General features: G+C 66.8%; 55 protein-coding genes. 35 read left to right on the top strand and 20 right to left on the bottom strand.

Annotation, left to right across the window (positions count from 1 at the left end; translation table 11 throughout):
* A partial coding sequence (locus ACX9OT_RS20430) for an integrase core domain-containing protein (protein WP_459003457.1) occupies positions 1-298 on the top strand: 298 nt, incomplete at its 5' end.
* A gap of 153 nt (positions 299-451) precedes the next feature.
* Entirely contained in the window at positions 452-1,669 is a 1,218-nt protein-coding gene (locus tag ACX9OT_RS20425; protein ID WP_459003455.1) for an RNA polymerase sigma factor, read from the top strand.
* Positions 1,670-1,720: 51 nt separating this feature from the next.
* On the opposite strand, the gene ACX9OT_RS20420 is transcribed toward ACX9OT_RS20425, so the two are convergent.
* The gene (locus ACX9OT_RS20420) at positions 1,721-2,284 is read right to left on the bottom strand and encodes an EF-hand domain-containing protein (protein WP_071227749.1); all 564 of its coding nucleotides are present in this window, start codon (positions 2,282-2,284) and stop codon (positions 1,721-1,723) included.
* Positions 2,285-2,440: 156 nt separating this feature from the next.
* On the opposite strand from ACX9OT_RS20420, the gene ACX9OT_RS20415 reads away from it, so the two are divergent.
* Together ACX9OT_RS20415 and ACX9OT_RS20410 are read left to right on the top strand one after the other, a co-directional pair.
* A complete protein-coding gene (locus ACX9OT_RS20415; RefSeq protein WP_125893787.1) occupies positions 2,441-3,196 on the top strand; it encodes an arginyltransferase in 756 nt (251 codons plus the stop codon).
* A gap of 38 nt (positions 3,197-3,234) precedes the next feature.
* Positions 3,235-4,440, top strand: coding sequence for an endonuclease/exonuclease/phosphatase family protein (locus tag ACX9OT_RS20410; RefSeq protein ID WP_459003452.1), 1,206 nt, complete (start codon positions 3,235-3,237; stop codon positions 4,438-4,440).
* A gap of 71 nt (positions 4,441-4,511) precedes the next feature.
* Here the strand turns inward: ACX9OT_RS20410 and purT are convergent, their stop codons facing one another.
* A complete protein-coding gene (purT, locus tag ACX9OT_RS20405) occupies positions 4,512-5,699 on the bottom strand; it encodes a formate-dependent phosphoribosylglycinamide formyltransferase (RefSeq protein ID WP_132809558.1) in 1,188 nt (395 codons plus the stop codon).
* 137 nt (positions 5,700-5,836) lie between these two features.
* Between purT and ACX9OT_RS20400 the strand changes: the two genes are divergently transcribed.
* Genes ACX9OT_RS20400 through ACX9OT_RS20380 form a run of 5 tightly spaced genes read left to right on the top strand, consistent with a single transcriptional unit; the run spans position 5,837 to position 8,535 of the window.
* Positions 5,837-6,718 (top strand): SPFH domain-containing protein, encoded by an 882-nt coding sequence (locus tag ACX9OT_RS20400; protein WP_459003450.1) that lies wholly within the window; start codon positions 5,837-5,839, stop codon positions 6,716-6,718.
* 45 nt (positions 6,719-6,763) lie between these two features.
* Complete coding sequence (locus tag ACX9OT_RS20395) at positions 6,764-6,943, top strand: type II toxin-antitoxin system antitoxin (protein ID WP_065178114.1); 180 nt, start codon at positions 6,764-6,766, stop codon at positions 6,941-6,943.
* Positions 6,940-7,119: a DUF4177 domain-containing protein gene (locus tag ACX9OT_RS20390; protein WP_032127598.1), complete on the top strand. Its 180-nt coding sequence runs from the start codon at positions 6,940-6,942 to the stop codon at positions 7,117-7,119. The genes ACX9OT_RS20395 and ACX9OT_RS20390 overlap by 4 nt, the downstream gene beginning before the upstream one ends.
* 3 nt (positions 7,120-7,122) lie before the next feature.
* The gene (locus ACX9OT_RS20385; RefSeq protein WP_107433610.1) at positions 7,123-7,716 is read left to right on the top strand and encodes a PH domain-containing protein; all 594 of its coding nucleotides are present in this window, start codon (positions 7,123-7,125) and stop codon (positions 7,714-7,716) included.
* Between the two features lie 9 nt (positions 7,717-7,725).
* Positions 7,726-8,535, top strand: a complete 810-nt coding sequence (locus ACX9OT_RS20380) for a M15 family metallopeptidase (protein ID WP_459003447.1) — start codon at positions 7,726-7,728, stop codon at positions 8,533-8,535.
* A 496-nt stretch (positions 8,536-9,031) separates the two neighbouring features.
* Here ACX9OT_RS20380 and ACX9OT_RS20375 read toward each other — a convergent pair whose 3' ends face one another.
* The 4 genes from ACX9OT_RS20375 to ACX9OT_RS20360 form a co-directional block, all read right to left on the bottom strand.
* On the bottom strand, positions 9,032-9,403 hold the full coding sequence (locus ACX9OT_RS20375) for a DUF423 domain-containing protein (protein WP_019659313.1): 372 nt from the start codon (positions 9,401-9,403) through the stop codon (positions 9,032-9,034).
* Positions 9,404-9,506: 103 nt separating this feature from the next.
* Positions 9,507-10,580 (bottom strand): polyketide cyclase, encoded by a 1,074-nt coding sequence (locus tag ACX9OT_RS20370; RefSeq protein WP_032127602.1) that lies wholly within the window; start codon positions 10,578-10,580, stop codon positions 9,507-9,509.
* Between the two features lie 234 nt (positions 10,581-10,814).
* Entirely contained in the window at positions 10,815-11,456 is a 642-nt protein-coding gene (locus ACX9OT_RS20365) for a response regulator (protein WP_006424175.1), read from the bottom strand.
* Positions 11,456-12,658, bottom strand: coding sequence for a sensor histidine kinase (locus tag ACX9OT_RS20360; protein WP_049461775.1), 1,203 nt, complete (start codon positions 12,656-12,658; stop codon positions 11,456-11,458). The genes ACX9OT_RS20365 and ACX9OT_RS20360 overlap by 1 nt, the downstream gene beginning before the upstream one ends.
* Positions 12,659-12,811: 153 nt before the next feature.
* Here ACX9OT_RS20360 and ACX9OT_RS20355 point away from each other — a divergent pair, with 153 nt between their 5' ends.
* The 5 genes from ACX9OT_RS20355 to ACX9OT_RS20335 are packed head-to-tail and all read left to right on the top strand — an operon-like array spanning position 12,812 to position 15,800.
* Positions 12,812-13,408: a GNAT family N-acetyltransferase gene (locus ACX9OT_RS20355; RefSeq protein ID WP_032127604.1), complete on the top strand. Its 597-nt coding sequence runs from the start codon at positions 12,812-12,814 to the stop codon at positions 13,406-13,408.
* Positions 13,354-14,199 (top strand): septum site-determining protein MinC, encoded by an 846-nt coding sequence (minC, locus tag ACX9OT_RS20350; RefSeq protein WP_049398896.1) that lies wholly within the window; start codon positions 13,354-13,356, stop codon positions 14,197-14,199. The genes ACX9OT_RS20355 and minC overlap by 55 nt, the downstream gene beginning before the upstream one ends.
* A gap of 35 nt (positions 14,200-14,234) precedes the next feature.
* Positions 14,235-15,044: a septum site-determining protein MinD gene (minD, locus tag ACX9OT_RS20345; protein WP_010483375.1), complete on the top strand. Its 810-nt coding sequence runs from the start codon at positions 14,235-14,237 to the stop codon at positions 15,042-15,044.
* A gap of 2 nt (positions 15,045-15,046) precedes the next feature.
* Entirely contained in the window at positions 15,047-15,307 is a 261-nt protein-coding gene (gene minE, locus ACX9OT_RS20340; protein ID WP_004148073.1) for a cell division topological specificity factor MinE, read from the top strand.
* A 13-nt stretch (positions 15,308-15,320) separates the two neighbouring features.
* A complete protein-coding gene (locus ACX9OT_RS20335; protein ID WP_049422782.1) occupies positions 15,321-15,800 on the top strand; it encodes a hypothetical protein in 480 nt (159 codons plus the stop codon).
* 87 nt (positions 15,801-15,887) lie between these two features.
* On the opposite strand, the gene ACX9OT_RS20330 is transcribed toward ACX9OT_RS20335, so the two are convergent.
* The 3 genes from ACX9OT_RS20330 to ACX9OT_RS20320 all read right to left on the bottom strand — a co-directional run bounded on the left by ACX9OT_RS20330 (position 15,888) and on the right by ACX9OT_RS20320 (position 21,530).
* Entirely contained in the window at positions 15,888-17,132 is a 1,245-nt protein-coding gene (locus ACX9OT_RS20330; RefSeq protein ID WP_459003441.1) for a DUF819 family protein, read from the bottom strand.
* 141 nt (positions 17,133-17,273) lie between these two features.
* The gene (locus ACX9OT_RS20325; protein WP_107433615.1) at positions 17,274-19,352 is read right to left on the bottom strand and encodes a prolyl oligopeptidase family serine peptidase; all 2,079 of its coding nucleotides are present in this window, start codon (positions 19,350-19,352) and stop codon (positions 17,274-17,276) included.
* 213 nt (positions 19,353-19,565) lie between these two features.
* Positions 19,566-21,530 (bottom strand): OPT family oligopeptide transporter, encoded by a 1,965-nt coding sequence (locus ACX9OT_RS20320; protein ID WP_032127608.1) that lies wholly within the window; start codon positions 21,528-21,530, stop codon positions 19,566-19,568.
* A gap of 200 nt (positions 21,531-21,730) precedes the next feature.
* Here ACX9OT_RS20320 and ACX9OT_RS20315 point away from each other — a divergent pair, with 200 nt between their 5' ends.
* A complete protein-coding gene (locus ACX9OT_RS20315) occupies positions 21,731-22,879 on the top strand; it encodes an acetyltransferase domain-containing protein (protein WP_459003438.1) in 1,149 nt (382 codons plus the stop codon).
* A 79-nt stretch (positions 22,880-22,958) separates the two neighbouring features.
* Positions 22,959-24,713, top strand: coding sequence for a peptide MFS transporter (locus ACX9OT_RS20310; protein ID WP_071227761.1), 1,755 nt, complete (start codon positions 22,959-22,961; stop codon positions 24,711-24,713).
* A 58-nt stretch (positions 24,714-24,771) separates the two neighbouring features.
* On the opposite strand, the gene ACX9OT_RS20305 is transcribed toward ACX9OT_RS20310, so the two are convergent.
* Entirely contained in the window at positions 24,772-26,754 is a 1,983-nt protein-coding gene (locus tag ACX9OT_RS20305; protein WP_459003436.1) for an alpha/beta hydrolase family protein, read from the bottom strand.
* Between the two features lie 167 nt (positions 26,755-26,921).
* The gene (locus tag ACX9OT_RS20300) at positions 26,922-27,557 is read right to left on the bottom strand and encodes a LysE/ArgO family amino acid transporter (RefSeq protein ID WP_005408523.1); all 636 of its coding nucleotides are present in this window, start codon (positions 27,555-27,557) and stop codon (positions 26,922-26,924) included.
* 138 nt (positions 27,558-27,695) lie between these two features.
* On the opposite strand from ACX9OT_RS20300, the gene ACX9OT_RS20295 reads away from it, so the two are divergent.
* The 13 genes from ACX9OT_RS20295 (at position 27,696) to ACX9OT_RS20235 (ending at position 42,146) form a co-directional block, all read left to right on the top strand.
* The gene (locus ACX9OT_RS20295) at positions 27,696-28,601 is read left to right on the top strand and encodes a LysR family transcriptional regulator ArgP (RefSeq protein WP_071227763.1); all 906 of its coding nucleotides are present in this window, start codon (positions 27,696-27,698) and stop codon (positions 28,599-28,601) included.
* A 182-nt stretch (positions 28,602-28,783) separates the two neighbouring features.
* Positions 28,784-29,230 carry a GNAT family N-acetyltransferase gene (locus ACX9OT_RS20290; protein ID WP_414576693.1) on the top strand — a complete coding sequence of 149 codons (447 nt, stop codon included), beginning with the start codon at positions 28,784-28,786 and terminating at the stop codon, positions 29,228-29,230.
* Positions 29,231-29,458: 228 nt separating this feature from the next.
* Positions 29,459-31,159 carry a malate dehydrogenase (quinone) gene (gene mqo, locus ACX9OT_RS20285; RefSeq protein WP_459003433.1) on the top strand — a complete coding sequence of 567 codons (1,701 nt, stop codon included), beginning with the start codon at positions 29,459-29,461 and terminating at the stop codon, positions 31,157-31,159.
* A 268-nt stretch (positions 31,160-31,427) separates the two neighbouring features.
* Complete coding sequence (locus tag ACX9OT_RS20280) at positions 31,428-33,635, top strand: TonB-dependent siderophore receptor (RefSeq protein WP_459003431.1); 2,208 nt, start codon at positions 31,428-31,430, stop codon at positions 33,633-33,635.
* 222 nt (positions 33,636-33,857) lie between these two features.
* On the top strand, positions 33,858-35,501 hold the full coding sequence (gene mdcA, locus ACX9OT_RS20275; RefSeq protein WP_125893753.1) for a malonate decarboxylase subunit alpha: 1,644 nt from the start codon (positions 33,858-33,860) through the stop codon (positions 35,499-35,501).
* A 10-nt stretch (positions 35,502-35,511) separates the two neighbouring features.
* Positions 35,512-35,832, top strand: coding sequence for a malonate decarboxylase acyl carrier protein (gene mdcC, locus ACX9OT_RS20270; RefSeq protein WP_459003428.1), 321 nt, complete (start codon positions 35,512-35,514; stop codon positions 35,830-35,832).
* On the top strand, positions 35,829-36,737 hold the full coding sequence (locus ACX9OT_RS20265; RefSeq protein WP_459003426.1) for a biotin-independent malonate decarboxylase subunit beta: 909 nt from the start codon (positions 35,829-35,831) through the stop codon (positions 36,735-36,737). The genes mdcC and ACX9OT_RS20265 overlap by 4 nt, the downstream gene beginning before the upstream one ends.
* Positions 36,738-36,739: 2 nt before the next feature.
* Positions 36,740-37,444 carry a biotin-independent malonate decarboxylase subunit gamma gene (gene mdcE, locus ACX9OT_RS20260; RefSeq protein ID WP_459003459.1) on the top strand — a complete coding sequence of 235 codons (705 nt, stop codon included), beginning with the start codon at positions 36,740-36,742 and terminating at the stop codon, positions 37,442-37,444.
* Entirely contained in the window at positions 37,437-38,078 is a 642-nt protein-coding gene (gene mdcG, locus ACX9OT_RS20255; RefSeq protein ID WP_149909360.1) for a malonate decarboxylase holo-[acyl-carrier-protein] synthase, read from the top strand. The genes mdcE and mdcG overlap by 8 nt, the downstream gene beginning before the upstream one ends.
* On the top strand, positions 38,075-38,932 hold the full coding sequence (gene mdcB / locus ACX9OT_RS20250) for a triphosphoribosyl-dephospho-CoA synthase MdcB (RefSeq protein WP_459003424.1): 858 nt from the start codon (positions 38,075-38,077) through the stop codon (positions 38,930-38,932). The genes mdcG and mdcB overlap by 4 nt, the downstream gene beginning before the upstream one ends.
* Positions 38,929-39,849 carry a malonate decarboxylase subunit epsilon gene (gene mdcH, locus ACX9OT_RS20245; protein ID WP_459003422.1) on the top strand — a complete coding sequence of 307 codons (921 nt, stop codon included), beginning with the start codon at positions 38,929-38,931 and terminating at the stop codon, positions 39,847-39,849. Before mdcB ends, mdcH begins: the two co-directional genes overlap by 4 nt.
* 104 nt (positions 39,850-39,953) lie before the next feature.
* Positions 39,954-41,321: an SLC13 family permease gene (locus tag ACX9OT_RS20240; RefSeq protein ID WP_459003420.1), complete on the top strand. Its 1,368-nt coding sequence runs from the start codon at positions 39,954-39,956 to the stop codon at positions 41,319-41,321.
* A 105-nt stretch (positions 41,322-41,426) separates the two neighbouring features.
* Positions 41,427-42,146 carry a GntR family transcriptional regulator gene (locus ACX9OT_RS20235; protein ID WP_107433623.1) on the top strand — a complete coding sequence of 240 codons (720 nt, stop codon included), beginning with the start codon at positions 41,427-41,429 and terminating at the stop codon, positions 42,144-42,146.
* Positions 42,147-42,294: 148 nt separating this feature from the next.
* On the opposite strand, the gene ACX9OT_RS20230 is transcribed toward ACX9OT_RS20235, so the two are convergent.
* Complete coding sequence (locus tag ACX9OT_RS20230) at positions 42,295-42,627, bottom strand: hypothetical protein (RefSeq protein ID WP_107433624.1); 333 nt, start codon at positions 42,625-42,627, stop codon at positions 42,295-42,297.
* A 151-nt stretch (positions 42,628-42,778) separates the two neighbouring features.
* On the opposite strand from ACX9OT_RS20230, the gene ACX9OT_RS20225 reads away from it, so the two are divergent.
* Positions 42,779-43,726 carry a nucleoside hydrolase gene (locus ACX9OT_RS20225; RefSeq protein ID WP_459003418.1) on the top strand — a complete coding sequence of 316 codons (948 nt, stop codon included), beginning with the start codon at positions 42,779-42,781 and terminating at the stop codon, positions 43,724-43,726.
* 4 nt (positions 43,727-43,730) lie between these two features.
* Here ACX9OT_RS20225 and ACX9OT_RS20220 read toward each other — a convergent pair whose 3' ends face one another.
* The 6 genes from ACX9OT_RS20220 to ACX9OT_RS20195 all read right to left on the bottom strand — a co-directional run bounded on the left by ACX9OT_RS20220 (position 43,731) and on the right by ACX9OT_RS20195 (position 49,662).
* Positions 43,731-44,990, bottom strand: a complete 1,260-nt coding sequence (locus tag ACX9OT_RS20220; protein WP_459003416.1) for an MFS transporter — start codon at positions 44,988-44,990, stop codon at positions 43,731-43,733.
* Between the two features lie 77 nt (positions 44,991-45,067).
* The gene (locus ACX9OT_RS20215; protein ID WP_107433626.1) at positions 45,068-46,081 is read right to left on the bottom strand and encodes a hypothetical protein; all 1,014 of its coding nucleotides are present in this window, start codon (positions 46,079-46,081) and stop codon (positions 45,068-45,070) included.
* A gap of 128 nt (positions 46,082-46,209) precedes the next feature.
* A complete protein-coding gene (locus ACX9OT_RS20210) occupies positions 46,210-47,523 on the bottom strand; it encodes a sensor histidine kinase (protein ID WP_071227777.1) in 1,314 nt (437 codons plus the stop codon).
* A complete protein-coding gene (locus ACX9OT_RS20205) occupies positions 47,520-48,260 on the bottom strand; it encodes a response regulator (RefSeq protein ID WP_459003413.1) in 741 nt (246 codons plus the stop codon). Before ACX9OT_RS20205 ends, ACX9OT_RS20210 begins: the two co-directional genes overlap by 4 nt.
* A gap of 58 nt (positions 48,261-48,318) precedes the next feature.
* Positions 48,319-48,864: a redoxin family protein gene (locus tag ACX9OT_RS20200; RefSeq protein WP_107433627.1), complete on the bottom strand. Its 546-nt coding sequence runs from the start codon at positions 48,862-48,864 to the stop codon at positions 48,319-48,321.
* A gap of 3 nt (positions 48,865-48,867) precedes the next feature.
* On the bottom strand, positions 48,868-49,662 hold the full coding sequence (locus ACX9OT_RS20195; RefSeq protein ID WP_459003410.1) for an alpha/beta fold hydrolase: 795 nt from the start codon (positions 49,660-49,662) through the stop codon (positions 48,868-48,870).
* Between the two features lie 342 nt (positions 49,663-50,004).
* Here ACX9OT_RS20195 and ACX9OT_RS20190 point away from each other — a divergent pair, with 342 nt between their 5' ends.
* The 5 genes from ACX9OT_RS20190 (at position 50,005) to ACX9OT_RS20170 (ending at position 53,545) form a co-directional block, all read left to right on the top strand.
* Positions 50,005-50,649, top strand: a complete 645-nt coding sequence (locus ACX9OT_RS20190; protein ID WP_458075037.1) for an HvfX family Cu-binding RiPP maturation protein — start codon at positions 50,005-50,007, stop codon at positions 50,647-50,649.
* A gap of 100 nt (positions 50,650-50,749) precedes the next feature.
* Positions 50,750-51,226, top strand: a complete 477-nt coding sequence (locus ACX9OT_RS20185; protein ID WP_459003408.1) for an HvfA family oxazolone/thioamide-modified RiPP metallophore — start codon at positions 50,750-50,752, stop codon at positions 51,224-51,226.
* 56 nt (positions 51,227-51,282) lie between these two features.
* Positions 51,283-52,128, top strand: coding sequence for an HvfB family MNIO-type RiPP peptide maturase (locus ACX9OT_RS20180; RefSeq protein WP_049422759.1), 846 nt, complete (start codon positions 51,283-51,285; stop codon positions 52,126-52,128).
* A complete protein-coding gene (locus ACX9OT_RS20175) occupies positions 52,121-52,855 on the top strand; it encodes an HvfC family RiPP maturation protein (RefSeq protein ID WP_049461799.1) in 735 nt (244 codons plus the stop codon). The genes ACX9OT_RS20180 and ACX9OT_RS20175 overlap by 8 nt, the downstream gene beginning before the upstream one ends.
* A 51-nt stretch (positions 52,856-52,906) precedes the next feature.
* Positions 52,907-53,545 (top strand): ferric reductase-like transmembrane domain-containing protein, encoded by a 639-nt coding sequence (locus tag ACX9OT_RS20170; protein WP_049422757.1) that lies wholly within the window; start codon positions 52,907-52,909, stop codon positions 53,543-53,545.
* A 62-nt stretch (positions 53,546-53,607) separates the two neighbouring features.
* Here ACX9OT_RS20170 and ACX9OT_RS20165 read toward each other — a convergent pair whose 3' ends face one another.
* Both ACX9OT_RS20165 and ACX9OT_RS20160 read right to left on the bottom strand, forming a co-directional pair.
* On the bottom strand, positions 53,608-54,012 hold the full coding sequence (locus ACX9OT_RS20165; protein WP_458075034.1) for a hypothetical protein: 405 nt from the start codon (positions 54,010-54,012) through the stop codon (positions 53,608-53,610).
* A 27-nt stretch (positions 54,013-54,039) separates the two neighbouring features.
* A complete protein-coding gene (locus ACX9OT_RS20160; RefSeq protein ID WP_459003404.1) occupies positions 54,040-55,176 on the bottom strand; it encodes a metallophosphoesterase in 1,137 nt (378 codons plus the stop codon).
* Positions 55,177-55,398 lie beyond the last annotated feature (222 nt).

Below are 55,398 nucleotides of genomic sequence, written 5' to 3'. Positions count from 1 at the left end.
GCTGATCCATCACTCTGATCGTGGAATCCAGTACTGCTCGGATTACTACCAGAAGATCCATGCGCGGCACGGCCTGATCTGCTCGATGACCGACGGCTACGACTGCTATCAGAACGCTCTGGCAGAGCGGGTCAACGGGATCCTCAAGTGCGAGTTCCTGCTTCATCGCCCACGGGACCTGGGGCAAGCCCGCCAGATGGTGGCTGAGGCCGTAGATATCTACAACGCTGAGCGCCCCCACCTGTCCCTTAAAATGCAGACGCCCGATGCGATGCATCGGGCGTCTTTGGCCGCCTGACGGCGGCCGGACCATCCACCCATCGGTGTCAACCTATGGCAGGACGAGTCAATGAGGTTGCCGGCCAGCGGCCGGCACTACCGTGCAGAAGGCCGGTCACATTCGGCGCGCGGCTCCGTCTTGGGACACAATCCCAGCAGGAGAGCCGCCGCCATGACGACGTTCGCCGCATCGATCGACCAGACCCTGGAACGCGAACTGCCTGCCGCTGCCAGCGGTTGCCAGCACGCCTATGGCCGCATCGTGCTGGCCTGCCAGAACACGGTTACCGCCATCGCGCTGGCCATCACCCGCGATCGTCAGGCCAGCGAGGACATCGCCCAGGAGGCCTTCGTGAAGGGCTGGCAGCAGCTGCACCAGCTGCGCAGTTCGACCAGCTTCCTGCCCTGGCTGCGGCAGATCACCCGCAACCTGGCCCGCGACTGGCTGCGCACTCAGCGCGGCCGGCCGCTGACCGGCGAGGCCGCCGAGGTGGCGATGGGCATGGCGGCCGACCCGGCCCCGGGCGCGGCCGACCGGCTGCAACGGGTGGAAGAAGAGATCGCCGCCGAGGACATCATTTCCGCGTTGCCGGCCGACAGCCGCGAAGTGCTGCTGCTGTACTACCGCGAAGGCCAGCGTTCGCAGCAGGTGGCTGACCTGCTCGGGCTCAGTGACGCCGCCGTGCGCAAGCGCCTGTCGCGCGCCCGCGCCCTGGTGCGCGATGGCCTGCTGCAGCGCTTCGGCGAATTCGCCCGCAGCAGTGCGCCGAGCGCGGCATTCGCCACCGCCGTGGTGTCGATGGTGCTGGTGGCCGCGCCCGGCACGGCCAGCGCCGCGATCCTGCTCGGTACCGGCGTCGGCATCGGCGGCAGCAAGCTTGGCCTCGGCGGCGCCAGCGCTGCGGGCGGAACCGCGATGGGCTCGTTGACCGCCACGCTGGGCCAACTGCACGTGCTGCCGGCCGAAAGCTGGGGGGCGGTCATTGGCGGCGTGGTCGGTGGTGCGATCGGCAGCTATCTGGGCGGACGCTTCCTGATGTCGTACACGGAAACGGCGTCCGAGCGCGCCGACGTGCGCCGCTTCCTCTACCTCAACATCATCACCGGCATGTTCTGGTGCCTGGCGATCCTGCTTGCGGTACTGCTGCAGACACCGGTCTGGGCACAGCTGACGGTACTGGCCGTGGGCCTGGGGGTGGTCAACTACCAGTGCCTGGTGCCGCTGCAACGGGTGATGGCACCGATGATCGCGCGCGATTCGGCACGGCGCGGGCGCACCGGGACCAACTGGAAGTACGAATCCATGTATGGCCGCACCGGCATCATCGCGATGAACCTGATGGTCATCGCGCTGGTGCTGTATTCGCTGGCACGCAGCGGCCGCCTGTAACGGACAACGCCGGCAGTGCGCCGGCGTTGTCGTCGATCATTGCAATGAAGCTCAGCGCTGCGGCTTCGGCGCGGCACCGTCACGCGGGCCGCCGTGGCGCGGGCCACCGTGCATCGGGCCCTTGGCGGCATCGAACTCGGCCTTGCTCAGCTGGCCATCCTTGTTGGTGTCGGCGGCGGCGAACCAGGCATCACGACGCTGCTTCATGCGCAGCTCGCGGTCGGCCTTGTCCAGGTAACCGTCCTTGTTGAGGTCGAGCTCGTCGAAGCGCGCGGCCAGGCGCGGATCGGCCTTGGCTTCCTCGCGGCTGATGCGGCCGTCCTTGTTGACGTCCAGCTTGGCCCAGCGCTCACCGCCGTGGCCACCACGGCGACCATGCTGCCATCGCGGCAGCTCATCGCGCGAGAGCTTGCCGTCCTTGTTCTTGTCCAGCTCGTCGAACTTCGCGGCCAGGCGCGGGTTGGCAGCGGCTTCGCTGCGGTCGATCACGCCGTCGCCGTTGGTGTCCAGCTTGGCCGGGCGCTGCGCCGGCGTGGTCGGGGTGTCGGCGGCCAGCGCGATACCGGAAGCGGAAGTGCCGAGCAGCAGGGCCAGCAGCAGGGGGGTACGGATCATGAGGTCACTCCTGGGGATGGGAACAGCGTCGGGGTGATCACTTCACCCTCGGGGAACAACAACGCCCGGGCGCGACATCGGTTGACGCCACTGCCGGTTCCATTCATCCGGCGGACAGTCGCCGCCACTGCGACAGGCTGGGGCTATGCTGTGCCCATGGCGATACATGGCGACAGAGACGACGAACTGCGACTTTTCCAGACCGGCGAGCACCCCTGCGGGTACTGGTCGGACCGGGTGGCGCGCGACCTGGTGCTGGACCCGCACGATCGCCGCCTTGGCGGCCTGTACCCGCTGGCACTGAGCTGGGGCTTCCGCCGCAGCGGCGACCTGGTCTACCGGCCACATTGCGCGCACTGCCAGGCCTGTGTGGCGGTGCGCATCCCGGTGGCGCGCTTCGCCCCGGACCGCAGCCAGCGCCGTTGCGCGGCCCGCAATGAAGACCTGGAGGTGCGGATCACCGCCGCCACCGCCCGTGACGACCTGTTCGCGCTGTATCACCGCTATCTGGTGCATCGCCACGCCAACGGTGGCATGGACGACCATGGCCCGCACGAATTCGAGCAGTTCCTGATCGGCAGCTGGTCGCACACCCGCTTCATGGAGATGCGCCTGCCCGGCCACGACGGCCAGCCCAGCCAGCTGCTGGGTGTGGCGGTGACCGACGTCACCGAGCACGGCCTGTCGGCGGTCTACACCTTCTTCGACCCGGACCATGCCGCGCGTGGGCTGGGCACCTTCGCGATCCTGCAGCAGATCGAATGGGCCCGCCGCGAGGGCCTGCCGCACGTATACCTGGGCTACTGGATCCGCGGGCATCAGAAGATGGACTACAAACGGCGCTATCGACCGCTGGAAGCCTACGACGGCCGCCGCTGGCACGATTTCGACGACGAACTGGACGGACGCTGACAAACCACTGACACCGGGCCGGGTGCACAATACGGCGCATGAACCTCCGACCCCAGATCCTCGCCCTGGCCCTGCTCTGCGGCGCCACCGCTTCCGCCTTCGCCACGCCCCCTGCGATGACCGAAAAGCCGTCCGCTGCGCTGCGCCTGGCCACCTACAACACCTCACTGTACTCCGATGAGACCGGTGGCCTGATCAAGGAACTGGAAGGCGACAGCGAGCACGCGCGCAAGATCGCCGCGGTGCTGCAGCAGGTGCGCCCGGATCTGGTGCTGCTGAACGAGTTCGACTTCGACGACGCCCACCGCGCCGCCGACCTTTTCCAGAAGCGCTACCTGGAAGTGGCCCAGCCCGGCGGCGGCAAGCCGCTGCACTTCGCCTACCGTTACCTGGCCCCGGTCAACACCGGCGTGCCCAGCGGCCTGGACCTGGACAACAACGGCGTGGTCGGCGGCGAAGGCCGCAGCCGCGGCAACGATGCCTGGGGCTACGGCCTGCACCCGGGCCAGTACGGCATGCTGGTGCTGTCGCGCTACCCGATCGATGAAGCCAAGGTGCGCAGCTTCCAGCTGCTGAAGTGGAGCGCGATGCCGGGCGCGATCCGTCCGGTCGACCCGCGCACCGGCAAGAGCTTCTACAACGACCATGTGTGGTCGCAGCTGCGGCTGTCGTCGAAGTCGCACTGGGACGTGCCGGTGAAGACCCCGGCCGGCGTGGTCCACGCGCTGGTCTCGCACCCGACCCCGCCAGTGTTCGATGGCCCGGAAAAGCGCAACGCCGCGCGCAACCACGACGAACTGCGCCTGTGGCAGGAATACCTGTCCAAGGGTGACAAGCCTTGGCTGTGCGACGACAAGGGCCAGTGCGGCGGCCTGGCACAGGACGCGCGCTTCGTGATCCTCGGCGACCTCAACAACGACCCGGTCGACGGCGATGGCCGCCATGAGGCGATCGTCGAACTGATCGAGAACGCCCGCGTGCTGCGCTACCCCACCCCGCGCAGCGTCGGCGGCGAGCAGACCAGCCTGGCCTATGCGGCCAAGGGCATCGAGCGCAAGGGCGCACCGTTCCATGCCACCGGCGATTTCGGCCCGAAGTCCGGCACCATGCGCCTGGACTACGTGCTGCCCTCGACCGGTTTCGAGTACATCGGCAGCGGCGTGTTCTGGCCGGCCAATGAAAGCCCGGAAGCGAAGATCGCCGACGGCAGCGACCACCACCTGGTGTGGGTGGATGTGAAATAACAAAAAGGGGACGGAGGGGATTAAGTCGTCTGTGCCACAAACGACTTAATCCCCTCCGTCCCCTTTTTGCTTTACGGGCGCAGTTCGACGCCGATGGCGTCGGCGGCATCACGCGCGATGGCGCGCGCTTCGTCGATGGTTTCCGCGCGCGCCAGGGTCACGCCCACGCGGCGATGGCCGTGCACGCTCGGCTTGCCGAACAGGCGCACGGCGGTGTCCGGCACCTGCAGGGCGGCGGCGACGTTGTTGAAATACGGCACGCCCTCGCCATGCGCCAGCAGCGCGCACGAGGCCGACGGGCCACTCTGGCGGACCACCGGGATCGGCAGGCCGAGGATGGCGCGCGCGTGCAGCGCGAACTCGCTCAGTTCCTGCGAAACAAGCGTCACCAGGCCGGTGTCGTGGGGGCGCGGCGACACTTCGCTGAACCACACCTCGTCGCCCTTCACGAACAGCTCGACACCGAACAGGCCCCAGCCACCGAGGTCATCGGTGATCACGCGCGAAATCTCTTCGGCACGCGCCAGTGCCGCGCTCGACATCGGCTGCGGCTGCCAGCTTTCGCGGTAATCACCGTCCTTCTGCAGATGGCCGATCGGCGCGCAGAACGAGGTGCCGCCGGCATGGCGCACGGTCAACAGGGTGATCTCGTAGTCGAAATCGATGAAACCTTCGACGATGCAGCGGCCGGCACCGGCACGGCCCCCGGTCTGCGCGTAGTCCCAGGCCGGGGCGATGTCCGCCTCGCTGCGCAGCGTGCTCTGGCCCTTGCCCGAGGACGACATCACCGGCTTGACCACGCAGGGCAGGCCGATGGCGGCCACAGCGGCGCGGTACTCGGCTTCGGTATCGACGAAGCGGTAGGGCGAGGTCGGCAGGCCCAGGGTTTCGGCGGCCAGGCGGCGGATGCCTTCACGGTCCATGGTCAGGCGGGCGGCGCGCGCGGTCGGGATCACCCGCAGGCCCTGCTCCTGTTCCAGCTGGACCAGGGTTTCGGTGTGGATGGCCTCGATCTCCGGCACCACCAGGTGCGGCTGCTCCCGGGCGATCAGGGCACGCAGCGCCATCGCATCGAGCATGTCGATCACGTGCGAGCGGTGCGCGACCTGCATGGCCGGGGCATCGGCATAGCGGTCGGCGGCGATCACTTCCACGCCCAGCCGCTGCAGCTCGATGGCCACCTCCTTGCCGAGTTCGCCCGAGCCGAGCAGCAGCACGCGGGTGGCGGAGGGGGACAACGGAGTTCCAAGCTTGGCCATGGCGGTTCCAGCAGCGATGTGAAGGCGGGTGGGCATTCTAGCTGGCCGACCGTCCCGGCCATGGCATCCGACGAACGGTAGTCGACAAGTGATATCACTTTGATATCTTCATTCCGAACCCTCAAGGACGTACCGCCATGAAAGAGAAGTCGCTGTCTTCGCTCAACGGCCTCGGCACGCTGGCCGGCGCCCTGCTTGTCGCCCTCGCCGGCGGCGCCCTGTTCGTACTGGGGGTAGCAGCCAAGGCCAGCACCGGCTCGCCCAACCTGCTGCTGATGTTGGCAGGCATCCTGGTGGCGGCGCTGGCGGTCTTCGCCCTGGCCGGCCTGTACACGGTCCAGCCCAACCAGGCGGCGGTGCTGAGCCTGTTCGGCAAATACGTGGGCACCGTGAAGGACAACGGCCTGCGCTGGAACAACCCCTTCTATGCCAAGCGCCGGGTCAGCCAGCGCGTGCGCAACTTCGAGAGCGGCAAGCTGAAGGTCAACGAGCTGGACGGCAGCCCGATCGAGATCGCGGCGGTCATCGTCTGGCAGGTGGTCGATGCCTCCGAGGCGGTCTACAACGTGGACGACTACGAGAGCTTCGTGCACATCCAGTCCGAATCGGCGCTGCGCGCGATGGCCACCAGCTACCCCTACGACCAGCATGAGGATGGCCAGCTGGCCCTGCGCAGTCATGCCAGCGAGATTTCCCAGCACCTGAAGAACGAACTGGCCGAGCGCCTGGCCGACGCCGGCGTGCAGGTGATCGATGCGCGCATCAGCCACCTCGCCTACGCCGCTGAAATCGCCCAGGCGATGCTGCAGCGGCAGCAGGCCAACGCGGTGATCGCCGCACGCACGCGCATCGTTGCCGGTGCGGTCGGCATGGTCGAGATGGCCCTGGCCGAACTGCAGAAGAACGGCGTGGTGCAGCTGGACGAGGAACGCAAGGCGCACATGGTCAGCAACCTGCTGACCGTGCGGTGCTCGGATCGCGGCACCCAGCCGATCGTCAATGCAGGCTCGCTGTACTGAGCCACCCTCGCAACGGGGCGCCCCACCGCCCCGCCAGGAGCCCCCATGAGTGAGAAGAAAGCCTATCCGCTGCGCATCAATGCCGAGGTCCTGGCCGCGGCGCAGCGCTGGGCTGATGACGAACTGCGCAGCCTCAACGCGCAGATCGAGTACGTGCTGCGCGACGCCCTGCGCAAGGCAGGACGCCTGCCCAAACCCACGCCATCGTCGGAGGACAAGGAATGAGCAAGCGCTGGAGCTACCAGACCATCGAGGTCAAGACCTCCATGATGGGCGTACTCAAGGCCGAGGATGTCCAGGCCGAGCTGAGCCGGCAGGGCCAGCTGGGCTGGGAGCTGGTCAACATCATCATCCCGGCGCCGATGCGCCCGGCGATGCTGGTGTTCAAGAAGGAGGCCTGAACCATGGGCGGCAGTGACCCGAAACCCTTTGACGTGGCCGAGAGTTCGCCGCTGCGCGTGCTGTGGATCGTGCTGCCGCTGCTGGCTGCCTTCGTGGCCTGCCTGTATGCGCAGCTGTACAAGGCACCGGCGAACGCACCCTGGATCGAAGTTACGCTGTCGCCGCCCTGGTTCCGGATGGGCGGCAGTGCGGCATGGAGCCTGATCGTCATCGCTGTACTCGCTGTCGGGCTGGGGGCCGCATTCTTCCGCCGCCGGGTGGAACTGGCCGGCGATGTGCTGGACGTGCGCTCGACGATGTATCGGCGGCGGGTGCCGGTGGCGCAGTTGCGGCTGGACCAGGCCGAGGTGGTCGACCTGCAGCGTGACCGCCGCTATGGCATCCGTGTCAAAACCAATGGCTATTCAATGCCTGGCTTCTACTCGGGCCACTTCCGCCTGCAGGGAGGCGGCAAGGGCTTCGCCCTGGTCACCGACCGTGCGCGTGTCCTCGCCCTGCCGGTCAGTGATGGCAGCACGCTGCTGCTCAGCGTGGACCGGCCGCAGGCGCTGCTCGATGCGCTGCGCAAGGTGGCCGCGTCGGCACCACGGCAGTAAGCTGAGGCGATGCAACGACGCCCGCCCCTGCTGATCAACACCGAGGCCATCGAGCTGTGGCCCGCCCACCTGTTGCGCGCACGCAGCAACCTGGATGCACGCCTGCTGTCGCAAGCGCAGTGGGTGCTGCGGCGCAAGCGTGATGGCCGCTACCTGGCGGCGGTACTGCCGCACGGCGTGCATTCGATGGTGCCGCGCCTGCCGCGCGAGCCCGGGGTCGAGGAAGCATTGGCGCTGCTGGATGCCTCGGCTGCACGGCCCTTCGGCGCCGGACTGGAAGATCAGTGGCTGCCGCTGGCGGGGCTACAGCAGCGCCTTCAGCAGCTGGGACTGGATGCACAGCGCTATGCCGACCACAGCGGCCTGCCGCTGGAACCCGAACCCTGCCTGCTGCATTTTGCCGGCCGCGATCGCTTCGCCCGCCCGCTGTGGCTGCGCCGTGGCGCCGCGCAGGGCTGGCGGCGGATGCGACTGCACGCAGCACAGGATGGCATTGCGCTGGACGCCATCTCCGGCTTCCGCAGCCATGCCTACCAGTTGGGCATCTTCGAACGGAAGCTGGCGCGCGGCTTGAGCGTGGCAGAGATCCTGAAGGTGAATGCCGCACCGGGTTTCAGCGAACACCACAGCGGCCACGCGCTGGACATCGGCACACCGGGCGACGCCCCGGCCGAAGAATCGTTCGAAGCCACCGACGCGTTTGCGTGGCTGCAGGCGAATGCCGGTGGGCATGGCTTCCAGCTGAGCTACCCGCGCGACAACCCGCACGGCATCGTCTACGAACCGTGGCACTGGTGCTGGAGACCGGCCAACGGCTGAGCCCCTCGTGGCGGCCGCAGGGCGAAATTCATGGAGCTGTCCGGGCGGGTAGGCTGGGCAGGGTACGCCGTGAATCCATCCCTGGAGGCTTAGCCGCGCCATCCATGGCGCGGATACCCCAGCCCAGCCCACCCGCCCGGCCTCTGACAGTTTCCGTGTGCGTCCGCCACGGAATGGAACAAGAGAGCAAAGACAAAAGCGGGTCGCTTCGCTCGAAGCCTCTATAACGGATCAGCGCGCGGCTGTTGGGTCCGCCTTCAAGCGAGCCGAGCACCGCAGGTCCGGCGAGGGCGAAGAGGTGCGGGTGTCTGAGCGCAGCGAGTTCCCGCACCGCCCCTCGACGGGCCGAGGAGCGCAGGGGACCGGTGCGCAGCACCGGCTCGCGGCCGGCGGCGCGTTTCTTTTGGTTACTTTTCTTTTCGCGCGAAAAGAAAAGTAACGCCCATGAACCCTTAGGATCGCATCGGCATGGATCGAAGCGACAGCCCTGCGACCGTCACCGCCTCAATGCATTGATCGCCAGCAGCACCCATCCAGCCATCATGCTGGTGCCACCGATCGGTGCCATCCGCGTCGGCCACTGCCACAACGCACCGCCCACCAGGCTGCCGGAAAACAGCAGCACGCCCAGCAGCAGCACGTACAACGCCAGGTGCGCGATCGCACCCTGCGCGCGCGGCCCGAGCGCCACCAGTACCGCGCCATGCGCGAACGCATAGAGCGCCGCCATGTTCAGATGCTGCTGCGCCAGCGGGTCGGCCACACCGTGCGAGGCATAGGCCGACAGGCCGATAGAGGCGGCGGCCAGCAGCGCCCCCAGGCAGGCCAGCAGTGATGGCTTACGTGCGCGACGTTCGAGATTGAACATGTGGGCTCCTTGCGCAGCGCCCTTGCCGGGCGCCAGATGAAAAAAAACGCGCCGCAATGAGCGGCGCGTTTTCGTGTCCAACACTACATGGGTCAGCCGAGGCTTACTTGACGGCCCAGTAGATATCGTAGGTCGCTTCCGGGGTGAACGACTTGTCCAGACCGTCCTTCCAGGTTTCGTACGGACGATCGACCACTTCCGAACCGTTGGTCACAGCCCAGGCACGCAGGCCGTTGCGGGCCACGTCCAGACCCGCCATGTGGCCGGTGTAGGCGGCATGCGCCGAACGGTGCGGAGCCACGTGCACGTACTTGACCGGAGCGCCGCCGTCGATCTTGACGGTCAGCTCTTCAGCGGTGGCACCTTCAGCACCCTTCTTCTTCACCGGCTGGGCGATGTCGAAGGCGTACTTCTCCTGACCGAAATCGGTGGTGATGATGCGGAACGGACCGGCGGCTTCAAGGCCGTTGGCCTCCATCACGCGCTTGATCCACTCCTGGTTGTCCTTGATGGACTTGGTGATCGTGTCCTGACCGCGGTCCACGTTACCGGCGTTGACGACCAGCAGGTCTTCAGCCGGCACATTGACGATGGCCAGATCGGTCAGCGGGGCTTCCGGGGTGCGGTAGTCCACGTTCGGGACGCTGGCCAGCATGTTGGCCATACGCGACAGACCCATCTTGATGTCGTCGCCGATCTGGCGGCTGACATACAGGCCGGCATAACGGCCGAACAGGTCGAAGCCGTACTTCACCGAGTAGTCCTGGGTGATCTTGACGTTGCGGCCACCCTTGCCGGTCGGCTCCAGCGTGAAGGTGGTGATCTTGTCGTGACCCTTGGTGGCGTCATCGATGGCGATCGCAACACGCTTGTTCTCTTCGGCTTCGGTGATCTTCCAGGAACCGGTGCCCAGGTCCTTGGAGGTGAAGTCGAGAGTGGCACCGACGCCGGAGGCCGGGCCGGACAGCTTCAGTTCAACGGCGGGATCGCGCAGTACCAGCGGGTTCCAGTCCTTGAAGCGGCGCAGGCTGCTGACCGTGTCGTACACGATCGTCATCTTGCGGTTGGTCTCGATGCTTTCGGTGATGTGACGCTCGCCCGGCAGACATACGCCAATGATGACGAACAGGCCAGCCACGATCCCCAAGGCGATCAGGAACTCGATAATACGGGTCATTCAGAGAGTCTCCGGGGCCGATCCCACGGCCGGGTTGATTGAAGCGAAGCGCCAATCCTAGCAGGCTTCGCGGGCATTGTTTATCGGGATTGGCGCACCGGTTTCCCTGCCGGCTGCGTATTTGTATGGACAAAGAATTCGAAGGGTACCGCATACCGATACCCGTGAAGTAGGGGGCAACCCCACCCGAAGGCCATGACTGGACCTCAAGTCATTGTCCTGAAAAGGTTTTCCTCAGACCAGCTGGAGTTCGAACGCCTTCAGTACGGCGCGCGTACGGTCGCGCACGCCCAGCTTGGACAGGATGTTGGACACGTGGTTCTTGATGGTGCCTTCGGCCACACCCAGCGAGTTGGCGATCTCCTTGTTGGAGAAGCCACTGGCCATCAGGCGCAGGATCTCGGTCTCGCGGTCGGTCAACGGGTCCGGGCGGTCCAGGCTGACGAACTCGTTGCGCATGTGCTCCAGGCCGGACAGCAGGCGCTGGGTCACGGCCGGCTGCACCAGCGAACCGCCGTCGGCCACGGTGCGGATGGCACCGACCAGCTGCGCCAGGGTCACGTCCTTGAGCAGGTAGCCCTTGGCTCCGGCCTTGAGCCCGGCCAGCACCAGCTGGTCGTCGTCGAAGGTGGTGAGGATGATGGTCGGTGGCAGCTGCTCCTGGCGCGACAGAACCTGCAGCGCCTCCAGCCCGGACATCACCGGCATGCGCATGTCCATCAGCACCACGTCGGGGCGCACCTGCGGTATCAGCTCGACCGCCTGCCGGCCATCGCCGGCCTCGGCCACCACCTCGATACCGTCGTCGAGCGCCAGCAGGGAGCGGATTCCCTGCCGCACCAGGGTTTGGTCGTCGACCAGGCAGACGCGAATCATCAACGCACTCCTTCAGGAACCTTGGTAAGGGCGGCCACCAGCACCGTTGCCGGCACCGTCGCCCGCAGCCGGAAGCCTTCACCGGGACGGGTTTCGACCTGCAGCTGGCCACCACATTGTTGCAGGCGCTCGCGCATGCCGCGCAAGCCATTGCCCACATTGACCATATCCGCGCCGACGCCGTCGTCGCGGGCCTCCACCACCACCCGGTCGGGGGCTTCACGGTACACCTTGATCCACAGGTGGCGGGCGCCGGCATGGCGCACCGCGTTGGTGATGATCTCCTGGGTACAGCGCAGCAGCACGTGGGCCCGCTGCGGGTCCTCCACGTTCAGCGGATCCTCGATCTCCAGCTGGATGTCCAGCGAGGGCACGTTCTCGGTCAGCGGGCGCAGCGCCGCCGCCAGATCGATGGCGCCGGTCTCGCGCAGCTGGCTGACCACCTCACGCACGTTGCCCAGCAGCAGCTTGGCCAAGGCATGCGAGCGCTTCACATGGTCCAGCGCCTGGCCCTCGGCCAGGTGACCGGCCACTTCGAGGTTCAGGGTCAGTGCGGTCAGCTGATGCCCCAGGAGATCGTGCAGCTCACGCGAAATGCGGGTTCGCTCGTTGACGCGGGCGCTTTCGGCCAGCAGGGCACGAGTGGCACGCAGTTCCGAATTGAGCCTGCGCTGCTCGTCGCGGGCCTGGGTCTGCTGTCTCGCGACAAGGCTGGTCACGAAGATGAACATGGAAAAGCCGCCATACAGCAGCGATTGCATCACGGCTTCGAACAGCGGGAAGTTCAGCAGTATGTAATAGACCGGGGCCACCGCCAGCTGGCTGACCAGCAGCCACAGCACGCACAGACGCGCCGACAGCATCCACGGAATGACGCCGGCAGCCACCATCATCAGGATGCTGCCCAGGCCCGAACCACTGAGGAAACTGACGCCCAGCGCCGACACCGTCAGCAGCAGCAGCAGGCCGCGGTCCAGCCAGGTGGTGTGACTGTCGCTGTCACTGCGCAGGAGGCGGGTCAGCCAGTAGTACGCGGCGCCGAAGGACAGGTAGGCGACGAACAACAGGATCGCCCAGCTGCCCATATCGCTGCGGCTGTGCAGGTTCTCGAATTGCGAGTACGCCAGTGGCAGGCCGACCATGACCCAGGTAAACAGGCCGGCCAGACGGAGGACGCGGGTATGGCTGAGGACTCCCAACATGCCAGCACTCTACGGGCCCGGCCCGCGTCGCGCACTCCCACGGAAGTCATGCATCCGAGGTCCCCTGTTCATGCCGCAGCCCACCCCGGGCATGCAATAATCGTGCGCAGGGTCCAATTTGACGGACCAACCGCGTTACCCCACGGAGTCACAATGTCGATTGTCATCCGCGACGTGCGCGAGCACGAGCTCGATTCCGTCCTGGCTTTGAACAACAACGCTGGCCTGGCCATCCTTCCCCTGGATGCGGCCCGCCTGCGCCTGTTCTACGAAACCGCTGAATATTTCCGCGTCGCCGAGCGCGACGGCAACCTGGCCGGCTTCCTGATCGGCTTCGGCAGCGACAGCCAGCACGACAGCAGCAACTTCGCCTGGTTCAAGCAGCAGCTGGACACCCCGTTCTTCTATATCGACCGCATCGTGGTCGCCAGCCGCCGTCGTGGCGGTGGCGTCGGCCGTGCGTTCTATGCCGACGCGCAGAGCTTTGCCGAGCTGCGCTACCCGCAGATGACCTGCGAAGTCTTCCTCGACCATGGCGCCGATGCCGCCCTGCTCTTCCACGGCAGCTTCGGCTTCCGCGAGCTGGGCCAGAACACCATGCCGCAGGTCGACGTGCGCGCCAGCATGCTGGCCAAGGAACTGTGCAGCTACCCGTGGGTCCAGGAGACCTACGGCGGCAAGCTGCCGGATGTGGCATGGACACGTGCCCGGCATCTGCCGGCGCAGGCACAGCGGCCGACGGGGACCTGAGCGTGGCGGTGAATTTCGATTATGAACAGGCCGGTGAACTGAAGATCGGCCAGGTGGGCATCGCCAACCTGCGCATCCGTACCCTTGATGTCGAACGCCTCGTGCAGGAAATGCGCGAACGCGTCACCCGTGCGCCGAAACTGTTCGGCCGCGCCGCGGTGATCCTCGACTTCGGCGGCCTGAGCCAGGTGCCGGACGTGGCCACCGCGCAGGCGCTGGTCGATGGCCTGCGCAGTGCCGGCGTGCTGCCGGTGGCGCTGGCCTATGGCACCAGCGCGGTCGACCTGCTCTCGCAGCAGCTCGGGCTGCCACTGCTGGCCAAGTTCCGCGCCCAGTACGAGCGTGCCGAGGCCGAGCCGGCCCCGCCGCCGCCCGCGCCGGAACCGCGTCGCGCAGCCCGTGCCGAACCGAAGCCGGCACCGGCCACGCCGGTGGCCAAGGTTGCCGACGCCGCCGCACCGCAGCCGGGCCGCATGCAGCTGGGCAACGTGCGTTCGGGCCAGCAGCTGTACGCTGAAAACTGCGACCTGACCGTGATGGCCACCGTCGGCGCCGGCGCCGAGGTCATCGCCGATGGCAGCATCCACATCTACGGCACCCTGCGCGGCCGCGCGCTGGCAGGGGCACAGGGCAACACCGCGGCACGCATCTTCTGCCGTGATTTCCATGCGGAACTGGTCGCCATTGCAGGCCACTACAAGGTACTGGACGATGTCCCGGACTCCCTGCGCGGCAAGGCCGTGCAGGTGTGGCTGGAACAGGACCAGATCAAGATCGCTGCGCTGGACTGACGCAGCACCCAAACAGAATCATCAGGAGAAGTCCTTTGGCTGAAATCATCGTAGTCACCTCCGGCAAGGGCGGCGTCGGCAAGACCACTTCCAGCGCGAGCCTGGCCTGCGGCCTGGCACGGCGCGGCAAGAAGGTGGCGGTGATCGACTTCGACGTCGGCCTGCGCAACCTCGACCTGATCATGGGCTGCGAACGCCGCGTGGTGTACGACTTCGTCAACGTCGTGCACGGCGAAGCGACCCTCAAGCAGGCCCTGATCAAGGACAAGCGCTTCGAGAACCTGTACGTGCTGGCCGCCTCGCAGACCCGCGACAAGGACGCACTGACCCAGGAAGGCGTGGGCAAGGTCCTGAAGGACCTGGCCGCCGACGGCTTCGACTACATCATCTGCGACTCCCCGGCCGGCATCGAGAAGGGCGCCTTCCTGGCGATGTACTTCGCCGACCGTGCGGTGGTGGTGGTGAACCCGGAAGTGTCGTCGGTGCGCGACTCGGACCGCATCATCGGCCTGCTCGACTCGAAGACCCACAAGGCCGAGTCCGGCCAGGACGTGCCGGCCTTCCTGCTGCTGACCCGCTACACCCCGCTGCGCGTGGAAAGCGGCGAGATGCTCAGCATCGCCGACGTCGAGGAAGTGCTCGGCCTGAAGGCGATCGGCGTGATCCCCGAGTCGGGTGACGTGCTCAACGCCTCCAACAAGGGCGAGCCGGTCATCCTGGATGTCGAGTCCGCAGCCGGCCAGGCCTACGACGACGCCGTCGCGCGCATCCTCGGCGAAGAACGCCCGATGCGCTTCACCAACGTCGAGAAGAAGGGCTTCTTCAGCAAGCTGTTCGGAGGGTAAGCATGGGCCTGTTTGATTTCCTCAAAGCGAAGAAGACCACCGCCGAAACCGCCAAGAACCGCCTGCAGATCATCATCGCGCAGGAGCGCAGCAACCGCGGCGGCCCCGATTACCTGCCGCTGCTGCAGCGCGAGCTGCTGGAAGTGATCAAGAAGTACGTGAACATCGACGTCGATGCAGTGAAGGTCGACCTGGTGAAGGATGGCCAGCACGATGTGCTGGACATCTCCGTGGCGCTGCCTGAAGGCCCGGACAAACCCTGAAGCTCTGCCCCGCATGACCGATACGACAACCGCCGTGGACATCACCTGCGTGGGCGACATCGCCTTCGCTGATGCGCAGTGCCTGCTCGCCGCGCATGGCCTGCAGCTGCACCACGTCGCGGCCGGTGAACCGATTCCCGGCAGCTACTGGGGCGAGCCCGAGGCCGGCATCATCGCCAGCAACGTGTACGTGCGCGATGACACGCCCGTGCACTCGATGCTGCACGAAGCTTGCCATCTGATCGTGCTACCGCCGGAGCGGCGTGCGCAGGTGCATACCGACGCCACCGACTCGGTGGCCGAGGAAGATGCCACCTGCTACCTGCAGATCGTGCTGGCCGGGCAGCTGCCTGGCGTTGGCAGTGCGCGGTTGATGGCCGACATGGATGCCTGGGGGTATACGTATCGGCTGGGGTCGACACAGGCGTGGTTTGAGCAGGACGCCGAAGACGCGAAGGCATGGTTGATCGAACGCGGATTGCCGGTGGCGTAACGCATCGGTAGTGCCGGCCGTTGGCCGGCAACCTCATGAACCCGTGCAGCATTACCTGGTTGCCGGCCAGCGGCCGGCACTACCCCATCAGCCCTGCCCTGCCAGCGCGCGCAGGGAAATGCCGACGATGTAGGCCAGGTAGGTGCCGGTGGCGTAGCCCATCGTGCCCAGCAACACGCCCACCGGCGCCAGGGCCGGATGGAACGCTGCAGCCACCACCGGCGCCGAAGCCGGGCCACCGATGTTCGACTGCGAACCGATCGCGAAATAGAAGAACGGCACCTTCAGCAGCTTGCCCAGGCACCACAGCAGCGCGATGTGCACGGCAATCCAGATCAGGCCGAGCAGGAACAGCCACGGGCGGTCCAGCAGCGCCAGCAGATCCATCTGCATGCCGATGCAGGCAATCAGGAAGTACAGCAGCAGCGAACCCAGCCGCGAGGCGCCCGCCCCTTCCAGCGTGCGTGCACGGGTGAAGCTCAGGCTCAGGCCCAGCGTGGTCGACAGCACCACCACCCACACGAACGGCGCATCCAGGCTGAACTGCGAGGCCCAGCTGGCATTGGCCTTGAACCATGCTGCCAGCGGCGCACCGATCGCGTGTGACAGACCCACGCCGCCGAAGGCCACCGCCACGATCAGCATCAGGTCGGTGAGGCTGGGAATACGCTCGTGCTCGGCCTGGAAGCGCGCGATGCGCTCCTTCAGCTCATCGATGGCCGACGTGTCGGCACCGCTGCGCGCGTCGATCTTCGCTGCGCGCCCGGCCAGGAAGATCAGCGCGGCCATCCACACGTAACCGACACCGACATCGACCACCGCGAACTGGCCGAACGTGGTGGCGTTGACGTCGAACACTTCGCGCATCGCCAGCATGTTGGCACCGCCGCCGATCCAGCTGCCGGCCAGTGCGGCCATGCCGGCCCAGGTGTCACCGGCCACCGTTTCCGGATGCAGCGCGCGCATCACCAGGAACACCACCACCGCACCCAGCATGATGCTGGCGGACGCACCCAGGTACATCAGCACCAGCTTCGGGCCGAGCCGCAGGATGCCCTTGATGTCCACCGCCAGGGTCAGCAGGATCAGCGCTGCCGGCAGCAGGATGTCGCGTGCGATCGGGTTGTAGAGCCTGGTGTTCTGGCCGTCGATCAGGCCGACGGTGTTGTAGATGCCGGGAATCAGGTAGCACAGCAGCAGTGCCGGCACGAAGGTGTAGAAGCGTTTCCACAGGCCCTGCTCGCGCGAGGCGGTCCAGAACACGGCGCCCAGGGTGGCGGCGATCAAACCGAAGACGACGATGTCGTTCTGGATCAGGGCGGTCGAGGGCATGCAGGCGCTCTGGGTAGAGCCGGCCGCTGGCCGGCTGCTGTTGGCGGCAGATCAGGAAGGTGTGCCGACCAACGGTCGGCACCCACCGGTACAGCAGATGGCGAAACAAAAGCGCCGCCCCGAAGGGCGGCGCTGCAGTCATCAGTTGCCGATGTGCTGCTTCAGCCAGGCATTGACGGTGTCATGCCACAGGATGCTGTTGTTCGGCTTCAGCACCCAGTGGTTTTCATCCGGGAAGTACAGGAACTTCGATTCGATGCCCTGGCGCTGGGCAGCAGTGAACGCGGCCAGGCCCTGCTCGACCGGAATACGGAAGTCCTGCTGGCCGTGGATGACCAGGATCGGCTTCTTCCAGTCCGCCACGTGGTTGACCGGGTTGAACTTCTCGTAGTTCGCCGCCTTCTGGTACGGCGTACCGCCCTGCTCCCACTCGGTGAACCACAGTTCTTCGGTGGCGTAGCCCATCATGCGCTGGTCGAACACGCCGTCATGGTTGACCAGGCACTTGAACGGGCCGTTCCAGTTGCCGGCGATCCAGTTGACCATGAAGCCGCCGTAGCTGGCGCCCAGCGCACAGGCCTTGTCACCGTTGAGGAAGGAATACTTCTTCAACGCCGCATCCCAGCCCTTCTGCAGGTCTTCCAGCGGGCGGTCGCCCCAGTGCTGGCTGATCGCATCGGTGAAGGCCTGGCCATAGCCGGTGGAGCCGTGGAAGTCGATCATCACCACGGCGTAGCCCTGGCCCGCATAGGTCTGCGGATTCCAGCGGTAGCTCCAGCCATTGCCGAAGCTGCCCTGCGGGCCACCGTGGATCAGGAACGCGACCGGGTACGACTTGCCTTCCTGGTAGTTGTGCGGCTTGACCACATAGCCGTGCACGGTGTCGTTGTTCCAGCCCTTGAACTCGAACTGTTCGTAGTCACCGAAGCTGACGTCCTTGAGCACGTCGCCAGCGGCCGGGGTCAGCGCGCGCAGCTCGCCGATGGCTTCGCCGGCGGCCGGCAGCAGGCCGACCAGCACCTGGTCGTTGCTCTTCAGGCTGTTGCGGGTGATCGCCACGCTGGTGCCGGCCACGTCCACCGAGGTCACGCTGCCGTCGCCGATCAGCTTGGTGGCCTTGCCGCTGGCCACGTCGATCTGGAACAGCGGGTGCTCGCCGAGGTCATCGGCGGTGGTGTAGATGCTGGAGCCGTCGGCGGACAGGGTGATGCCGCCCGCCGAGCGATCCCACTGCGGCGCGATCTCACGGCTCTTGCCGCTGGCCAGGTCCATCGCCATCAGGCCGAAGCGGTCGGCCTCGAAGCCCGGGCGCTTCATCGCACGGTAGAACAGGGTCTTGCCGTCGGCACTGAACACCGGGCCGGCATCCCAGGCCGGATTGGAGGCGGTCAGGTTGACTGGCGCCTGCTTGCCCGCAGCGTCGAAGCGGTACAGGTCGAAGTTGGTCGACCACGGCTCCTGCTTGCCGGCCACGCGGATGCTGGCCACCACGCTGGCGCCATCCGGCGACCACGCGAAATCGTCATTGCCACCGAACGGCTTGGACGGTGCATCGCCGTCGATGGTCGCGCTCAGCGCCGAGGCGCCCTTGACCGCCCCGGCCTTGGCTGCCGGCAGCGGTGCCACGAACAGGGTGTTGCGGCGGCCGTCGTTCCAGGTATCCCAGTGGCGCACGAACAGCGAATCCCACACCTGGCCGCTGGCCTTGGCGTCCTTCTTTTCCTTCAGCTTCTTCTCGGTGCATGCCAGATCCGAGGCACAGGCCTGGAACACGCCGGCACTGAACAGCACGCGGTCGTCCTGCGGTGACACGTGGTAGCTGTCAACGTCCACCGGGAAGTCGGTCAGCTGACGCGGGGTGCCGCCGTTGATCGGCTGCGCGTACAGCTGCTGGCTGCCGTTCTTGGCACTGAGGAAATAAACGGTCTGGCCATCGGCCGACAGCGACGCGGAATTGACGCTCCAGCCAGCCGGGGTGATCTGCTTCGGCGGAGCGGCGTCACGCGTGCGCAGGTTGCGCGCGAACAGCGCGGTGGAGGCCTTCAGGTTGGCGTCCACGCTGCGCTTGGCGAACACCACAGTGCCACCGTCCGTGGTCAGTACCGGCGCGGAGACGCGGTCCATGGCCACCATGTCGCGGACTTCCAGGCCACGGGCAGCGGCAACGCTGGGCAGGGCAGCCAGCAGGCTCAGTGGCAGCAGGGCATGACGCAGTTTCATCGGGGTCTCCGCAGGACGGCAAAAAACCGATGGTAGGCCCGTGCGGCCGGGGCTGCCAAGGCCATCGGTCATGGCTGCCCGCGGGGTTGGCCCCGCCGCCAGAAAAAGCAAACCGCGCCGTAGCGCGGTTTGCGGTAGTGCCGGCCGCTGGCCGGCAACCAGGGGTATCACGGGATTCCGGGATTGCCGGCCAGCGGCCGGCACTACCCGTCCCTACGCCTTGGTGTACTTGCCGGTGCGGTAAATCAGCCAGCCCACCAGGAACAGCACGGCCAGGCCGATCCACTGCGCGCCCGGCAGGTGGAACGGCACGGCCAGCACGTCGGCGCGGCTGCTGACCACGATCGGAATCGCGATGGCGATGCCCATCAGTGCCTCACCGGTGATCAGGCCCGCAGCGAACAGCACGCCCGGCTTGTGCACGCGGTCGCGGCCTTCTTCGTCATCGGCGCGCACCTTGTGGAAGCGCTCGACCAGGTGGGCGATCAGGCCGCCGAGGAAGATCGGCACCATCAGCTCCAGCGGCAGGTAGATGCCGATGGCGGCGGCCAGCACCGGCACGCGGAAGCGTGCGTTGCGCGACTTCAGCCAGCTGTCGAAGGCAATGATGGCGGCACCGACCACGGCACCGATGCCGATGAAGGTCCACGGCAGTTCGCCGCCGAACAGGCCCTTGGCCACCGAGGCCATCAGGTTTGCCTGCGGCGCAGCCAGCGCGTTCGGGTGCAGCTCGGACTTCACGCCGATGCCGTAGGCGGTGGCCAGCAGGTTCAGCACTGGGGCCATGATCAGCGCACACGAGAAGGCACCGATGCCCAGCATCAGCTGCTGCTTCCACGGGGTGGCACCTACGATATAGCCGGCCTTGAGGTCCTGCAGGTTGTCACCGCCAACCGCTGCGGCGCAGCACACCACCGCGCCGATCATGATCGCCGCCACCGCGCCCAGCGGCGCACCGCCGGCACCGACCGGCTTGAGGCCATCGGCGCCCAGCAGCACCACCAGCACGGCCGAGGCGAACAGGATGGTGGAGATGGTGATGCCCGACACCGGGTTGTTGGACGAACCGATCAAGCCGGCCAGGTAGGCCGAGACCGACACGAACAGGAAGCCGGCAACGATCATGATGATGGTCATCGGGATCGACACGTGCCACTGGCCGACGATGGCCTGGTACAGGGCCAGCAGCGGCAGCACGAAGACCACCAGGGCCACCAGCATCCACTTCATCGGCAGGTCGCGCTCGGTGTGCGCAAGCACCGGGCCACCGCTCTTGCGGGCGGCGGCAAAGCCGCTCTTGACGCCATTGAGCAGCGACTTGCGCAGCGAGATCAGGGTCCAGATGCCGCCGATCAGCATTGCGCCGACCCCCAGGTAACGCATCTTCGCGCCCCAGATGGCGAACGCCGCTTCGGTGGAGGATGCCGTGGCGACCGACGCGGCCAGTGCCGGATCGGTGTTCATGAAGAACGCCTGGTAGATCGGGATGGCGATGTGCCAGGTCAGGATCGAGCCGGACACGACCACGATGCCGACGTTGAGGCCGACGATGTAGCCCACGCCCAGCAGTGCCGGCGACAGGTTGGTACCGATGAAGGCGGTGACCTTGGAACTGCCGACATAGGCCGAGGTGGCCCAGGCATCGGGAATCAGGCGCATGCCGCTTTCCGCGGCCAGCTTGACGAAGGCACCGATGACTGCCGACAGGCCGAGGATCTTCAGGCCCGGGCCCGGGTTCTCACCGGCCTTGAGCACTTCGGCCGCAGCCTTGCCTTCCGGGAACGGAAGCGGGTCTTCAACGATCATCGAACGGCGCAGCGGCACCGAGAACAGCACGCCCAGCAGGCCACCGAGGCCGGCGATGCCCAGCACCCACCAGTACTTGAAGTCCGGCCAGTAGCCCATGATCACCAGCGCCGGGATGGTGAAGATCACACCGGCGGCGATCGACGAACCGGCCGAGGCGCCGGTCTGCACGATGTTGTTTTCAAGGATGGAGCCACCGCCCAGCAGGCGCAGCACGCCCATGGAAATCACCGCGGCGGGAATGGCGGTGGCGATGGTCAGGCCTGCGAACAGACCGAGGTAGGCGTTTGCGGCCGACAGCACCACCGCCAGCACGATGGCCAGGGCCACTGCGCGGAAGGTGAGCTGCTTGGGCGCAGCGTCGTGGTTCATGGAAGCCCCTGCTGGCAAAAAATCCCTGCCACGCTAGCGTTCAGGGCAGATCAAGTCCAGCGTGCCAAAGGATGGGGGCGTGTGCTGCAGCGCAATGGGCCAGTACGTGGACCGGCAATCGACCGACCCGGCAAAGTCCGGCTGGGCGCGAAGCAAATGATATGTTATATCTTAATGCTACCTTGCTGTTACTGCATCGCATGCCCCCTTCCCCCTCCCCTCGCCTGGCCTCCATCGACCAGCTGCGCGGCACCGTGATGCTGTTGATGTTGCTGGACCACGTGCGCGAGACCTTCTTCCTGCAGCATCAGGTAAGCGACCCGATGGACGCATCGACGGTCTCCCCTGCGCTGTTCGCCTGCCGTCTGCTGGCCCACCTGTGTGCGCCCGTGTTCGTCCTGTTGACCGGGCTGTCGGCCTGGTTGTACGGCCAGCGCCAGGCGGATCCGCGCCGGGCCACAGCCACGTTCCTGCTCAAGCGCGGGCTGTTCCTGGTGGTGCTGGAACTGACCGTGGTGAACTTCGCCTGGACCTTCCAGCTGCCGCCGGAAACGCTGTACCTGCAGGTGATCTGGGCCATCGGGCTGAGCATGATCGCGCTGGCCGGCCTTCTGTGGCTGCCGCGCCTGGCCCTGCTGGTGCTGGCAGTCGCGGTGGTGGCCGGGCACAACCTGTTGGACGGCGTGCGAGTGGAAGGCCACGGTCTGCTGGCGATGCTGTGGAAAGTGCTGCACCAGCGCGACTGGATCGAGACCGGCGCGCTGCGCCTGCGCACTTCCTACCCGGTGCTGCCGTGGATCGGGGTAATCGCGCTGGGCTACCTGATGGGGCCGTGGTTCGCCCGCGACCGCGACCCCGCGCAACGCCAGCGCTGGCTGCTGTGCGCAGGCGTCGGCGCGCTGGCCCTGTTCGCCCTGCTGCGGTTCGCCAACCAGTACGGGGATGCACCGTGGCAGTACCAGACCAGCACGCTGCGCACCTGGATGAGCGTGTTCAACATCACCAAGTACCCGCCGTCGCTGCAGTTCCTGCTGTTGACCCTGGGCGTGGGATTGTTGCTGCTGCGCCTGTACGAATGGCCGCCACTGGCGCGTGCGCTGCGCCCGCTGGCCGATGTCGGCGCCGCGCCGATGTTCTTCTACCTGCTGCACCTGTATGTGCTGAAGGGGCTGTACCTGGCCGCGCTGGCGATCTGGGGGCCGACACACGGTGATCTGTACGCACTGGATTCGGTGGCCGGCCTGCTGCTGGTGGCCTGTGCGCTGGCGGTGGTGCTGTATCCGCCGACGCGGGCATTTGCGCGGTTCAAGGCACGAAGGCGCGATCTGGCGTGGCTGCGGTACCTGTGATCGCCCAGGCCAGTCCGGCAATCCACGCATGGCGTGGATCTACTGAAAGCGGATCGGGCCACAGGCCTATAATTCCGCGATGAATTCCACCGCTATCGCTTCCGACGATTTCCTGGGCCATCCCAAGGGCGTCTACGTCTGCTTCTTCACCGAAATGTGGGAGCGCTTCTCCTTCTACGGCATGAAGGCGCTGCTGCTGCTGTATCTCACCAAGTACCACCTGTTCGGCGACAAGGCCGGCCTGGACCTGCTCGGTGCCTACGGCGGCCTGGTGTACTGCATTCCGGTGTTCGGCGGCATGCTGGCCGACCGCTGGCTGGGCATGCGCCGGGCGGTGCTGTTCGGCGGCATCCTGCTGGTGCTCGGCCACCTCGGCATGGCATTCGAAGGTCACGCGGCCTATCGGGTCAACGGTGAAGTGGTGCGCGATACCTCGGCACTGGCGGTGACCTACCTGTCGCTGGCGCTCATCATCATGGGCGTCGGCTTCCTCAAGCCGAACATCTCCACCATCGTCGGCAAGCTGTACGCCAAGGACGACCCGCGCCGTGATTCGGGCTTCTCGCTGTTCTACGCCGGCATCAATCTCGGCGCACTGTTCTCGTCGCTGGTGTGCGGCTTCCTCGGCGAGGCCTATGGCTGGAAGTACGGTTTCGGTGCGGCCGGCATCGGCATGCTGGCCGGCCTGGCGATGTTCCTGTGGGGCCAGAAGTACCTGCAGGGCCATGCCGAACCGCCGCAGCCGGCCGCGCTGAAGCAGAAGGTGCTGGGCCTGCCGCGCGAATGGCTCATCTATCTGTGCGCGATGCTCGGTGTATTGCCGGTGGCGTGGTTGATGTGGGCAGCCGGCAACGGCGCGTTCGCGCTGGGCGGTGAAATCAGCCTGGCACTGATGCTGATGCTGGTGGTGCTGGGCGGCGTGCTGGTCTGGTTCGCCTGGTTCACCGGCAGCAAGTGCACGCCGGTACAGCGCCAGCAGATGATCGCGCTGATGGTGCTGATCTTCATGGCACTGGTGTTCTTCACGATGTACGAGCAGTCGTATGGCTCGTGGGTGACCTTCACCGACCGCCTGCTGACCAAGGACATCGTGCCCTCGCTGGTGATCACCGGCGGTACGCCGCTGCCGTGGTCGATCATCTCGCTGCTGCTGGCACCGCTGGGCTTCGTGGTCAGCGCGCGCCTGTCCGAACGGCGCCCCGGCTCGACCGCACCGCGTGCGTTCTTCATCGGCATCGTTGCGCTGATGCTGGTGCTGCTGGTGCGCGACTGCCTGGTGATTCCGCAGACCGCCGGTTCGCTGACCTACCTGGGCGGCCTGTTCCTGGTGCTGCTGGCACCGGCCTTCGCCGCGCTGTGGACCTGGATGGACCGCCGCGGCTGGGAACCGGGCAAGCCGGTGAAATCAGCGTGGGGCCTGGTGATCGGTGCGCTGTCGTTCGTGCCACTGGCACTGGCCGCACAGCAGGTCGGCGCCACCGGCGAGATGGCCAGCGTGTGGTGGCTGGTGCTGGCCTACTTCCTGCTGGCCAGCGGTGAGATGTGCCTGTCGCCGGTCGGCCTGTCGGCAGTGACCCAGCTGGCCGTGCCGCGGGTGATGAGCCTGATGATGGGCACCTGGTTCCTGGCCACCGCATTCTCGGAAACGCTGGCCGCGCTGTTCGGCAAGCTGGCCGCGATCGAGGTGCCGGAGGGCGAATCGCTGGACATGGTGGCCGCTGCCGGCGCCTATGCGCACCTGTTCTGGCTGCTGATGTGGATCGGCCTGGGCTGTGCGCTGGCCGCCTTCATCGCCGCGCCGCTGCTGAAGAAGATGATGCACGGGGTCAAGTAAGCCTGATGCAGGCGAACTCCGGGGGCGGCGGATCGATCATCCGCCGCCCCCGGCTTGTTCAGGGCGCGCTGCTCTTCTCCGCAGGTGCGGCCTGCCCGGCCACCTGGCCCCCCAGGCTGCGCGAGAGGAAGGCCAGCAACCTGCTGTAGTACGCACGTTGGTTGGCAGGGGAATAGAAACCATGCCCTTCATCCTTGACGTACAGGGTTTCCACCGGCGAGCCGGCCTTCTTCAACGCAGCTTCCATGCGTTCGCTGTGCACGATCGGCGCACGTTGATCCTGGCCACCCGCGGCCAGGAATACCGGCACCCGCACCTGCGCGGCCAGATTCACCGGGGAACGCTCTGCCAGATCCTTGGGCGATCCCAGCCAGTTCCGCAGGTAGGCCAGGCCTGACTCGTCGCTCTGGATGTCTCCGCGGGCGTACATCAACGGCAGGTCGTAGATGCCGACGTAGCCGGCCGCGCACTGGTACAGGCCCGGTTCGCGCACCGCCCCCATCATCGCCGCATAGGCACCGTAACTGGCCCCATAGATACAGATGCGGTTCTTGTCGGCCACGCCCTGTTCGATCGCCCAGCGCGTGGCATCGGTGACGTCATCCTGCATCGACAGCCCCCATTGCTTTCGCGCGGCCTGCATGTGGGCCCGGCCATAGCCGGAAGAGCCGCGGAAATTCACCTGCAGTACCGCGTAACCTGCCGCCGCCAGCATCTGTGTCTCGGTGTCATAGGCGCCCTGGTCGGCAACACCGATCGGACCTCCGTGCGGCACCACCACCATCGGCAGCGCACGGGCCTCGCGGCCATGCGGGACGGTAAGGAAGCCATGCAGCGGACGCCCATCACGCGCCGTCAGGCTGATCGGACGCACCTCCGCCGCCAGCGCGGGGTCGATCCAGTCGCTGCGGCTGATCAGGTGCCGTGCACTCTTGCCAACCGTGTCATAGAGATAGAAATCGCCCGGATTGCTGCCTGACCAGGTTTCCACCAGCACCGTCTTGCCATCGCGCGTGCTGGAGGTGATGTAGACCGCTCCGCCCAGGCCGGCTTCGAGGCTGCGGTACAGGCGAGCGTCGTCCGAGGCGTCATCGAAGAATGCCGTTCGCGGCGCACTGCCAAGGAACAGGGCCCCGACCGGCACGCGGCTGCCGGGGCGCCGGATGATGCGCGCCGGGTCGGCACTCCCATCGCGCAGCACGGTGCGTCGTTCATTGCTCTGGGGGTCCCAGCTGACAATTGCATCAGGTCCATCTGCCTGCTCGACCTGCAGGTACGCCAGGCGACCATCGGCCGAGAAGCCGAGCGGCGCCTCGATGCGCTTGCTCAGGGATTCATCATTGAGCAGGACCCAGTCGCTGTTGCTGCCCGTGCGGTAGTAGAGCTTCTGCGTGCCATCGGTAACGACAGCGCGTGCGAAACGCACCTCGCCCTGCTCATCGGTCGTGAAGTCCGCATCGGGAATGGGAGCGCGCGCCACGGCGTTGCGGCGACCGGTGATCACGTCCAGGCGCTCGACCTGCGCATGCGAACTGCCGACCAGCGGGATCACCGTCACGAGCGCGTTGCGGTCATCGTCCTTGAGTTCATCACTGAGGTAGGCGGCCACCAGGCCTGCCGGCTTGACCTTGATGTTGGTGCCCAGGCTCTGGTCGGCAACCCGGTACCCCACCAGCAGCTCGCCGCCCTTGCCGTTGGCATTGATACCGAACAGTTCGCCGGTCGGCGTCGGCCGGTCCAGCACGCCGAACTTCTGTGCCATGCCCACCAGCAGCCGCTCGTTGCTGACCCAGTCGAAGGTGTGGGCGTGATCGTTGCGGGGCGGGCGGAAGCTGCCGACCATCTTCATGTCGGCAATGCGGTAGATCGCCAATGCGGTTCCCGCCTCCAGCGGAACCGTCGCGGCGATGTACTCGCCCCCTGGTGAAATCTTGATGTCGGTAAACGACTCCTGCCGCAGATAGCGATCCAGGTCCAGCGTTGCGGCCGATGCCCCACCCACAACCGCGCCCAACAGTACAGCCAGCACAATCCTGCGCATCCTTCCCCCATGGAAAACCGGACACCCTGTCCGGATGCACGATTCTAGGCACGTGACCGTTTGCCGCGCCACATCGGCAGAAAAAACGACGGCACCGTTGCCGGTGCCGTCGTTACCACTACCTTGGAGAGAGAGTCAGGACGTGGGTTCGGGGGGCGTGCGCCGGGTCAGTGGACCCCGCGCACCGCCAACGTAAGGGCCAGGATGCTGAGGATCACGGCGATGGTGCCGTCGAGCACGCGCCAGGTACTGGGCTTGGTGAACAGCGGCGCCAGCAGGCGTGCGCCCAGGCCCTGCGCGGTCAGCCACAGGCAGCTGGCAGTCACCACGCCGGCGGCGAAGGCCATGCGGGCGTTGCCGAAGTTCTCGGCGATCGAGCCGATCACCATCATGTCCAGCCAGAAGTGCGGGTTGATCAGCGAGAAGCCGACCGCAGCCATCAGCACCGCGCGGCGGCTGCCGTCGTCGCTGTCAGCCTCGCCCATGCCGCCGCCACCGGCAATCGCACGGCGTGCCGACTTCATGGCGTACCAGGCCAGGAACGCCACGCCGGTCCACAGCACGGCGGTGGTCAGCCACGGCAGCGCCGAAGTGAGCGTGCGCAGGCCAGCCACGCTGGCAAAGATGAAGATCGCATCGATGGCCGCACAGGTGGCAACCACCGGCACGATGTGCTTGCGCAGGATGCCCTGGCGCAGAATGAAGGCGCTCTGGGCCCCGACCACGGCGAACAGGCCGATGCCGGTAGCTGCACCAGAGAACCAGGCACCGAGGCCGGTGCTGGCGGAGATGACCGAGAACATGGGATTCACTGCCTTTGCTTGCTTGGGGGGACGGTGCCTCGCGAAGGCGGACAGCACCGGAACGGGCGCCATTGTCGCGCCGCAACATGAAAAAGACGAGCTAAACTTCCTAAACCAACATTAGCGGAACTTAATTCGATGCGTATCGACCATGCCCAGCTGCGCGCCCTCGCCGCAGTGATCCGCGAAGGCAGCTTCGACCGCGCCGCGCAGTCGCTGAATGTCACGCCCTCGGCCATCTCGCAGCGGGTCAAGGCACTGGAGGACCGGGTCGGTCGCCTGCTGGTCAAGCGCGGCACCCCGGCCACCGCCACCGCCGAGGGCCAGGTGCTGGTGCAGCTGGCCGAGCAGACCGCCCTGCTTGAGCACGACGCGCTGCACCGGATGGGCCTGGCCGACGAGGACCTGCCGCAGGCCAGCATTCCGGTGGCGGTGAACCACGACAGCCTGGAAACCTGGTTCCCGCAGGCCGCCTCGCAGTTCGCACAGAGCACCGGCACCACCCTGGACCTGCGCGTGGAGGACCAGGACCACACCGTCGAACTGCTGCGCCAGGGCACCGTGCTGGGCGCCGTGACCACCCTGGACGAGCCGGTGCAGGGCTGCCAGATCCATGCGCTGGGCAGCATCCGCTACGCGGCGACCTGCACCCCGGAGTTCCGCGAGCGCCATTTTGCCAAGGGCGTGACCGCCCAAGCCCTGGCCACGGCACCGGTGCTGGTGTTCAACCGCAAGGATGAGATGCAGTCGCGCTTTGCCCGGCGCATGGCCGGCGACGACCTGCCCAGCACCGCGCCCACCTGGTGGATTCCCTCCACCCGCGCCTTCGTGCAGGCCAACCTGGGCGGCATGGGCTGGACCATGAATCCCCTGCCCCTGGTCAAGCGGCATCTGGACGCCGGCCGCCTGGTCTACGTACGCCAGCGCGCGTGGGAAGACGTGCCGCTGTACTGGCAGCACTGGAAGGGTGACGTCCAGACCATGGCCCTGCTGACCCGCGCCGTGCTGGATGCCTCCTCAGCGCTGGTGCGGCGCAAGCGCTGAGGCAGCGCCGCAAAAAGGGGACGGAGGGGATTAAGTCGTTTAAGGCCCATACGACATTCTGGGCAAAGACGACTTAATCCCCTCCGTCCCCTTTTTGCTCCATCCAATCTCCACGAAGTCTCCACACCGGGTCCATGCGTGATGCGGATACTGGTCGGCCGATCACTGCAAGGATGCCCTGCATGCCTGTATTCGTCCGCGATGCGCGCCCCGAAGATGCCGCCGCCTGCATCGACCTGCGCGGGCGCACCCGCGAGAACGCCTTCAGTGCCGCGCAGTTGGCGGAGCTGGGCATCACGCCGGAAAGCTGGGCGGCCGGCATCGCCCAGGGCGATTCGATCGGCCGCGTTGCCTGGGAAGGCGAACGCATGGCCGGCTACTGCTTCGCCGACCGCGACAGCGGCGAGGTGCTGGTGCTGGCCCTGCTGCCGGACTACGAAGGCCGTGGCGTCGGTCGGCAGCTGCTGCAGGAAGTGGTCAGCCTGACCCGCGATGCGGGCCACCGGCGCCTGTTCCTGGCCTGCTCGGCCGACCCGCGTTCGCGCTCGCACGGCTTCTACCGCCGCCTGGGCTGGCGTCCGACCGGCGAGATCGATGAGGCCGGTGACGAGATTCTGGAGCTGGTCTGATTGAAGGCGTCGCCAGGCATGGCCTGGCGCTACTGGGGCTACGATCGCCAGGCTTGGGCCCGCCGCTCACGTGACGGGGCCGCGAAACGTCGGATGCTGCGTTGCATCAAAAACGGACCGGATCCGGTTAGAATCGCGGATGGATGGCGCAAGGCGTTGTTTCTTCACGCCCTTTCCCTGCCCCACGCGCATCCTGACCCCTTCCCCTCCGCCAACGATCCCGCCCCCATGAAGAAATTTGGCAAGGCCCTGCTCGCCCTGCTCGTGCTGCTGTTGCTGGCCGCCGCGCTGTTCCTGTACTGGCCGCTGACCCAGCGCTCGGTGCCCGCCGCCAGCAACGACAAGCCCGTCGACGTGGTACTGGTCGGCGCCGGCATCATGAGCATCACCCTGGCCACCTACCTGCAGGAACTGCAGCCGGACTGGAACATCCAGGTCTACGAACGCCTCGACGGCGTCGCCGGTGAAAGCTCCGACGGCTGGAACAACGCCGGCACGGGCCACTCGGCCTTCGCCGAACTGAACTACACCCCCGAACTGCCCGACGGCAGCATCGAGACCAAGCGCGCGGTCGGCATCGCCGAATCGTTCGAGGTCTCGCGCCAGTTCTGGTCGCACCAGGTGAAGGAAGGCCGGCTGAGCCAGCCCAGCGACTTCATCAACCCGACCCCGCACATGAGCTTCGTCTGGGGCGATGACAACATCGCCTACCTGCACAAGCGCCAGCAGGCCCTGGTGAAGAATCCGCTGTTCTACGGCATGCAGTACTCCGAGGATCCGGCACAGATCAAGCAGTGGGCACCGCTGCTGATGGAAGGCCGTGACCCGAAGCAGAAGGTTGCCGCGACCTGGATGCCGCTGGGCACCGACGTCAACTTCGGCGTGATCACCCGCCAGCTGACCGCCGGCCTGCAGCGCAGCCCGAACTTCAGCCTGCACCTCAACCACGAAGTGAGCGCGCTGCGGCAGAACGCCGACAAGAGCTGGAACGTGACGGTGAAGGACCTCAAGGCCGGCACCGAGTCCACCACCCACGCCCGCTTCGTGTTCATAGGTGCCGGTGGCGCTGCACTGAAGCTGCTGCAGATGTCCGGCATTCCGGAATCGAAGGACTACGCCGGCTTCCCGGTCGGTGGCCAGTTCCTCGCCTTCCAGGGCCAGGACGTGACCTCGCGCCATGGCGTGAAGGCCTACGGCATGGCCGAAACCGGTTCGCCGCCGATGTCGGTGCCGCACCTGGATGCGCGCAAGCTGGACGGCAAGCCGGTGGTCCTGTTCGGACCGTTCGCGCTGTACAGCACCAAGTTCCTCAAGCACGGCTCGTGGTGGGACCTGTACTCCTCGGTCACCCACAACAACGTTGGCCCGATGCTGGAAGTGGGCAAGGACAACCTGGACCTGGTGCAGTACCTGATGGCCCAGGCACGCCTGAACGATGCCGATCGCCAGGCCGAACTGGTCAAGTACTTCCCCAATGCCAAGCCGGGCGACTGGAAGCTGGTCACCGCCGGCCAGCGCGTGCAGATCATCAAGCGTGATCCGCTGAAGGGCCCGGTGCTGCAGTTCGGTACCGAGATCGTGACCGACAAGGACCACACCATCGCCGCCCTGCTCGGTGCCTCGCCGGGTGCATCGACCTCGCCGCCGATCATGCTGGACCTGATGGCCAAGGCCTTCCCGGACCAGATGAAGGCCGGCTGGGAAACCCGCCTGCGCGAGATCGTGCCGTCGTACGGGCGCAAGCTCAACGACAACGCCGCGCTGGTCAACGAGATCCGCACGCTGACCAGCCAGACCCTGCGCCTGCCGTACCTGGAGGTGCCGGTGGACGCCAATGCGGCGGCTCCGGCCCCGGCGGTAGTGCCGGCAGCGGTTCCGGCACCAACCAAGGAAAAGCGCAACGCCAATGAGGAACTGCAGGCGCTGTAAGCCTGGCAGATTCCCTGCAGCAGACACGGACGGCCACCTTCGGGCGGCCGTTCGCGTTTGGGCCGCTCCCTGCTGCAGAAAGCGATGCCCGGCGCCGGGAATCCTATGCACAATGACGCTAATTGTAATGTTGTTAAGAATTATTTACATTTGCGCCCTGCGCAGTGACCGCGCCCCTCCCAGATGGACCTGATGTGCCCGAAGCCGCCGCCCCGGGTGCTGGACGACTGTTGCCGCCCCCTTCCCGTCTCCGAGCTTCGAACCCACCATGTCCCTGACGTTCCGTAACCGCCTGCCCCGCCGTGCGTTGCTGCCGGCTGCCCTGCTCTCTTCGCTCGCGCTGGTCGCGTCTCCGGCGTTCGCCGAGGCCGCCGCCGATGCATCCGATGCCAAGACCCTGGACCGGGTCAGCGTCCGTGCCGAGCAGTCCGCTCCGCCATCCAGCACCACCCGCCTGCCGATCACACTGCAGGAAACCCCGCAGTCGGCCACTGCGATCAGCCTGAAGCGCCTGCAGGACGAATCGCTGTTCAGCATCAACGACGTGATGCGCAACGTCACCGGCGTCAGCGTGTCCTTCTATGACACCCAGCGCCCGCTGTACTACGCACGCGGCTTCGCCATCACTGACTTCCAGGTCGACGGCATCCCGACCTACAGCGGTTCCACCAACCAGGAATACGACACCGCTTTCTACGACCGCATCGAAGTGATCCGCGGTGCCAACGGCCTGCTCAGCGGCGCCGGCGTGCCGTCGGCCACCGTCAACCTGCTGCGCAAGCGGCCGGGCAAGGAGTTCGATGCCTCGTTCGCGATCAGCGCCGGCAGCTGGGACTATCGGCGCATGGAGGCGGACGTGACCGCGCCGCTGACCGATGACGGCCGTTTCCGCAGCCGCGTGGTCGCCGCCTATACCGATCGTGGCCTGTATTACGACCGCTACGACGAGAACAAGATGGCCGGCATGGCGGTGCTGGAAGCCGACGTCACCGACAGCACCACGATCACCCTCGGTTACCAGAGCCAGGACAACAATCCGACCGGCTCGACCTGGGGCACCGTGCCGTTCTTCGACAACCAGGGCAATTTCGCGCACCTGCCGCGCTCGACCAACCTGTCGCCGAAGTGGAGCTACTGGAAGCGCGAGAGCAACACTGCCTTCGCCAACCTGGAACAGCGCTTCGGCGACAACTGGCTGTTGAAGATCAACACCGCCTACACCCGCGGCAACGTGCAGAATGTGCGCCTGTACGGCACTGGCGAGCCGGACCCGGTGACCGGCTCGGGCATCTTCCTGCGTGCGGCCGCCGGTGATTCGAAGGACACCCGGCGCAACGTCGATGCCTACCTGACCGGAAGCTTCGACCTGTTCGGCCGTGAGCACGACCTCACTGTGGGGGCCCAGTGGTCGGACCTGGAAGGCACGACGAATACCCTGGCACTGAACTTCCCGGCCGACTGGGCAACGTGTGTCAGCGCCACGGGTGCACGCGAACGCTGCTACTACATTCCCAACGTGTACAGCTGGAACGGCGACATCTCCGAGGTCACCTACCGCCGTACCGGCGCGCGCCGCGTGGCCAAGACCACACAGAGTGGCATCTATCTGGCCACCCGCCTGCGCCTGGCCGATCCGCTGTCGCTGATTGCCGGCGCACGCCTGAGCCGCTGGGAAACCCTCAGCCGCTCCTACAACGCCGCAGGCGCCTACACCGGCACCAGCGGTGCATACAAGGTGAGTGATGAAGTCACCCCGTACGTGGGCCTGGTCTACGACATCACGCCGAACGTCTCGGCGTACGCCAGCTACACCGAGATCTTCAACCCGCAGAACTTCAAGGACCGCAACGAGAACCTGCTGGCGCCAGTACAGGGCTCGAACCTGGAAGCGGGCATCAAGACGCAGTGGTTCGATGGCCGCCTCACCGCCAATGCCGCCGTGTTCGAAGCCAAGCAGGACAACTACGCGGTGCGTGACATGGGCGTGCCGGAGGGTTCGCTGAGCGATGGCACCTCCGCCTACGTCGGCGTCAACGGCACCAAGGCGCGCGGTTGGGAGATGGACGTCAATGGCGAGATCCTGCCGGGCTGGATGGTCAATGCCGGCTACACCCACGTCAAGGTCACCCGCGCCGCCACCGATCTGCTGTACGCCAACCCGCCGAAGGATCTGTTGCAGCTCAACACCCAGCTGCAGCTGCGCGGTGCGCTGGAACGCCTGAGCGTTGGCGGTGGCGTGCAGTGGCAGAGCAAGGTGCAGGGCTACAACATCGCCTACCCGCTGGGCGGCACGGTGACGGTGAACCAGCCGGCCTACATGCTGGTGCAGTTCAACGCCAACTACCGCATCAGCGACAACTGGACGGCAACGCTGAGCGTGCGCAACGCACTGGACAAGACCTACTGGGCGAATCTGGACTACAACAACTACGGCGAACCGCGCTTCGTGTCGGCCAGCCTGCGCTGGAAGTTCTGAGCCACCAGAAACGGTAGTGCCGGCCGCTGGCCGGCTCCAAGCGATGCATCGATGACGCGGAGCCGGCCAGCGGCCGGCACTACCCCGATCGATGCGGGTCATCCTCCATTTCAATCTGAATGGGCCCGCCTTCGCGCGGGCCCTTCTTTTTGCTGCAGTGCGGGTTGCATGCCCGACTGTAATTATGCCGTAATTACATTGACACCAATCGGAAGCCGGTCGATGAACCCGAGCTGGGATACGTTGGAACGCAGCCGCCAGGCCCGCCTGGAACGTGCCGCGCCGTGGGCCCGGGGACGTGAGGTCGCCGCCACCGACGTGGGCGAGCTGCTGCACGCACTGCTGGAGCCAGGCGACAAGGTCTGCCTGGAGGGCAACAACCAGAAACAGGCCGATTTCCTCGCCCAGGCCCTGGCCGACCTTGACCCGGCCCGGGTGCACGACCTGCACATGGTGCAGTCGGTGCTGTCTCTGCCGTCGCACCTGGATGTATTCGAGCGTGGCATCGCCTCGAAGCTGGACTTCTCGTTCTCCGGCCCGCAATCGGTGCGGCTGGCCAATCTGGTGGCCGAAGGGCGCATCCAGATCGGTGCCATCCACACCTACCTGGAACTGTTCGGCCGCTACTTCATCGACCTGACCCCACGCGTGGCGCTGGTCGCCGCGCAGGCCGCCGATCGCCACGGCAATCTCTACACCGGCCCGAACACCGAAGACACGCCGGTGATCGTCGAAGCAACCGCGTTCGGTGGCGGCATCGTCATCGCCCAGGTCAACGAGATCGTCGACACCCTCCCCCGCGTCGACATCCCTGCTGACTGGGTCAACTTCGTGGTGCAGGCGCCGAAGCCGAACCACATCGAGCCGCTGTTCACCCGCGACCCGGCGCAGATCTCCGAGATCCAGGTGCTGATGGCGATGATGGCGATCAAGGGCATCTACGCCGAGTACGGCGTCAACCGCCTCAACCATGGCATCGGCTTCGATACCGCCGCCATCGAACTGCTGCTCCCCACCTACGCCGAATCGCTCGGCTTGAAGGGAAAGATCTGCCAGCACTGGGCCCTCAATCCACACCCCGCACTGATTCCGGCGATCGAATCGGGCTTCGTCAAATCGGTGCATTCGTTCGGTTCCGAACTGGGCATGGAGAAGTACATCGCCGCACGCAGCGATGTGTTCTTCACCGGTGCCGACGGCTCGATGCGCTCCAACCGCGCGTTCTCGCAGACCGCGGGCCTGTATGCGTGTGACATGTTCATCGGTTCCACCCTGCAGATCGACCTGCAGGGCAACAGCTCCACTGCCACCCGCGACCGCATTGCCGGCTTCGGTGGCGCACCGAACATGGGCTCCGATGCACGTGGCCGCCGCCATGCCAGCGAGGCCTGGATCAAGGCCGGCCAGCAGGCCGCACGCCCCGGTGAGATGCCGCGTGGCCGCAAGCTGGTGGTGCAGATGGTGGAAACCTTCCGCGAACACATGGCACCGGCCTTCGTCGATCGGCTGGACGCCTGGGAGCTGGCCGAGCGCGCGGACATGCCGCTGCCACCGGTGATGATCTATGGCGACGACGTCAGCCATGTACTGACCGAAGAAGGCATCGCCAACCTGCTGCTGTGCCGCACCCCTGAAGAGCGCGAACAGGCGATCCGCGGCGTGTCCGGCTATACCGCCGTGGGCATGGGGCGCGACCGCGCGATGGTGGAGAACCTGCGCGACCGCGGCGTGATCCGCCGTCCCGATGACCTCGGCATCTCCGTGCGCGATGCCAGCCGTGACCTGCTTGCGGCGCGTTCGGTGAAGGACCTGGTGCGCTGGTCCGGCGGCCTGTACGACCCGCCCAAGCGCTTCCGCAACTGGTAAGGGGCTGAGCATGGAAACCCTCGACTATCGATTCGAAGGACACACGGCGGTGCAGTTTCCGCGCGATGCAGTGCTGGTCGGCGTACTGGCCTCGGGCAATCTGGAAATCCTGCTGGAACCGGCCGCACTGGACGGCGCGATGGCGGTGCGCATCATCACCGCCGCGCAGGGCTTTGGCCGCGTCTGGGAGGCGGTGATCGGTGATTTCGCACAGCGCCATCCACTGCGCGATGTACGCATCTCGATCAACGACGCCGGCGCCACGCCGGCGGTGGTCAGCCTGCGCCTGGACCAGGCGGTGGAAACGCTGCTTGCTGGAGATCCACGATGAACCGGACGCAGCGCCACAGTTACTACGAAGCCGATGCACGCGAGCGCATCGCCGGGCTGATCGACGCCGGCTCGTTCCGTGAATTCCTGGGCCCTACGCGGCGGATGATGAGCCCGCACCTGGCACAGCTCGACCAGCCCGCGGCGTTCGACGACGGTATCGTTGTCGGCGAAGCCACACTGCGCGGCCGACGCGTGCTGCTGGCCGCACAGCAGGGTGAATTCATGGGCGGCGGCGTGGGCGAGGTGCACGGCGCCAAGTTGACCGGGCTGCTGCACCGTGCAGCGGAAACCCGACCTGACGGTGTGCTGCTGATGCTCGATACCGGTGGCGTGCGCCTCCACGAAGCCAATGCAGGGCTCATCGCCATTTCCGAGGTCATGCGCGCCACGCTGGATGCGCGCGCTGCAGGCGTCCCCGTGGTGGCGTTGATCGGCAGCGGCAACGGCGCATTCGGTGGCATGGGCATCGTCGCCCGCTGCTGCAGCACGGTGGTCATGTCCGAGGAAGGCCGGCTGTCACTGTCCGGGCCGGAAGTAATCGAGACCGTGCGTGGTGTGGAAGAGTTCGATTCCCGCGATCGTGCGCTGGTCTGGCGCGTAACGGGAGGCAAGCACCGCTACCTGATCGACCAGGCACAGGTGCTGGTGCCCGATGCCATCGAGGCGTTCGCGCAGGCTGCCAGCAATGCGCTGCAGCCCGATACCAGCAGCACCGATCCAGATACTGCACTGGCCGCGCTGCAGGAACGCCATGCGGCACTGAAGGCGCGCGTGAAGGCCTGGGGCGATTGCCGCGATGGCCTGGAGATCTGGGCGCGGCTAGGTATCACTGCCCCCGAGCGACTGCCGCTGCTCGACACCGATGCGTTCCTCATCGCCACCGCCGACCGGAGCCTGCCATGAGCATGCCGCTGCAGACCCTGCTCGATGCCCTGTTCCCGCATGGGCATGCCATTGCCGTGAACGATTCGGTGCTGACCGGCAGCGCCACCACCGAGGATGGCGAGGTGACCGTGATCGGTACCGCCGACAAACTCGAAGTCGGCGTGGACCACGCATTGGCACTGGCCGAAACCGTGCTTGCCAGCACCGCCGCGCATCCCCAGCGACCGATCGTGATGCTGGTGGACACCGCTGGCCAGCGCCTGGCGCGGCGCGACGAACTGCTTGGCATCAACGGCTGTTTCGCGCATCTGGCACAGACGCTGGATCTCGCGCGTCGACGTGGCGCGCGGCTTGTCACGCTGGTCTATGGTGAATCCGTCAGTGGCGGCTTCCTCTCATTCGGCCTGATGGCCGACCACATCCACGCCCTGCCCGATGCACAGGTGCGGGTGATGGACCTGCGCGCGATGGCGCGGGTGACCAAGCAACCGCTGGAGAAACTGCAGGCACTCAGCCAGACCTCGCCGGTGTTCGCGCCGGGCGTGGAGAACTACGTGGCGATGGGTGCGGTGGAATCGCTGTGGGAGGGCGATCTTACCCAGCACCTGCTGCAGGCGCTGCGCACGCCCGCCGAAGGCGACCTGCGTGCCGCACGCGGCGCACAGCGCGGCGGTCGTGCCCTGGCCGCAGGCGTTTCATCTGCGGTGGCCCACGGCGATGCCTGAGCGGCCCGCCCGCCACACGCTGGCCTGGCTGTCGGCCGATGCCGACTGGCGGGCTGACGTGACTGCACAGGAACCACGCCTGGCAGCGTGGTTCGCGCAGGGCCTGCCGGCCATGGTGGCGCGCTGTGCGGCGGACGACCCCGACCCTCGGCTGCGCCTGGGGGTACCGCTACCGCCAAGCGAAGGCAAGCAACGGCTGGCGCTGCGCGTGGCCCTGCAGGACGTCCAGCAGCTGCAGCCTCCCCCTCCCTTGGATCACGTTCTCGCCGGCGGCGTTCCGGCGGATTGGCAGGCGGCGTTGCAGGCAATGCTGCGGCTTGCACCGGCCCGCGTATTCGGCGCCTTCGCATGGCAGCACCTCAGCGGACTGCCCTATCTGCACCCGCGCTCGGACATCGACCTGCTGTGGCAGGTGGATGACGCGCGCCAGGCCGACCTGCTGGTCGAACGCCTGCAGCACTGGGAAAGCGCCTATGGGCATCGCGTGGATGGCGAACTGTGCCTGGTGGATGGTGGCGCGGTGAACTGGCGCGAATACGCCGGTCGCAGCCGCGAAGTACTGGTCAAACGCATTGATGGTGCCGCTCTGGAACTGCGCGAGGCCGTGTTCAACGCCACTGGAGTTGTCGCATGAACGCTGTCGTGCAGCGCGTCGCCCGGTCCACCCCGGCGGTGGACAGCGCGCGCCTGGGGCGCCTTGCCATCGCCAGCCTGCACGCCGAACTGGCCCTTGCCCCCAAACCGGGACTGGTTACACCGTTCGATCGCGGCAGCCACCACGACATGGATGCCGGCACCTTCCTGCGCAGCCTGTTCGCGTTGCGCCACTATTTCATCGCCGTGGCCGACGCCGGTGCCAGCGCGGCGCCGTTCCAGACGCTGCGGCGGCATGGCATCGCCGCCGAGATATCGATGCTGCACGCCACTGCGGGCATCAACACCCATCGCGGTGCGATCTTCAGCCTTGGCCTGCTGGTGGCCGCGTCCGCTGCCTGCTGGGGCCGCGCGGGCCGTGTCGCCGCAGCCGAGCAGGTCTGCCAGGAAGTGCGCCGTTGGGCGCCCGAGCTCGCCGCCGCGCCTCTGGATGCGAACAGCCCTGGCCAGCGCGCGCGTGCACGGCACGGCGTGCAAGGTGTGCGCGAACAAGCGGCCGCCGGCTACCCGCTGCTGCGCGAAGTGGCACTGCCTGCCCTGCGCCACGCACTGGCCCGCGGCCTGCCACGCGAGGCCGCGATGTGCCAGACCCTGATGCAGCTGATCGCGTGCGTGGATGACCTCAACCTGCTGCACCGGGGCGGCGCCGACGGCCTGCGCTGGGCCCAGCGGCAGGCACGCACCTTCCTGGACGCCGGTGGCACCTTCGCGCCGGACTGGCAGGTACATCTGCGTCGCATCGGTGACGGCTTCGTCATGCGCCGGCTGAGCCCGGGCGGCAGCGCAGACCTGTTGGCCTGCAGCGTGTTCCTGCTGCAGCAGGAGCAGGCATGAGCCTGGCCCTGCTCTGCCCTGGCCAAGGCGCGCAGCACGCGGCGATGTTCAATCGCGTGCGCGATCTAGCTGCCGCGCGGCCGGTGCTCGATGCCACGAGCGAACTGCTCGGCCGCGATGTATTCGCCGCTGCGGCGGCCGACGACCGCTTCGACAATGTGCGGGCGCAACCACTGCTGTGCGCAGCAAGCCTGGCGCATTGGCAGGGCCTGCGTGAGGTATTGCCAACGCCGACGGTGATCGCGGGTTACAGCATCGGCGAGCTGGCCGCACATGCCATCGCCAGCGGCGTCGATGCGGCCACCTGCCTTGCCCTGGCTGCGCAGCGCGCGCTGTTGATGGACAGTGCCAGCCCCGCCGATGCGGGCCTGCAGGCAGTGCTTGGCCTGGAACGCCATGTACTGCAGCCGCTGTGCGATCTGCACGGAGCGCACGTGGCCATCGCCAACGGGCAGGACCATTTCATCGTGGGCAGCACGCACGCCTCATTACAGCGGCTGGCCGATGCCGCGCGGCCGCAGGGTGCGGACATCCGTCCACTGCCGGTGCACGTGCCTGCACACACACCGTTGCTGACAGCGGCGGTCGCACCGTTCGCTGCCGCACTCGACGCCTCGCCACTGCAGGCCCCACGCCTGCCGCTGCTGGCCGGCATCGATGCGCGACCGGTGCGGGATCGCGCAACGGCAGTCCACACGCTGTCGGCGCAGCTCGCGCAGACCATCGAATGGGCGCAGGTGATGCGCCAGGCCTTCGAGCGTGGCGCGCGGGTGTTCCTGCAGCTGGGCCCGGGCAACGCATTGGCGCGCATGGTCGCGCCGGCCTATCCGTGCTGCGAGGTGCGCGCGGTGGAAGAGTTCCAGAGCCTTGAAGGCGCCGCGGCGTGGGTCCGCAGCGCGCTGGAGCGGCTGCAGTAACGGGTTCGAGCAGTACGTATCACGCAACACGCAGTACGTCGCCTTACCCCGGGATGGCGGGTCTCCATCCGCGCTGTACGTGAGTCACGTGTCTGGGAGGGCGCATGAGTCCACAAATCGCAACGATCATCGGTCTGGTGATCATGTTCATCGTCGCCACCGCGATGCCGATCAACATGGGTGCCGTCGCCTTCGCGCTGGCCTTCATCATCGGCGGACTGTGGGTCGACATGGGCGGCAAGGAGGTCCTGGCCGGCTTTCCCGGCGATCTGTTCCTGACCCTGGTCGGCATCACCTATCTGTTCGCCATCGCGCAGAAGAACGGCACCATCGACCTGCTGGTGCACTGGGCAGTGAAAGCCGTTCGCGGCCATATCGTGGCCATTCCGTGGGTGATGTTCGTGATCACCGCGGTCCTCACTGCGTTCGGTGCACTGGGCCCGGCGGCGGTCGCGATCATCGGCCCGGTCGCGCTGCGCTTTGCCAAGCAGTACAACATCAATCCACTGATGATGGGCCTGCTGGTCATCCATGGTGCGCAGGCGGGCGGCTTCTCACCCATCAGCGTGTACGGCAGCATCACCAATGGCGTGGTGCAGAAGGCCGGGCTGGAAGTGACCGAGATGGCGGTGTTCCTGACCAGTCTGGGCTTCAACTTCATGATGGCGACGATCTGCTTCTTCGCCTTTGGTGGCATCGCCCTGCTGCGCCGTGGCTCGATCACCGCAGTAGGAACGCTCGGCAATGCCGAGCTGGCGATGGCCGGTGGCCCGCAGGCGTCGTCGCGCCAGTTCGCGATCGAAGGTCATGGCGCGCTGGTCGCGGCAGGCGGCGGCACGCTCAGCAATGATCCGGTGGCACTGGATGCGGTGAACCTGACCCGCGAGCGGTTGTTCACCCTGATCGGCCTGCTCGGCCTGGGCGTGGCCGCGCTGATCTACAACCTCAACGTCGGCCTGGTCTCGATCACCGTGGCGGTGGCGCTGGCGCTGCTGTCGCCACAAAGCCAGAAGGGGGCGGTCGATGGCATCAGCTGGTCCACCGTGCTGTTGATCTGCGGCGTGGTGACCTACATCGGCGTGCTGGAACATGCCGGCGCGGTGGACTTCATCGGCAACGGTGTCTCCGACATCGGCATCCCGCTGCTCGGTGCGCTGCTGGTCTGCTACGTCGGCGGCATCGTTTCCGCATTCGCTTCGTCGGCAGCGGTACTCGGCGCGACGATCCCATTGGCGGTGCCGTTCCTGATGCAGGGCCACCTCAGCGCCGCCGGCGTGATCTGCGCGCTGGCGGTGTCATCCACCATCGTCGATGTCAGCCCGTTCTCGACCAATGGCGCACTGGTTGTGGCCTCGGCCGCGAAGGAAGAACGCGAGACCCTGTTCCGCCGCTTCCTGGTGTACAGCGGCCTGGTGGTTGCGCTCGGACCGCTGCTGGCCTGGCTGGTGTTCGTGGTGCCGGGCTGGATGTAACCGCCCAGCGGTAGTGCCGACCGCTGGCCGGCACTCTCATGAAGCCATCCAGCGATCATGGGTTGCCGGCCAGCGGCCGGCACTACCTGGCGGTACACTTCCACCATGGCCATTGCCCCTGCCCCGCGGTCACCGAAGAAGCGCGCACCCCTGTACGAAGAGGTGGCCGAACACGTGCGCGAGCGCATCTACGATTACCGGCTGCCGCCGGGAGAATGGATCGACGAGCCCGCGCTGTGCGAAGAACTGGGCATCAGCCGCACGCCCCTGCGCGAGGCGCTGAAGCTGCTGGCCGCCGAAGGCCTGGTGCAGATCGATGCGGGTCGTGGCAGCCGGGTCACGCGACTGACGCTGGAAGACCTCAACCAGCTGTTCCCGGTGATGGCGATGCTGGAAGGCCGCTGCGCGCATGAGGCGGTCAGGCACATCGACGATGCCGGCGTGCAGCAGCTCGAAGATCTGCATGCAGCGATGGAAGCGGCTGCGGCCGAGGGCAACATCGCCGAGTACTACCGCAACAACTACCTGATCCACGAAACCGTGCAGCATTACGCGGGCAACCCGTGGCTGATCCGCATCACCCACGACCTGCACCGCATCCTGAAGATGCATCGTGGCCGTCAGCTGCTGACCCCGGGCCGCACCGCGCAGTCGCTGGCCGAACACCGCGAGCTGATGGAATGCTTCCGCCGCCGCGACGCGCAGGCTGCCGAACGCACCATGGAACGCCATCTGCTGAGCCAGGGCCAGGCACTGGCCGCCTATGTGGCGGCGGGAGGGCTGCTGAACGTACCGGCGCCGTTGCCGACCGAAGGCGGCGGCTGAGCTGTTGGGGTTGCCGGCCAGCGGCCGGCACTACCGGCCGCAGCCAACCGCTGTTCTGTAGAGTCGAGCCATGCTCGACTTCCTTTCGATCAGGCACCGCGGCGTTGGAGCGAAGTGCAGTCGAGCATGGCTCGACTCTACAGAGACCTCAATCGCTGCAGCTGCCACCACCACCGTCACTGCTGCCGCCGTCGCTTCCACAGTCGGAGCTGCTGTAGCTGTGATGACTGTGGCTGTCCCCGGAATAGCCGCCGGAAAAATCGGCGGGCCCACCGCCACTGCCATCGCTCCGCGCGGGTGAGCCATCGGCCGTGGCCACTGCCATGCACAGGATCGCGCCGACCAGCGGCAGCAGCCAGACCAGCAGCAGCTGCACCGTCCGGCCGCCCGCCGACAGGCCGTCGCGCTGCGCGATCACCACGGTGGCCACCACGTTCAGGCCCAGCACCAGCAGGACCAGCAGAAGGGTAACGATCAGCATTCGGCGACTCCGTGCCTGGACTGGGGGCATTATGGCCTGCCACCCCGGCAATGGCCCTGCCTGTCATGAAGATGGGACAATGTAGGGCGCGCCGGCCTGCCCCGTGGCCGCCGGCGCCCCCCGCACCACACGGAAGAAGAAGAACAACAACATGCTGAAAGTCATTTTCGATACCGACCCGGGCGTCGACGACGCCCTGGCCCTGCTGTACCTGCACAAGCACGCCCAGATCGACCTGATCGGCGTCACCACCACCTTCGGCAACGCCTCGGTGGAGTCGACCACGCACAATGCGCTGTACCTGAAGCAGGCCTGGGGCTTTGCCGCTCCGGTCGCGCGCGGTGCCGGTGGCCCGCTGCAGCCGGAAGCCACCCCGGAAGCCTGGCCGGTGCACATCCATGGCCACAACGGGTTGGGAAACCACCCGGTGCCCGCCCACCTGGACGTGGCCGCCGATGCGCGCCCGGCCCACCAGCTAATCATCGACCTGGTCCGCGCACATCCGGGCGAAGTGACCCTGGTCGCGGTCGGCCGCATGACCAACCTGGCCCTGGCCCTGCAGCAGGCCCCGGACATCGCCGGCCTGGTGCGCGGCGTGGTGATCATGGGTGGCGCTTTCCACGTCAACGGCAACATCACCCCTGCCGCCGAGGCCAACATCTGGGGCGATGCCGAAGCCGCCGACGTGGTGTTCACCGCCAGCTGGCCGGTTACTGCGATCGGTCTGGACGTGACCACCCGCGTGGAAATGGACCGTGACGGCCTGGACAAGCTGGCGGTCATCGGCGGTGCCGACGCCGGGCTGGTCCGTGCGCTGTCGCAGGACTACGTGGACTTCTACCTGCAGGCCGGCCACAAGGGCATGGTCGTGCACGACTGCTGCGCGTGCATCGCGCTGACCCGCCCGGAGCTGTTCCAGTTCGAGCGCGCCAGCGTGCATGTGGCCACCGACGGTGTCGCCCGCGGCATGACCATTCCCAAGCCGGAAGGCCTGGCGTTCGGTCCCAGCGTGTGGGATGGCCACGTGGTGCAGTCGATTGCCATCGGCGTGGATGCGGCCGCGGTACTGGCCGACATCGAGCAGACCCTGAAGGTCTGACCCGCTAGCGCTTGGCCCTGCCCGGGACCGTCTCGGGCAGGGTCCACAGCACCGGCAGCACCAGCACCGCCACCAGCGCGATCATCGCGCCCGGCGCGGCCGCCCAGCCACTGCGCTCCACCCACCATTGCGCCAGCCAAGGTGTTGCTCCGCCGAAGAAGGCGGTGGCCATGGTCACCCCCAGTGCCAGCCCGCTGACCCGGCCCTCGCCCGGGAACTGCTCGGCCGTAGCCGGGGCCGCGACCGCGCTCACGCCACCGGCCACGCAGGCCAGCAGCACCGCCGCCAGCCCGATGCCCAGCGCCGTCGCCTCCGCCATCCACGCGAACAGGGACAACGGCAGCAGCGCCGCCAGCAGAGTCAGACCCAGCAGCATCGGGCGTCGCCCGACGCGGTCGGACAATGCGCCGCACAGCGGCGTGATCGCAATGACCGCCACTGCCGCAATCGTCGACAGCCACAGTGCATCACCTTCGTCATGACCCTGCGCATGCAGGAATGCCGGCACATAGGTGATGCCGACGTAATAAGTGATCGATCCCAGCGCCGAGATCGCAAACGTGCGCGCTACTGCCAGCGGGTGGTTACGCAATACGTGGCGAAGCGGCGTAGCCGGAATACTGCCCTCGCGACGCTGGCGTTCGAACTCCGGCGATTCGTGCATGCCCGAGCGCGCAACCAGGATCACCAGTGCCAGCGCGGCACCGAAGAAGAACGGAATGCGCCAGCCCCAGCTGTCCAGCTGCGCCGTGGGCAGCAGCGCAACCGTAAGCGCCGAGATCGCCACCGCCAGCAGCGCGCCCACCTCGCTGGCCGCCGATGCCAGCGAGGTCACCAGGCCGCGTCGCCGTGCTGGTGCGCTTTCCAGCAGGTACGCCACCACGCCGGTGTACTCACCGCCCACCGAAAATGCCATCACGCAGCGCAGTACCAGCAGCAGCACGCCCGCCGTAGTGCCCGCCGTGGCCGCTGTCGGCAGCAGCGCGGTGGCCAGCATCGCCGCTGCCATCAAGGCCATCGATGCCAGCAGCATCCAACGCCGGCCCAGCCGGTCCCCCAGGTGGCCGAAGCACAGTGCGCCCAGCGGGCGCATCAGGTAGGACACCGCAAAGCCGGCCAGGGTGACCAGCAGCGCCTGCTCGCCACCACCGAAGAACACCCGCGACAGCACCGTGGCGAAGTACAGGTACAAGGTGAAGTCGTACCACTCCACCACCGTGGACAGGCCGGCCACCCACATCGAGCGCTGCCGCTCGGCAGTCATTGCGTGTTCGCCTTCAACAGCCTCGATCCCGGTTGCGCAGGTTCGGGGAGGATGTCACGGCCGGGGTGAAATACCGGTCATCGGCTGTCCGTCGCCTGCATGTACTGGGTTTCATGGCCGGTGAAACGCTCACCGTCAAAGCCGAAACAGAAGCGCCCTTCCTCGAACACGCGGTAGACCAGCAACGCGCCATCGAGGCAGAACTGCTGCTGGTCCACACCCGTTTCCAGGGTCCCGTAGCCGGTGGCGTCTCCGCCCTTCCCCGCCGGGCCGGTGAAGGCATCGATCGGCAATGGCGTGGCGCGTCCGGTGCGGGTGTCGACCAGCACCAGCGTGCGCTGGAAGTACCCGGGACGATCATCGACCTGTACCAGCAGATAGTGCTGGTTGAAATTGGGCTTCTGATGCTGGAGAGCTTCTTCAATGGCGGCCCGGTGCCGCGCATCGCAGAAGTCGACCGGGCTGTAGCGGTAGCTGCAACCGTCGTGGTCGTAGGGCAGGTTCATGCCGGAATAGCTCACGCCTGCCTGGCTGCCCGCGTCATCTCCCGGCTCCGGCGTGCTGCACAGCAGCCACGAGCGCTGCGCATCTTCAGGATCAGCCATCAGCTTCGGTTCGCGGCCCGCTTCGTAAGCCGCGCCACCCGGGAAGTCCTGCCCCAGGTGCTGGTGGGCGATTGAACGCGCCTTCTCCAACGGCAAGGCAATCCTGGCCCCACGGAACGAGACGAACGTCATCGTCGGCAGGATCACCTCTTCCACCGGCAACCCCTTCCACAGCCCCTGCACGCAGAACGTGGCGATCTCGTTCTCCTCGTCCTCCTTGCAGGGCTTTGGTGCGTTCGCAGCCAACCAGGGGTGCGCCGGGCGGTCGGTTTGCTGATCGATGTACCAGCCGTCCAGCGCGCAGGTCGGCAGGGCATCCAGCAGCGGGGAGAGATCGGTGGTGGCGGTCGGCATCACCGCCGGTGGGTCTGCAGGCGCGTGTTCGGCCGATACCTCCGGCGAGCGCTGGCAGGCCACCAGCAACCCTGCGCTGATAAGCAGCGCGACACGGCGTGCGTGCCAGATTGAAGAACGGCGTCCCTGCATTGCGTGGTGGTCCCTGGTTTCAACACTCGCTGGAGATGATCGCCGATCCCGGTACCATGCAGGAACGTCGCAAATCCCACATCGGGGTCAGAGCCCTTTGCTCCCGCAAAGGGATCCGACCCCGCCAATTACCCCGGCAGCTGCAGCTCCGCCCGCAGGCCGCCCCCCTCGCGGTTGTGCAACCGCAGCGAGCCGCCCAGCGACTGTGCCAGCTGCACCGCGATGGCCAGGCCCAGGCCGGTCCCGCCGGTATCGCGATTGCGCGAGCTTTCCAGCCGGTGGAACGGCGCCAGCACTGCCTGCAGCTGGCCCTCGGGAATGCCGGGGCCACGGTCGGAAATTCCGATCCACACCCTTCCGGCCTCATCGCGGCCCGCCTCGATCTCGGCGGCACCGGCGTAGCGCAACGCGTTGTCGACCAGATTGCCGACCACCCGGCGCAGCGGCTGCGGCCAGGTCTGCACGACCAGTCCAGCGGGCGCACCACCACTGACCGGCTTGCCCATGTCCTCGTAATCGCCGACCACACTGGCCAGGAACGCGCCCAGGTCCATCGACACCGGCGCGCCACTGGCGACGTGGCTGCTGCGCGCATAGGCCACGCCCTCACGCACCAGTTGACCCAGGTGGTCGAGGTCGGCCAGCAGCCGCTGCTGGGTGCTGTCTTCAGGCAGGGTCTCCACCCGGAGCTTCATGCGCGTGATGGGGGTCTGCAGGTCGTGCGAGATCGCGGCCAGGATCTGCAGGCGCTCACTGACATGGCCACGAATGCGTGCCTGCAGTGCATTGAGTGCGGCCGCCGCGCCGCCCACTTCCGCAGGGCCGTCTTCAGGCAGTGCAGGCCCGTCCTTGCCCGGCTGCAGATGCTCCACCGCATGCGACAGCTGCTGCAGCGGGCGCATGGCCAGGCGCACCGCCAACCACGCGCACACCAGCAGCAGCGCCAGCTGCACCAGCAGCACGGCGGGCAGCCAACGTGCCAGCGGCAGGCCCGACGGAGTGACTTCAATGGTCAAGGGTGTGCCGTCGTGCAGGCGCAGTTCCACCTCGAACCGCTCCGGCAGGCGAGCCACCTGGCGCGCCTGCAACGGATAGCGGTGCTGCAGGCTGTCGTCGATGATCGCCGTGACCTGGCGTGCACGATCGGTCTGCAGTCCCGGCCCAGCCGCAGCCGGGCGCAGCAGGTAACGGTAGGTGCGTCGCTCCAGCCGCGGCACCCAGGCATCGCGCTGGTCCTCGGGCAGGTGCTCCAGCAGCGCGACACTCACGGCCACGTCTTCATCGAGGTTGCGCAGCATCATGCTGCGGGTGGACTGGTAGCGTTCGAAGAACAGCAGACCGAAGGACAGTGCGTGGGCCAGGGCCAGTCCGCCCAGCAACACCAGCAGCAGCCGCGCCGACAGCGTGCGCGGCCAGCGTGGACGGCGTGCGGTGGTGTTCATTCGTCCGGTCCCAGCAACTGCACCGGCACGCTGAACACATAGCCTTCGCTGCGCACGGTCTTGATGTAGGTCGGCTCGCGTGCGTCGTCACCCAGGCGCTGCCGCACGCGGCTGACCAGCAGGTCGATCGAGCGATCGAACAGTTCGGCATCGCGGCCCTGGGTGAGGCTGAGCAGCTGGTCGCGGCTGAGCACCCGATTGGCGTGATCGAGGAACACGCGAAGCAGGCGGAACTCGGCGCCACTGAGCGGATAGGCGGTGTCCTGCGCATCCAGCAGGTGGCGTGCGGTGGTGTCCAGGCGCCACTCGCCGAAGGCCAGCTGGCGACCTGCTTCGCTCACCTGCAGATTCGGCGGCAGCATCCGGGTGCGGCGGATCACCGCATTGATGCGTGCCAGCAGTTCGCGCGAAGAGAAGGGCTTGGTCACGTAGTCGTCAGCGCCCATTTCCAGGCCGATGATGCGGTCGGTCTCGTCGTCGCGGGAGGTCAGCAGCACCACCGGCACCGCACGATGCTTGCCGGCGCGCAGGTTGCGGCACAGGCTCAGGCCGTCCTCGCCCGGCATCATCACGTCCAGCACCACCAGATCCACGGCATGGGTATCCATCAGCGCGCGCATGGCCCGGCCACCGTCGGCCTGGCTCACGCGCAGGCCGTTGCGTTGCAGGTAGTCGGCCAGCATCTGGCGAATCTCGCTGTCATCGTCGACGACCAGGATGTGCGGTACATGGTTCATTGCGTTCTCGATGAAGGCAGGGGGACAGCGCCGCGCGGCGCGGCCATGGTAGCGCGGCTCAGGGGCTGGCCAGCAGGCGCTGGATCTCGCTTTCGGTACGTGCGTAGTCGCCCTCGCCGTAATGGCGGTAGACCACCCGCCCCTGCCGGTCGAGCAGGTACAGCGCGGGCCAGAAGCGGTTGCCCCACGCGTTCCAGATCCGGTACTGGTTGTCCTGCACCACCGGCCAGGTGATATCCAACCGTACGATGGCCTTGCGCACGTTGCCGGGCAGCCCTTCATAGGCGAATTCCGGTGTATGCACGCCGATCACCCTCAGGCCCTGCGACGCGTATCGCGCATGCCACTGGTGGACATAGGGCGCCACGTTGAGGCAGTTGCTGCAGGTGTAGGTCCAGAACTCGACCAGCACCACCTGCCCCTGCAACTGCTTCAGTGTGAGCGGTGGGCTGTTGTGCCAGGGCCCGCCACCGTCGAACCCCGCCTTCGGTGCTGCGTCGAGTGGCTGCGCGCCAGCATCCGCGCCGGGCCATGCCAGCAGCAACGCCGCTCCACCCAGCAAGCCCAGCAGCAGGGGCAGTGCATACCCTCGCAGTGCGGCCATCGCTCAGCCCCCCTGCTCGGCCAGCGGCAGTTCGGCCGGCTTCACGCCTGCCGCCTCCAGGATGCTGTCGGCCACCTGCGCCGGATGCGAAAGCAGCGACACGTGGCTGCTGCCGATCGACTGCAGCTGTGCGCCGATGCGGCGTGCGGTGGCGGCCTGCAGCTGCGGCGACAGCATGCGGTCATCACGGCTGAGCACGTACCAGCTCGGCTTGCTGCGCCACGCCGCAACGTTGACCACCTCGCCCAACGCGCTGGCCTTCAACGGGACCTGCGTGCTGTACAGCAGCGCGGCCGATTTTTTCATCACATCCGGCGCGAAGTCCTGGGCGATGGCATCGGCAGGCAAGGTCAGGTAGCCATCCCTCTCCTGCAGTCGGGCCAGGCCCGGACCGACCGGGAAGCCCTCGCCCTGCTGTGCCGATGACTGCCCGGCATCCGGTGCGAACGCGGCCACGTACACCAGCGCCTGCACCTTCGGGTCATCGCCCGCTTCGGTGATGACCGTGCCGCCCCAGCTGTGGCCGACCAACACGACCTTGCCCGGTGCGGCGGCAATGGCGCGACGGGTGGCGGCGACGTCGTCGGCCAACGAGGTGAGCGGATTCTGTACGGCCACCGCCGGCAGCTTCCAGTCATGCAGGGTACTGATGACCTTGCTCCAGCTGGAGCCATCGGCGAAGGCGCCGTGCACCAGGATGACGGTGGGCGGTGCAGCGGTATCGGCCTGGCTGGCGAAGACGGGGGCGGCTGCGCCGGCAAGGGCGAGAGCAGCGGCAAGCAACGAGGTACGGATCATGGGTGGCACTCCGGTGTTGGGAGTGGCCATTTCCGCCTGCCGGTGTATCACCGCTGTTTCTCCGCGGCGCGGAGTTGTACCGGACTGTAGGGCGCAGGCGGGTTTCTACAGTGGGATACATTCGGGCGCCGGGCCCGGCCGGGCGCTACCGGGTGGATATCGCTGCCCGCACGCGGGCGCGCACCGCCCCGATGTGCCTCGACACATCGTCTTTGTATCTGACTGTACGAAACCCCGGCCGCGGCCACAGTCGCTGACAAAACCGGGGGGAACGGCACACGTTGCCGATACCTGCGCCGCCTGAAATGGCCTCCACCGACCACTGGCCCGCAGGACACCACCATGATCAGCACCGCCTCTTCCGTGTATACCCCCCGCCTGGACGCCGTAGGCCGCTGGCTCTCGCCATTGGCGCTGCGCATCCTGCTGGCCTGGGAGTTCTTTGAATCCGGCCGCGAAAAGCTGGGCGGCCAGAACTGGTTCGCCGACCTGGAAGGTCGCTTCCCATTCCCATTCTCCACCCTGCCCGCATCACTGAACTGGCAGCTGGCCACCTGGCTGGAACTGGTGGGTGCAGTGATGCTGCTGCTCGGCCTGGCCACGCGCTCGGTGGCTTATGTGTTCTGGGTGCTGACCGTGGTCGCCATCGCCGCCGTGCACTGGCCCGACCAGTGGAACAGCCTGGGTGAACTCTGGCAGGGCTATGCGATCACCGACCAGGGCTACGGCAACTTCAAGCTGCCGCTGCTGTTCCTGGCCATGCTGCTGCCATTGATCCTCAACGGCGGTGGCGCACTCAGCGTGGACCGACTGCTGGCCGGCTCACAGCACGCCCCCGTTGGCAATGACGGCTTGGGTTGGGGCGTCAGCCTGATCGCCCTGCTGCTGCCGGTTGCCGCGCTGCTGCCCGGCATCGGCTTCGGCGGCGCCCTGCTCGGTGGTGTGCTGCTGGTGGGTTACGTACTGCGCCGTCGCCGCAACGCCTGATCCGCTTCGCCCCTTCACCGCGCTTCTTCCCTTCGTTTCCGTCGCCTTCAAGCGGCGTCCATCCCGCACGCCCCGCGTGCATTCCCAAGGAGTCACCACCATGTCTGTCTCGACCAAGAACACCCTCTCCTCCCGCCTGCCGCGCATCGGTGCCGTCGGCATCGCCCTGGCCGGTGGCCTGCTGCTGGCCGGCCAGGCCACGGCGATCCAGCCACTGGCGATCAGTGCCGTGGCCATGAGCGCCGCCGCCGAAGGCAAGTGCGGTGAAGGCAAGTGCGGGGCCAACAAGACCGCCACCGGCAAGCCCGCCGGCAAGGCCAAGGTGGCCGAGGGCCAGTGTGGCGAAGGCAAGTGCGGCGACGCCTCGTTTGCCCGCGCCGACCGCGACCACGATGGCCGGGTCTCGCGTGCCGAGTTCAACGCCGTGGCCGCCAAGCGTGCCGCCGAGTTCGACCGCATCGACACCGACCACGACGGCTACATCAGCGAGCAGGAAGCGCACGACTACCTGCGCAGCGTCTACACCGCCAACGGCAAGCCGATGCCGAAGGGCCTGTTCTCCCGCGTCGCCGATTGATCGACGTTCAACCGGCGCCGCCTCCGAGGCGGCGCCCTCTCCCTGGAGCAACCGTCATGACCCTGCCCCTGCCTTCCAATGCCGCCGGTCTTGGCCTGCGTCGTGGCCTGATCGACGAACTGCTGGCCATGCCGGCCGGTGCCATCGACTTCCTCGAAGTTTCGCCCGACAACTGGATCGGCGTCGGCGGTGCACACGGTGCAGCGCTGCGCAGGTTGAGCGAACGCCACCCCCTGACCTGCCACGGCCTGTCGCTTTCTTTGGGCGGTCCTGATCCGCTGGACCGCACCCTGCTGGCCCAGACGCGTGCCTTCCTCGACCTGCACCAGGTGCAGCTGTACAGCGAACACCTGAGCTACTGCGCTGCCGGTGGCCACGTCTACGACCTGCTGCCGCTGCCGTTCACCGCCGAGGCCGTTCACCATATCGCCGGTCGCATCGCCCAGGTGCAGGACATGCTGGGCCGACGCATCGCCGTGGAGAACATCTCCTACTACGCCGTTGCCGGCGCGGACATGAGCGAGATCGACTTCATCAACGCCGTGCTCGCCGAAGCCGACTGCGACCTGCTGCTGGACGTCAACAACGTTTTCGTCAACGCCTGCAACAATGGTTATGACGCCTTCGAATTCCTGGCCCGCGTGCCGGCCCACCGCGTCGCCTCGCTGCATGTGGCGGGCCACTTCGATGAAGACGATGGCTTCAAGATCGATACCCATGGTGCACCGGTGAAAGGCGTGGTCTGGGCACTGTTGCGCGAGGCCTATGCGCGGGTGGGCGTTCGCCCCACGCTGCTCGAACGCGACTTCAACTTCCCCCCGCTTGCCGAATTGCTGGCCGAGGTCGGGCAGATCCGCCAGGCGCAGGCCGAGGCACGTTGGCCCGAGGTGGCCCATGGCTGAGTCGCTGGCGACCCTGCAACGGCGCTGGGCCGATCATGTGCGCGACCCTGCAAAGACCGCACCCGATGGCATCGAGGCGCGGCGGATGGCGGTCTACCGCCGCCTGTGCATCGACAGCTTGGACACCCTGCTGGCCAGCAGCCTGCCGCGACTGCAGCAACAGTTGGGCACGTCGCGCTGGCGCGACATCGTGGAGCACTACTACGCCAGCCACATCTGTCACACCCCGTTGTTCCCACGGATCGCCGGCGAGTTCGCGGCCTGGCTGGCAGTGCAGGACACGCTGGCACTGCCGGGCTGGGCAGCAGAACTGGCGCACTACGAGAGCACGCAGCAGTCGCTGCACATTGAAACGCGTGACGGCGGGCGGCCGCTGCAGCGCGCTCCCGTAGGCAATGATGTGCTGGCGGTTTCGCCGTTGGTGCGGGTGCTTGGCTACCAGTGGCCAGTACATGAGGACGGGGCGCTGGAGCCGGTGTTGAGCACGGCTCCCACGCTGCTGGTGATCCAGCGCCTCGCCGATTTCAGCCTGCAGACCGAGGAACTGTCACCGCCGGCCTACGCGCTGCTGTCGGTGTTCGGTGACGACAGCGCGTCGGTGGATGAAGCACTGCAGCTGCTGTCCGAAACACATGGCGAGGCAGCGGACGCATTGCGCATTGCCTGCGTGCCTGTTCTGGGCGAGCTGTGCGCGGCGGGCGTGCTGGTCGCATTGCCTGCTTTCTGAGATTGCCGGCCAGCGGCCGGCACTACCGCCCCCCTACTTCGAGGTCTCACCATGGCTGCATCCAATACTCCCTTCCTGCACGGCTGGCGCCTGTTCGTGTCCGTGGCGGTGGTCCTGATCGCCTTCGCGCTGGCGGCCTTCGCCCTGTATCCCGATGCGGCCGAAGGCAGCCGAGCCGCGATCCGGGTCACTGCACGCACATCGTTCCTGTTGTTCCTGGCAGCGTTCACGGCATCGTCGTTCGCCAGCCTGCTGCCCAGCCCGTTCACCCGGTTCCTGCTGCGCGAACGGCGCATCATCGGCCTGTCCTTCGCGTTCTCGCACCTGCTGCATGCCATCGCCATCACCAGTTTCGGCATCCTCAACCCGGCATTCTGGCCAGCACGCTCAGCGCTGGCCAACCTCCCGGGCACGGTGGGCTACATCGCCATCCTGGCGCTGGCCATCACCTCGCATCGGGGGCTCGCCCGGCGCATGGGACCCACAGCCTGGCGTCGCCTGCACGTCACCGGCATGTGGATCATCGCGGCGGTTTTCACCTACTCGTACTTCAAGCGCGTGCCGGGCAACTTCTGGTATGCGGTGCCGTCGGCGCTGCTGTTCACCGCCTTCGTGGTGCGCTGGATCGCCAAGCGGGCGCAAGCGCTGCGTCGAAGTGCGCATGCGCGGCCGCCGCTGCGAGCGGCCTGACGGGCCGGGGTCAGATCCCTTTGCCAAAGGCGAAGGGATCTGACCCCATCATGTCGTCCCCATCAGCCGTCACGTGTGGCGCGATAGGCAGCGTAGGCATCGAGGATCTTCTGCATCCGGGCCTGCTGCTTCACACCCATCGGTGCCCGTTGCACACGCTTCAGCAGCGTCTTCCACATATATCCGGAACGGAAGAAGTACGGGCGCACCTCAAGGAAGGTCAGCACGACATCCACCGTGTTCGGATCCTGCTCAGCCAGTTGCTTCAGTGCATTGGCGTAGCCACCCGGGAACGCAAGCTGTTCATAGCGCTGGTTGTATTCCGCGCAGGCTGCCGTGTGCCGCTGCACTTCTTCCGGGCCACGCCAGCGCGCGCCAGCGGCTTCGCGGATGGCTTGGCGCAGCCGATTGATCTCGTCCGCATTGGCGCGGATCAGACGTTCCATGGGTGCGCGGGGATGGGACATGGTTCCTTCCCTGTGGTTTGTCAGGGGTCACGGGGCGCGGCGCAGGGTGATCAGGGTGATCTCCGAAGGAACGCCGATGCGTGCCGGGAAACCGGCCCACAGGCCAGCACCATTGCTCACGTACAGTGTCATGCCATCCACCTCGTAACGCCCGGACACATAACCGCCATTGGCGCGCTTCACCAGCTGGTCCATGCCAATGATCTGGCCGCCATGTGTATGCCCGGACAGCTGCAGCTTCACCCCGCGTGCGGCAGCCTCGCGTGCGTTGCGCGGGCGATGGTCGAGCAGGATCACCGGCGCGCCCGGATCGGCGCCAGCCAGCGCGGCCTCCAGGTCCGGCAGCGGCAGACCGTAGCGTGCGGCCACCGGGTCGGTGACGCCGGCAATGGTCAGCGCCGCGTCACCGCGTCGTACCTGCAGATGACTGTTCTCCAGCACCTGCATGTGCAGCGCGCGGAACGCCTGCATCCAGTCCTGATACTGCGCGTAGTACTCGTGATTGCCGGTGATGGCAATGACGCCATCCGGCGCCTGCAGGTCGGCCAACGGACGCGCGTCCTCGCGACGGGCCTCGACACTGCCGTCGATCAGATCGCCAGTGATCACGATCAGGTCCGGCTTCAGTGCGTTGCTGTCGTCCACCACCCTGCGCACCCACTCACCGGTCAGCAGGCGGCTGGCATGGATGTCGGTCAACTGCAGCACGCGATAGCCATCGAACGCGGCCGGCAAGCCGGCGATGCTCACCTCGATCTGCCGAGGCTTGGGGACGGCCATGCCCTGGCTGACGCCAAAGCCACTGACCAGCAGCGCCAGCACACCCGCCGCCGGGCGCAGCTTCGGCGCGCGCAACGCCGATACAGCACGTGGCCTGCGCAGGATGCGCGACACCAACAGGCCCGCGTCCAGCACCAGCAGGAACAGCGCCAGCAGCAGTACGGCAGTCGAACCCGTGGCCAGCTTGGCGATGGCCAGCTTCGGTATCTCCGGCGAGGCCATCGTGCCCCAGAACACGGCGACGATGCGCAGCTGCACGGCAACGCTCACCAGCAGCAGCGACAGCACGACCTTCATCCAGATGGGCATGCGTAGTGGCCAGAACAGGCGCCAGGCCACATACAGGCCCATCAACAAACCGATCGTACTCAGCACTGCAACCATCCTGGAAAGAAAGCGGGCCCGCCATGGTGACGGTTGCCGGCAGTGTTGTGTAGAGCCGGGCCCGTACCCGGCTGCTCAGGAAGCAGTCGAGCATGGCTCGACTCTACAGAGGGCCAGTCGAGCATGGCTCGACTCTACAGAGGGCCAGTCGAGCATGGCTTGTATGTTCCTCCCGGCTCCTACGAGGTATGTAGGAGCCAGGGTGGAGGGACCGTCAAGCAT

Source organism: Stenotrophomonas genospecies 3, from assembly GCF_054473855.1.
This window is presented reverse-complemented; position numbering and strand designations above follow the sequence as displayed.

Excerpts from the sequence above, each read along its gene's own strand:
- ACX9OT_RS20425 (WP_459003455.1), top strand. The coding sequence starts at position 452 with ATGACGACGTTCGCCGCATCGATCGACCAGACCCTGGAACGCGAACTG.
- ACX9OT_RS20420 (WP_071227749.1), bottom strand. The coding sequence starts at position 2,284 with ATGATCCGTACCCCCCTGCTGCTGGCCCTGCTGCTCGGCACTTCCGCT.
- ACX9OT_RS20415 (WP_125893787.1), top strand. The coding sequence starts at position 2,441 with ATGGCGATACATGGCGACAGAGACGACGAACTGCGACTTTTCCAGACC.
- ACX9OT_RS20410 (WP_459003452.1), top strand. The coding sequence starts at position 3,235 with ATGAACCTCCGACCCCAGATCCTCGCCCTGGCCCTGCTCTGCGGCGCC.
- purT (WP_132809558.1), bottom strand. The coding sequence starts at position 5,699 with ATGGCCAAGCTTGGAACTCCGTTGTCCCCCTCCGCCACCCGCGTGCTG.
- ACX9OT_RS20400 (WP_459003450.1), top strand. The coding sequence starts at position 5,837 with ATGAAAGAGAAGTCGCTGTCTTCGCTCAACGGCCTCGGCACGCTGGCC.
- ACX9OT_RS20395 (WP_065178114.1), top strand. The coding sequence starts at position 6,764 with ATGAGTGAGAAGAAAGCCTATCCGCTGCGCATCAATGCCGAGGTCCTG.
- ACX9OT_RS20390 (WP_032127598.1), top strand. The coding sequence starts at position 6,940 with ATGAGCAAGCGCTGGAGCTACCAGACCATCGAGGTCAAGACCTCCATG.
- ACX9OT_RS20385 (WP_107433610.1), top strand. The coding sequence starts at position 7,123 with ATGGGCGGCAGTGACCCGAAACCCTTTGACGTGGCCGAGAGTTCGCCG.
- ACX9OT_RS20380 (WP_459003447.1), top strand. The coding sequence starts at position 7,726 with ATGCAACGACGCCCGCCCCTGCTGATCAACACCGAGGCCATCGAGCTG.
- ACX9OT_RS20375 (WP_019659313.1), bottom strand. The coding sequence starts at position 9,403 with ATGTTCAATCTCGAACGTCGCGCACGTAAGCCATCACTGCTGGCCTGC.
- ACX9OT_RS20370 (WP_032127602.1), bottom strand. The coding sequence starts at position 10,580 with ATGACCCGTATTATCGAGTTCCTGATCGCCTTGGGGATCGTGGCTGGC.
- ACX9OT_RS20365 (WP_006424175.1), bottom strand. The coding sequence starts at position 11,456 with ATGATTCGCGTCTGCCTGGTCGACGACCAAACCCTGGTGCGGCAGGGA.
- ACX9OT_RS20360 (WP_049461775.1), bottom strand. The coding sequence starts at position 12,658 with ATGTTGGGAGTCCTCAGCCATACCCGCGTCCTCCGTCTGGCCGGCCTG.
- ACX9OT_RS20355 (WP_032127604.1), top strand. The coding sequence starts at position 12,812 with ATGTCGATTGTCATCCGCGACGTGCGCGAGCACGAGCTCGATTCCGTC.
- minC (WP_049398896.1), top strand. The coding sequence starts at position 13,354 with ATGGACACGTGCCCGGCATCTGCCGGCGCAGGCACAGCGGCCGACGGG.
- minE (WP_004148073.1), top strand. The coding sequence starts at position 15,047 with ATGGGCCTGTTTGATTTCCTCAAAGCGAAGAAGACCACCGCCGAAACC.
- ACX9OT_RS20335 (WP_049422782.1), top strand. The coding sequence starts at position 15,321 with ATGACCGATACGACAACCGCCGTGGACATCACCTGCGTGGGCGACATC.
- ACX9OT_RS20330 (WP_459003441.1), bottom strand. The coding sequence starts at position 17,132 with ATGCCCTCGACCGCCCTGATCCAGAACGACATCGTCGTCTTCGGTTTG.
- ACX9OT_RS20325 (WP_107433615.1), bottom strand. The coding sequence starts at position 19,352 with ATGAAACTGCGTCATGCCCTGCTGCCACTGAGCCTGCTGGCTGCCCTG.
- ACX9OT_RS20320 (WP_032127608.1), bottom strand. The coding sequence starts at position 21,530 with ATGAACCACGACGCTGCGCCCAAGCAGCTCACCTTCCGCGCAGTGGCC.
- ACX9OT_RS20315 (WP_459003438.1), top strand. The coding sequence starts at position 21,731 with ATGCCCCCTTCCCCCTCCCCTCGCCTGGCCTCCATCGACCAGCTGCGC.
- ACX9OT_RS20310 (WP_071227761.1), top strand. The coding sequence starts at position 22,959 with ATGAATTCCACCGCTATCGCTTCCGACGATTTCCTGGGCCATCCCAAG.
- ACX9OT_RS20305 (WP_459003436.1), bottom strand. The coding sequence starts at position 26,754 with ATGCGCAGGATTGTGCTGGCTGTACTGTTGGGCGCGGTTGTGGGTGGG.
- ACX9OT_RS20300 (WP_005408523.1), bottom strand. The coding sequence starts at position 27,557 with ATGTTCTCGGTCATCTCCGCCAGCACCGGCCTCGGTGCCTGGTTCTCT.
- ACX9OT_RS20295 (WP_071227763.1), top strand. The coding sequence starts at position 27,696 with ATGCGTATCGACCATGCCCAGCTGCGCGCCCTCGCCGCAGTGATCCGC.
- ACX9OT_RS20290 (WP_414576693.1), top strand. The coding sequence starts at position 28,784 with ATGCCTGTATTCGTCCGCGATGCGCGCCCCGAAGATGCCGCCGCCTGC.
- mqo (WP_459003433.1), top strand. The coding sequence starts at position 29,459 with ATGAAGAAATTTGGCAAGGCCCTGCTCGCCCTGCTCGTGCTGCTGTTG.
- ACX9OT_RS20280 (WP_459003431.1), top strand. The coding sequence starts at position 31,428 with ATGTCCCTGACGTTCCGTAACCGCCTGCCCCGCCGTGCGTTGCTGCCG.
- mdcA (WP_125893753.1), top strand. The coding sequence starts at position 33,858 with ATGAACCCGAGCTGGGATACGTTGGAACGCAGCCGCCAGGCCCGCCTG.
- mdcC (WP_459003428.1), top strand. The coding sequence starts at position 35,512 with ATGGAAACCCTCGACTATCGATTCGAAGGACACACGGCGGTGCAGTTT.
- ACX9OT_RS20265 (WP_459003426.1), top strand. The coding sequence starts at position 35,829 with ATGAACCGGACGCAGCGCCACAGTTACTACGAAGCCGATGCACGCGAG.
- mdcE (WP_459003459.1), top strand. The coding sequence starts at position 36,740 with ATGCCGCTGCAGACCCTGCTCGATGCCCTGTTCCCGCATGGGCATGCC.
- mdcG (WP_149909360.1), top strand. The coding sequence starts at position 37,437 with ATGCCTGAGCGGCCCGCCCGCCACACGCTGGCCTGGCTGTCGGCCGAT.
- mdcB (WP_459003424.1), top strand. The coding sequence starts at position 38,075 with ATGAACGCTGTCGTGCAGCGCGTCGCCCGGTCCACCCCGGCGGTGGAC.
- mdcH (WP_459003422.1), top strand. The coding sequence starts at position 38,929 with ATGAGCCTGGCCCTGCTCTGCCCTGGCCAAGGCGCGCAGCACGCGGCG.
- ACX9OT_RS20240 (WP_459003420.1), top strand. The coding sequence starts at position 39,954 with ATGAGTCCACAAATCGCAACGATCATCGGTCTGGTGATCATGTTCATC.
- ACX9OT_RS20235 (WP_107433623.1), top strand. The coding sequence starts at position 41,427 with ATGGCCATTGCCCCTGCCCCGCGGTCACCGAAGAAGCGCGCACCCCTG.
- ACX9OT_RS20230 (WP_107433624.1), bottom strand. The coding sequence starts at position 42,627 with ATGCTGATCGTTACCCTTCTGCTGGTCCTGCTGGTGCTGGGCCTGAAC.
- ACX9OT_RS20225 (WP_459003418.1), top strand. The coding sequence starts at position 42,779 with ATGCTGAAAGTCATTTTCGATACCGACCCGGGCGTCGACGACGCCCTG.
- ACX9OT_RS20220 (WP_459003416.1), bottom strand. The coding sequence starts at position 44,990 with ATGACTGCCGAGCGGCAGCGCTCGATGTGGGTGGCCGGCCTGTCCACG.
- ACX9OT_RS20215 (WP_107433626.1), bottom strand. The coding sequence starts at position 46,081 with ATGCAGGGACGCCGTTCTTCAATCTGGCACGCACGCCGTGTCGCGCTG.
- ACX9OT_RS20210 (WP_071227777.1), bottom strand. The coding sequence starts at position 47,523 with ATGAACACCACCGCACGCCGTCCACGCTGGCCGCGCACGCTGTCGGCG.
- ACX9OT_RS20205 (WP_459003413.1), bottom strand. The coding sequence starts at position 48,260 with ATGAACCATGTACCGCACATCCTGGTCGTCGACGATGACAGCGAGATT.
- ACX9OT_RS20200 (WP_107433627.1), bottom strand. The coding sequence starts at position 48,864 with ATGGCCGCACTGCGAGGGTATGCACTGCCCCTGCTGCTGGGCTTGCTG.
- ACX9OT_RS20195 (WP_459003410.1), bottom strand. The coding sequence starts at position 49,662 with ATGATCCGTACCTCGTTGCTTGCCGCTGCTCTCGCCCTTGCCGGCGCA.
- ACX9OT_RS20190 (WP_458075037.1), top strand. The coding sequence starts at position 50,005 with ATGATCAGCACCGCCTCTTCCGTGTATACCCCCCGCCTGGACGCCGTA.
- ACX9OT_RS20185 (WP_459003408.1), top strand. The coding sequence starts at position 50,750 with ATGTCTGTCTCGACCAAGAACACCCTCTCCTCCCGCCTGCCGCGCATC.
- ACX9OT_RS20180 (WP_049422759.1), top strand. The coding sequence starts at position 51,283 with ATGACCCTGCCCCTGCCTTCCAATGCCGCCGGTCTTGGCCTGCGTCGT.
- ACX9OT_RS20175 (WP_049461799.1), top strand. The coding sequence starts at position 52,121 with ATGGCTGAGTCGCTGGCGACCCTGCAACGGCGCTGGGCCGATCATGTG.
- ACX9OT_RS20170 (WP_049422757.1), top strand. The coding sequence starts at position 52,907 with ATGGCTGCATCCAATACTCCCTTCCTGCACGGCTGGCGCCTGTTCGTG.
- ACX9OT_RS20165 (WP_458075034.1), bottom strand. The coding sequence starts at position 54,012 with ATGTCCCATCCCCGCGCACCCATGGAACGTCTGATCCGCGCCAATGCG.
- ACX9OT_RS20160 (WP_459003404.1), bottom strand. The coding sequence starts at position 55,176 with ATGGTTGCAGTGCTGAGTACGATCGGTTTGTTGATGGGCCTGTATGTG.